Below are 57,671 nucleotides of genomic sequence, written 5' to 3' on the forward strand. Positions count from 1 at the left end.
CAGTCGGGACCTTTCTCATAGAGGCCGCCCAGGGCGATGAACTCGTCTTCGATGAGGAAGGGGACGACATCGGTCAGTTCTACCGCTTCTTCCTCGCCATTGGTAAAGCCGGTGACGCGACGGCCTTTGATCAACGGCTCGCCATTGGCAGCCTTGACGTGACGCAATACGCCTGGCGCATGGCAGACGAAACCGATTGGCTTGTTGGCGCGCTCAAAGGACTCGATCAGTTCGATGGAACGCTTCGACTCTGCCAGGTCCCAGAGCGGGCCGTGGCCGCCTGGATAGAAAACCGTGTCGAAATCCTGCTGGCTGACGCTGTCCAGCTTCACGGTGGTCGCCAGTACTTGTTGAGCTGCCGGGTCAGCCTTGAAGCGATGGGTCAGTTCGGTCTGGAAATCCGGCAGGTCGCTTTTCGGGTCCAGAGGAGGCTGGCCGCCAGCAGGCGAAGCCACCACCACTTCGGCACCGGCGTCGATGAAGGTGTAGTAAGGCGCTGCGAATTCTTCGAGCCAGAAACCGGTTTTCTTGCCGGTGTTGCCCAGTTGATCGTGAGAGGTCAGTACCATCAGGATTTTCATTGCAGTTTCCTCGTAATGTCCATGAGTCAGGTGAGGCGCAGGCTGTCAGGTTGATGGCCTGCGCATTGTCTTCATTGCAAGTGACGGTCAGCCTTTCAGGAAGGCTTCCAGCGGTGCCGATTTGTCGCCATAAGGTGCGCGCATTCGCAGGTTTGCAGCGCCGTCTTCACTCTGGATGACGACAGGTTTGGCATGGGTAAAGCGTCTGAAACCGTGGACGCCATGGTAAGCGCCGATACCCGATGCTCCTACTCCACCAAACGGCAGGGTGTCGATGGACACATGGCTCATCACATCGTTGACCACCAGCGCGCCTGAAGTGGTTTGGAGTGCAAAGGCGTGCTGTCGTTCGCTGTCATTGCCGAAGTAATAGGCCGCCAGCGGGCGCGGGTTGGCATTGATGTAGGCCACCGGCTCGGCGCGGTCGGTGTAGGTCTTGACCGGTAGCAGCGGGCCGAAAATCTCTTCCTGCATGACCTGCATGTCATCGTTCACATCCAGCAGCAGGTGAGGCGCGATCTTGCGTGTCTTGGCATCGAAGCCCGGTTCACCTTCCGGCGCCAGATTGACGATGGTTGCACCTTTGCTGCGCGCATCATCGATCAGGCCCACGAGGCGTTCATAGTGACGCTGGCTGATGATGGACGTGTATTCCTGATTGCTCTGGATGCTCGGGAAACTGTTGGTAACGAAGCTTTTGCCAGCGGCGGTCAGTGCCTCGACCTGCGACTTCGGAATCATCATGTAGTCCGGTGACAGGCAGATCTGGCCAGCATTGAACGTTTTGATCGTCAGGGTGCGTTCTATTGCCGTGCGGATATCGAAGTCCTCATCCACCACAACAGGCGACTTGCCGCCCAGTTCAAGGGTAACCGGGACGAGATTTTCAGCCGCAGCCCGCATCACATGACGTCCCACCGTGGTGCTGCCGGTAAAGACCAGGTGATCGAAAGGCAGTCCGCTGAACGAGGCGCCCAGATCGGCATCACCCAATACCACTGCCAGTTCCAGTGGGTCGAAGTAGCCTGCGATCAGTTCTGCCAGCAGCTCGGAGGTTCTGGGCGTCAGCTCGGATGGTTTGAGCATGGCGGTATTGCCGGCTGCAAACACACCGGCCAGTGGGCCGAATGACAGGTTGATCGGGAAATTCCAGGGGCTGATGACGCCCACAACGCCTAGAGGCTGTTGCTGAATCCAGGCCTGCATGCCTGGCCCGGGAGCAGCAACCTGTTCAGGTTTCATCCACTCGGCCACATGCTCGGCAGAGTGCTGGAGCATTTTTACCGTCATGACGGTATCAGCCATCAGTGACTGGTAAAGGCTGCGATTACCGAAGTCGGCATTGATGGCTTTGCCAATGGCTTCATGGTTGTCGCTGAGCAGTTTGGCGCCACGTATCAAGCGGTCCTGACGCAGCTTCGCATCAGCAGGACCTGCCGCTGTGTGGGCACGTTTCATGTTCAGCAACAGGGCTTTCAATTCTTTGGTGTCTGGCTGGAAAGGCATGGTTTCTGCTCCTTGGCTACGGACGTGGTGTGGATGACGCTGAGCTGAACATGCAGATCGACCAACATGGGTCTATTTGATCTGGTATAAAAAAATGTTCGGTACAGGTCAGTCATTTCGTCGTTCATGAGCGCTTTTCTCAAACGATGTGGCTATCTTATGGGCACCCAGGCCTGATGTATAACAACGGCTTTTTTGCACCGTCATAAAATAATTTATGGGATATGTATGTCTCTTGTTCGTTTGAGGACCTTTATCGAGGTTTACCGGCAGCGCTCGATCAGTGGCGCGGCGCGGACCTTGAGCCTGACTCAGCCTGCGGTGTCGCAGCATATTTCCGGGCTCGAGGCGGCGATCGGCAGGAGCCTGTTCGAGCGTCAGTCGCGGGGTGTCGAGCCTACGTCCGCAGCGGATGAACTGGCGGCGGATATCGGTGACAAGCTGGATGCAGCGGAAGCTGCGCTGTCATCGGCCAGGGCGCGTTCGGTAGAGTTGGCTGGTGCGTTGCAGATCATTGGGCATGCCGATGTTCTGGCTGAAGTGGTTGCCAGGCAATTGCTGCCTTTGCTTGAGGTCGGCATTCGTATCAGGATGCAGAGCGGCAATCAGGAATCGATCACGCATATGCTGATCGAAGGCCACTGCGATCTCGGGATTTCCGCCGCGCCGCCCAATAATAAGCGCCTGCGCAGTGAACTGATGTTTGTCGATGACGTGTTGGCGGTGGCTGCGCCTTCGGTGGTTCAGCGTCTTGCAAGTGCGCCGGACTTCAAACAGGCATTGCTGGAAGAGCCGGTGCTTGCCTACAACCTGGACCTGCCGCTTATCGATGGCTGGCTGGAGGTGAACCGGATAGACGCGCCGAAACTGATGCCGGCCATGGTGGGGCAGGATTTGCGCAGCCTGTGCAATCTGCTCAAGGAAGGGTTTGGCTGGAGCGCGTTACCGGCTTATTTATGCGGGCCTTACATTGCGCGGGGTGAGTTGCAGGAAATACCGGCCCCGATTGGCCCGTCCAGTCGCGAATATTATTTGCTATGGATCCCCAGCGCCTTGCGTCAACCGCGTGTAGCCCATGCCAGACAATCCCTGTTGTGGCGGTTGCGGGCTGATCGGCAAAAAACCGGGGAAGAATGAGCTGGCCGCTTGTTGAGTATGTGTCCGGCGGCCAGCGTTTCAAGGTCGAGCTTACATCCGGAACTGCAACACCAGTTGATTAAGGCCGACAGCCAGTTGCGACAGCTCTGCGCTGGCAGCTGAAGTCTGATTGGCGCCTGTGGCGTTTTGAGTCGAGAGGTCGCGGATGCTGGTCAGGTTGCGATCCACTTCACGAGCCACTTGCGCCTGTTGCTCGGTGGCCGAAGCGATGCTCGTGTTGCGCTCGTTGATCTGCACGATGGCTGCCGTGATTTCCGCCAGCGCATGACCTGCCGCCTGGGCAACTTCGAGACTGGCGCGAGCCTGCTCGCTGCTGTGTCCCATGGCGCTTACGGCCTTGCTGGCGCCGCCCTGAATGGACGAAATCATTTTTTCGATCTCGGCAGTCGACTGCTGGGTGCGATGAGCCAGTGCCCGGACTTCATCGGCAACCACCGCAAAACCACGACCGGCTTCACCCGCCCGTGCTGCTTCGATGGCGGCGTTCAGCGCCAGCAGGTTGGTCTGGTCGGCGATGCCGCGAATCACATCCAGAACCCCGCTGATGCTTTGCACTTCGACGGCCAGGCCATCGATTTCAACGGCGGTGGTGCCAACCGACTCATGCAGTTCGTTGATCGCACTGACGGTTTCGTTCACGCGCCTGCGGCCATTTTCTGCTGACTTGCTGGAGTCCTGTGCGGCAGTCGAGGCCAGTACCGCGTTGTGAGCGACCTCTTCGACCGCTGCACTCATCTGATTGATTGCAGTGGCTGCCTGGTTGATTTCATCGTTCTGACGCTGAACACCGCGCAGGGAGTCCTCCGTCACGGCCGACAACTCTTCGGAAGTGGAGGCCAGTTGGTTGGAGGAATTACCCAGTTCACTCAGCGTACGACGCAGGTTTTGCTGCATGATCGAGAGAGCGGCCAGCAGGCGGCCCGGTTCGTCCTGGCCGTCAACGGCAATGGGTTTGCTGAGGTCATTGGCCGAAATCTGCTCGGCCACCGCCAGTGCCTTGGCAATCGGAGCGGTCAGGCTGCGGGTAAAGATACCGGCCAATGCCAGCGTGGCTGCAAGCGCGACCAGAATGGCAATGATCGTGACATTGCGGGCCTGGGCGTAGGTGTTGTCGGCGGCAACATCGGACTCCGCGACCTTGAGGTCGGACAGGCGTGAAATCTCGGCGATGTCCTTGGCCAGCAGGTCGGCGGCCAGAGTCATCTCACCGTTCGACTGGGTCAGTGCGGTGATGACGTCCTCGCGTTTTTGCGAGACGGCCTCCAGATATCGTGAATGTATGGCCAGATAGCTGTTCAGGTTGCGGGACATGCTGTCGTATGTCTTCTTGCCTGCATCGGTGACCAGAAGGGATTGCAGCTTGCGGACATCTGTCTCAAGGCTGCTGCGGGCCTGGGTGACACGTTGCTGCGCAGCGTTGGTTGCACTGACATCCTGCGCCAGGCGCAAGCCGCTGTTGCCAAGGCGGATGGTCAAAAGATCATTCTTGATCTGATCGACTGCCTGAACGGTGGGTAATACGTTGTCTTGCAGTGTTTCCCGGGACTCTTTCAAATTGGAGGCTTGCATCAGTGAGAACAGCCCGAGTGCTGTAATCAGCAAGGCAAAAAAGCCAAAGCAGAGCAATGACCGTGGTGCGATGTTGAGGTTTCTGAAAGTCATGGGAAGTGCCGTCGATAGGGAGTTGACAGTCTGAAACTATCGACCTGAAGCGGTTCAGCTTTAGAAAATCGACGAAATTCATCTATATGAGGCCGCAGAAATCATTAATCGTCTGCGGTTATGATGGCGTCTTGAACGGTCTGCAGGAGGTAATCAGGCAATGGGCACACATGCAGTGAGTGGCAATGATGAGTGATTGCTGGGCGGTTCTGGCGCTGCCTGACGATGCCGATGAGCGCAGTATCAAGCGCCAGTATGCGCGACTGCTCAAAAGCAATCGTCCTGATGAGGATGTCGAGGGCTTTCAGCGTCTGCGGGAAGCTTATGAGCGGGCTCTGCATATTGCTCGCTATCGGGAGGAGAGCGATGACGATGAGGTTGCCGAGCCGACCGGGCAAGTGATGCCGGCTCCGCACGATACATCGCCGCCATGGCTGGCGCTTGTTGATCAGGCCGACGTCGACAATCTGCATGAACTGCGCCTTCAGGCCCGGACGCTGGGTTGCGCACAAGGCTTCGAGCTGGGATTGCTGCTGCGGTGTCTTGCCGATCCCGAACGCGAGATCGAACTGGCCCAGGCCGCGACTCAGCAGTTGAACTGGCTGACGCCCTGGCAAGAAGTGCCTATGGATGGTGAGCAGGCTGCAAGGCTGACTCAGATCCTGCTCGACGCCCGTCAGGCCCAATTGCAGGTTCAACTGCAGGCTGGCGAGGAGGGCGGTTTCATCGATGCGCTGCAGGCGCTGCGTCAACAACCCTGGCTGGCTTCGCTGGAGCGCAGCGAGCATTTGCAGAGCTGGGTCATGATTCTGTTGCACAACACGGCGGGTTGGGGTTCGACTTTGTTCGGGCAGGTGTGCTCCTTGTTTGGTTGGGATGCGAAGAAAGACCTGCATCCAGAGCCTGCCTTTATCTGGCAGCATTTGCTTGATCGCGTTGAAAAGGATGATTTTGTCCGGCACCTGCAGCGTCTGCTCGGTAAGAAGCCGTTCAGCGCCGAGGGGCGCGCCGTGCATTTGTTGCTGGGGGCGTATAGCGCTGTCGAACGCAGGCGAATGGCCAGGGCTGAAGATGACAATGTGCGCGTTATCTGCAAGCGGCTGGTCGAGCAAATGACGCTGCGCTATCCCGGTGTTCTCGAGGCCTTTCCCGATGCCGATCTTGAATGCTGGAAGCGGGTGCATGAGCCTTTTTCCCCTGAGGTCAGGCGCTGGCTGGGGCTTGCGGCATTGCCTGTTGTTTTGCTGTTCGGCCTTTCGCTGTATTTCCAGAGGGATCAGGATCTGTGGTTTCTGATTCTGTATCCCTTGCTGATGGTTCCGGGTCTTATGTTGTACATGTATGTATGGCGCCCGCTCTGTGAGGTTGTTGCGACACTGGATGAATGGCTGAGTATTCGTCTTCTGCCTGATGTCATCAGCGGGCCGACCGCGAACGCCAAGGTGGTGCAGCACGCACTGCCGCTGACTGTCATGGGTGGGGTGATGGCGTGGAAAGGCGGCGGGCTTGGGTTGGCGCTTCACTGTTTCGTGACGCTGATATGGATAGCGTTCGCTCCTTATCGCTATCCCAGGCCCTATGCCGCCCTGAAGCGGTTCTTCCGGGCCAGGAAAATGATGTTGGGAGGCGTGTTTCTTGGCGCTTTCTTCTGCATGCTTGCTGCTGGCTTCTTCGCCATGTCACAACCTGGAGGCACCAGGGAGCGAGCCGCTGCATCCCAAGGCAGTTACCAGTCCGACTGCAACCCCGATAACCTGCGCCGGACAATGTCACAGGCCTGTCAGACCGCTCTCGACTCCAAAGAGTGTGTCCAGAGTGAATGGGCGAAGAGGATTCACGCTTGCGGGTTCGTCGCCGAGGTGGTGAAAAAGACGCTGGAGACGAAGGCGGGCAAGTGATCGGCGGGCTGCTTGCTTATATAGCTATATAAGCAGGTACCCGGTATTTCGGGATATGTAGAAAAAGCTGTGAAAAAGCGTTTGACACAGCCTTCGGGTCCTGTAGAATCCGCCTCCCGCTGACGAGCAACCTGAGGTTGATCGAAGCGCAAGTGGTTGAAGTTGCAAAGGAAACTTTGAAACTTGTTGAAATAACCGCTTGACAGATACAGAGGGCGCTGTAGAATGCGCGCCTCGGTTGAGACGAAAGGCTCAACCCACCGCTCTTTAACAACTGAATCAAGCAATTCGTGTGGGTGCTTGTGGTGTAAGACTGAAGTCAACAGATTATCAGCAACGCAAGTTACTCCGCGAGAAATCAAAGATGTAACCAACGATTGCTGAGCCAAGTTTAGGGTTTTCTCAAAACCCAACGATGTTTGAACTGAAGAGTTTGATCATGGCTCAGATTGAACGCTGGCGGCAGGCCTAACACATGCAAGTCGGGCGGCAGCACAGGTACTTGTACCGGGTGGCGAGCGGCGGACGGGTGAGTAATGCCTAGGAATCTGCCTGGTAGTGGGGGATAACGCTCGGAAACGGACGCTAATACCGCATACGTCCTACGGGAGAAAGCAGGGGACCTTCGGGCCTTGCGCTATCAGATGAGCCTAGGTCGGATTAGCTAGTTGGTGAGGTAAAGGCTCACCAAGGCGACGATCCGTAACTGGTCTGAGAGGATGATCAGTCACACTGGAACTGAGACACGGTCCAGACTCCTACGGGAGGCAGCAGTGGGGAATATTGGACAATGGGCGAAAGCCTGATCCAGCCATGCCGCGTGTGTGAAGAAGGTCTTCGGATTGTAAAGCACTTTAAGTTGGGAGGAAGGGTCGTTACCTAATACGTGACGATTTTGACGTTACCGACAGAATAAGCACCGGCTAACTCTGTGCCAGCAGCCGCGGTAATACAGAGGGTGCAAGCGTTAATCGGAATTACTGGGCGTAAAGCGCGCGTAGGTGGTTCGTTAAGTTGGATGTGAAATCCCCGGGCTCAACCTGGGAACTGCATCCAAAACTGGCGAGCTAGAGTAGGGCAGAGGGTGGTGGAATTTCCTGTGTAGCGGTGAAATGCGTAGATATAGGAAGGAACACCAGTGGCGAAGGCGACCACCTGGGCTCATACTGACACTGAGGTGCGAAAGCGTGGGGAGCAAACAGGATTAGATACCCTGGTAGTCCACGCCGTAAACGATGTCAACTAGCCGTTGGAATCCTTGAGATTTTAGTGGCGCAGCTAACGCATTAAGTTGACCGCCTGGGGAGTACGGCCGCAAGGTTAAAACTCAAATGAATTGACGGGGGCCCGCACAAGCGGTGGAGCATGTGGTTTAATTCGAAGCAACGCGAAGAACCTTACCAGGCCTTGACATCCAGTGAACTTACCAGAGATGGTTTGGTGCCTTAGGGAACACTGAGACAGGTGCTGCATGGCTGTCGTCAGCTCGTGTCGTGAGATGTTGGGTTAAGTCCCGTAACGAGCGCAACCCTTGTCCTTAGTTACCAGCACGTGATGGTGGGCACTCTAAGGAGACTGCCGGTGACAAACCGGAGGAAGGTGGGGATGACGTCAAGTCATCATGGCCCTTACGGCCTGGGCTACACACGTGCTACAATGGTCGGTACAGAGGGTTGCCAAGCCGCGAGGTGGAGCTAATCTCACAAAACCGATCGTAGTCCGGATCGCAGTCTGCAACTCGACTGCGTGAAGTCGGAATCGCTAGTAATCGCGAATCAGAATGTCGCGGTGAATACGTTCCCGGGCCTTGTACACACCGCCCGTCACACCATGGGAGTGGGTTGCACCAGAAGTAGCTAGTCTAACCTTCGGGGGGACGGTTACCACGGTGTGATTCATGACTGGGGTGAAGTCGTAACAAGGTAGCCGTAGGGGAACCTGCGGCTGGATCACCTCCTTAATCGACGACTCAGCTTCACCATAAGCTCCCACACGAATTGCTTGATTCATTGAAGAAGACGATTGGGTCTGTAGCTCAGTTGGTTAGAGCGCACCCCTGATAAGGGTGAGGTCGGCAGTTCGAATCTGCCCAGACCCACCAATTGTTTGGGGCCATAGCTCAGCTGGGAGAGCGCCTGCCTTGCACGCAGGAGGTCAGCGGTTCGATCCCGCTTGGCTCCACCACCTCATGTCAAAGCTTAGAAATGAGCATTCCACCGAAACGGTGCGTGAATGTTGATTTCTGATCTTTATCAGAATCGTTCTTTAAAAATTTGGGTATGTAATAGAAAGTTAGACTGGACCGCACTTTCACTGGTGTGTGTTCAGGCTAAGGTAAAATTTGTGAGTGAATTGCAAATTTTCGGCGAATGTCGTCTTCACAGTATAACCAGATTGCTTGGGGTTATATGGTCAAGTGAAGAAGCGCATACGGTGGATGCCTTGGCAGTCAGAGGCGATGAAAGACGTGGTAGCCTGCGAAAAGCTTCGGGGAGTCGGCAAACAGACTGTGATCCGGAGATGTCTGAATGGGGGAACCCAGCTGTCATAAGACAGTTATCTTGTACTGAATACATAGGTGCAAGAAGCGAACCAGGGGAACTGAAACATCTAAGTACCCTGAGGAAAAGAAATCAACCGAGATTCCCTTAGTAGTGGCGAGCGAACGGGGACCAGCCCTTAAGTGGCTTTGAGATTAGCGGAACGCTCTGGAAAGTGCGGCCATAGTGGGTGATAGCCCTGTACGCGAAAATCTCTTGGTCATGAAATCGAGTAGGACGGGGCACGAGAAACCTTGTCTGAACATGGGGGGACCATCCTCCAAGGCTAAATACTACTGACTGACCGATAGTGAACCAGTACCGTGAGGGAAAGGCGAAAAGAACCCCGGAGAGGGGAGTGAAATAGATCCTGAAACCGTATGCGTACAAGCAGTGGGAGCCCACATTGTTGGGTGACTGCGTACCTTTTGTATAATGGGTCAGCGACTTATATTCAGTGGCAAGCTTAACCGAATAGGGGAGGCGTAGCGAAAGCGAGTCTTAATAGGGCGTTTAGTCGCTGGGTATAGACCCGAAACCGGGCGATCTATCCATGGGCAGGTTGAAGGTTAGGTAACACTGACTGGAGGACCGAACCGACTACCGTTGAAAAGTTAGCGGATGACCTGTGGATCGGAGTGAAAGGCTAATCAAGCTCGGAGATAGCTGGTTCTCCTCGAAAGCTATTTAGGTAGCGCCTCATGTATCACTGTAGGGGGTAGAGCACTGTTTCGGCTAGGGGGTCATCCCGACTTACCAAACCGATGCAAACTCCGAATACCTACAAGTGCCGAGCATGGGAGACACACGGCGGGTGCTAACGTCCGTCGTGAAAAGGGAAACAACCCAGACCGTCAGCTAAGGTCCCAAAGTCATGGTTAAGTGGGAAACGATGTGGGAAGGCTTAGACAGCTAGGAGGTTGGCTTAGAAGCAGCCACCCTTTAAAGAAAGCGTAATAGCTCACTAGTCGAGTCGGCCTGCGCGGAAGATGTAACGGGGCTCAAACCATGCACCGAAGCTACGGGTATCACCTTCTGGTGATGCGGTAGAGGAGCGTTCTGTAAGCCTGTGAAGGTGAGTTGAGAAGCTTGCTGGAGGTATCAGAAGTGCGAATGCTGACATGAGTAACGACAATGGGTGTGAAAAACACCCACGCCGAAAGACCAAGGTTTCCTGCGCAACGTTAATCGACGCAGGGTTAGTCGGTCCCTAAGGCGAGGCTGAAAAGCGTAGTCGATGGAAAACAGGTTAATATTCCTGTACTTCTGGTTATTGCGATGGAGGGACGGAGAAGGCTAGGCCAGCTTGGCGTTGGTTGTCCAAGTTTAAGGTGGTAGGCTGAGATCTTAGGTAAATCCGGGATCTTAAGGCCGAGAGCTGATGACGAGTGTTCCTAGAACACGAAGTGGTTGATGCCATGCTTCCAAGAAAAGCTTCTAAGCTTCAGGTAACCAGGAACCGTACCCCAAACCGACACAGGTGGTTGGGTAGAGAATACCAAGGCGCTTGAGAGAACTCGGGTGAAGGAACTAGGCAAAATGGCACCGTAACTTCGGGAGAAGGTGCGCCGGTGAGGGTGAAGGACTTGCTCCGTAAGCTCATGCCGGTCGAAGATACCAGGCCGCTGCGACTGTTTATTAAAAACACAGCACTCTGCAAACACGAAAGTGGACGTATAGGGTGTGACGCCTGCCCGGTGCCGGAAGGTTAATTGATGGGGTTAGCGCAAGCGAAGCTCTTGATCGAAGCCCCGGTAAACGGCGGCCGTAACTATAACGGTCCTAAGGTAGCGAAATTCCTTGTCGGGTAAGTTCCGACCTGCACGAATGGCGTAACGATGGCGGCGCTGTCTCCACCCGAGACTCAGTGAAATTGAAATCGCTGTGAAGATGCAGTGTATCCGCGGCTAGACGGAAAGACCCCGTGAACCTTTACTATAGCTTTGCACTGGACTTTGAATTTGCTTGTGTAGGATAGGTGGGAGGCTTTGAAGCGTGGACGCCAGTCTGCGTGGAGCCATCCTTGAAATACCACCCTGGCAACTTTGAGGTTCTAACTCAGGTCCGTTATCCGGATCGAGGACAGTGTATGGTGGGTAGTTTGACTGGGGCGGTCTCCTCCTAAAGAGTAACGGAGGAGTACGAAGGTGCGCTCAGACCGGTCGGAAATCGGTCGTAGAGTATAAAGGCAAAAGCGCGCTTGACTGCGAGACAGACACGTCGAGCAGGTACGAAAGTAGGTCTTAGTGATCCGGTGGTTCTGTATGGAAGGGCCATCGCTCAACGGATAAAAGGTACTCCGGGGATAACAGGCTGATACCGCCCAAGAGTTCATATCGACGGCGGTGTTTGGCACCTCGATGTCGGCTCATCACATCCTGGGGCTGAAGCCGGTCCCAAGGGTATGGCTGTTCGCCATTTAAAGTGGTACGCGAGCTGGGTTTAGAACGTCGTGAGACAGTTCGGTCCCTATCTGCCGTGGACGTTTGAGATTTGAGAGGGGCTGCTCCTAGTACGAGAGGACCGGAGTGGACGAACCTCTGGTGTTCCGGTTGTCACGCCAGTGGCATTGCCGGGTAGCTATGTTCGGAAAAGATAACCGCTGAAAGCATCTAAGCGGGAAACTTGCCTCAAGATGAGATCTCACTGGAACCTTGAGTTCCCTGAAGGGCCGTCGAAGACTACGACGTTGATAGGTGGGGTGTGTAAGTGCTGTGAGGCATTGAGCTAACCCATACTAATTGCCCGTGAGGCTTGACCATATAACACCCAAGCAATCTGCGAAGAGCGGATTGCGGTGTAGTGAAGATGACGAACCGAAAGTTTGCGCCACACACAGATTACCGAAACACCTCTATTACACACCCATTCGCGGGTACGTACCCAAGTACGCACCGGCTACCGAATTTCTTGACGACCATAGAGCATTGGAACCACCTGATCCCATCCCGAACTCAGCAGTGAAACGATGCATCGCCGATGGTAGTGTGGGGTTTCCCCATGTGAGAGTAGGTCATCGTCAAGATTCAAATTCAGAACCCCCATCTGCGAACGCAGGTGGGGGTTTTGTCTTTCTGGTCTTCGACCAAGGACGAAACAGTGGGGGCGGCTTGCCAGCGACAGAACCTAAGAAGCCGGAATCGAAGTCCGCGTCTGGCGAATGTCGCGTGAAGGTGGCGCGCCGAAGTGTCGGGCGTACTCGCGGCTGAATTGTGAAACGCTTTCATATCCCACTCGCAATGCCGCTGTATTGGCGTCCAGCCGCTCCGTCAGCATCAGGCTACGTGCTGCATGCAGGCGCAGTGTCTTCTGATACTGCAATGGGCTGGTGCCGGTGAGCTGGCGGAAGTTATGGTGCAGGGTCGAGCCAGCCATACCCGCAATTTCAGCGAGTTCGGCTATGCGCAACGGTTTGGCATAGTTGCGCTTGAGCCAGTCAATGACCCTCACGATTCCCCGTGAGCGATACCCTTCCCGTACGATCCAGCGCAGCCAGCCTCCAGCTTCACTGAGAAGCAGCCGCAGACAGACCTCTCGCTTGACCAGCTCTGCCATGAGCGGAATCTCCTGAGGACGATCCAGCAAGCCCACCAGGCGGTTGAATACATCGATCAACTCATCCGATGCTTGTCCGGCGGCGTAGCAACGAGTCGGATGGGTGCTGCTCTCGACCACAGGCACGCTCTGAACAACATCGTGCAGAATCGCCATATCGAGTTTCAATACCACTGAGAGGTAAGGGCGCTCGGCACTGGCCTGGATGACTTTTGCGGTGGTGGGGATATCAATCGAGGTGACGAAAAAGCCGCCTGGCTCTGACAACAATTCGTCATGGCCGAATACGGTGTGCTTGGTGCCCTGAACAATCAGCGCCATGCAGGGTTCGTAGACGCAATAGGTCGGTAATCCAGGAGCCTCCATGCGGTAGAAGGTCAGGCCGTGAATGGCACTGTGGTGAGCCTCTCTACCGGCAGTATGGGCAAGCAACCGCGAAGTAAGCCGCTTTAGACCATCGCCTTCCCGAACGGGACTGAGGGCCGACAACGCCAACGATTGATTCATGAACGTAACCCTGCAAAGACCGAGGATTGCAGTGTGCGTAGAAGATGTCATCTGCTCAAGTGGGTCGGCAGGATTGTGCAAAAAGAGCATCGGATTGTGATCACGTCCCTCAAAACCGCTCGTCTATCTTGGGGTTCTCCCTGGTGTCCCCCCACGATATTGAGCAAGGAATCTGTGATGGATCGGCGTGATTTTCTCAGGCTTTCGGCAGGCGGCGCACTGGCGGCCACATGGCTGCCCATGGTGGGTAATGCCCAGACATTGACCAGCGTGCCAGTGGGTGAGCGCGGCAGCGTGCTGCCGACTCGTGGCAATGTGGTGCGCACAGCGCTGCAGACAAACCCGGCCCGGCACAACCTTCGTTACATGACGCCTTACCGCTTCGGCATGGGTGGGACGCAAATCGGTAATATCTTTGCCCCCATCAGCGATGAGCAGGCGGCAGCTGTCTTGCAATCGGCTTGGGATTCGGGCGTGCGGCTGTTTGATACATCGCCCTTCTATGGATTCGGCCTCAGCGAATATCGCCTCGGACGTTTCCTGCATAACCGCAACCCGGATGACTATGTCATTTCCACCAAAGTCGGGCGCGTCTTCAAGGCAGCAGGCAAGCCTCGTGGCGATAGCTCGATCTGGACGTCCCCGGCACCTTTTGAATACCGCTATGACTACACCGCTGCCGGAGCCAGGCGCTCTGTCGAGGACAGCCTGCAAAGGCTCGGCCTGGCGCGTATAGACGTGGTTTACATCCACGACCTGTCGCCGGACAACACGGAGTTGCAGGGTGGCTGGGAAGCGGCCTATGAAGTTGCCCGCACGGGAGCCATGCGAGAGCTGGAAAAAATGCGCGAAGAGGGGCTTATCAAAGCCTGGGGATTCGGAATCAACCGGCCTGACGCCGCTGTTCGTGCTGTAGAGCATGACGACCCTACGCCGGACATCGTCTTGCTGGCTTGCCAGTATTCCATTGTCGATCACGAACAGGCGCTTGACCGGACTCTGCCCGCATTGGCCAAAAAAGGCACAAGCGTGGTTGTCGGAACTCCGCTCAATGACGGATTCCTGGGAGGCGGTCGGCGTTTCAACTTTTCGACCGAATTGCCGCCCCTTGCTGTCGAACGTCGCACCAGACTGGCTGCCATAGCCGGTCGTCATGGCATCGACATGCGTACCGCCGCCTTGCAGTTTGCTGCCGCGCACCCGCTGGTGTCTGCCATCGTGCCCGGGTCACGCGTACCGGGACAGATCGCCAGTAATGCCCAGTCCATGAAAGTCGCCATCCCGGCTGACTTCTGGGCCGAACTCAAGCAGGAGCGCCTTATCGCCGGGCATGCTCCGGTTCCGAGCTGATGCGAATGTGATCCGCGCGCCGATGCTTCGCCATTCACTGTGCTGTGTTTATTAAATCTGGAGAGGCCTCATGCGAGACATCGCCCCCATCTATCGTCGTGATGCGTTGAAGTTGCTTGGAGCCGGTGCTGTCGCCTCGCTGGCGGGAACATTGTTGCCGTCGTCACTGGCCAGTGCAGCCACACCTGCTGCGGCCTTGCCCCCTGGCTTGATTACACGGCGCATACCCAGTAGCGCAGAGCTGTTACCCGCCATTGGTCTGGGCACCTTCCTGACGTTTGACGTTATTGCCGGTGAGCAACGCGAATTTGTCCGCCAAGTGTTGCAGGCATCCTGGGAAAAGGGCGTGCGCGTTATTGATACCTCGCCGTTGTATGGCACCGGGGAAGTCAGTGTGGGGGATTACGCCACAGCACTGGGGATCGGTGAACAGATTTTCATCGCCAACAAAATCTGGTCGACGGGGGACTTCCTGGCTGATGAAAGCCATGCACTGGCCAGCCTGAAGCAATCGGAAAGCCGCCTCTGGCGAAAACGGATCGATCTGATGCAATGCCATAGCCTGGTGAACGTTGAGGTCATTGCGCCGTATCTGAATGCCTGGAAGAAGGAAGGGTTGATTCGCTACACCGGAGTCACCCATTACCTGAACGACTATCTACAGGCGCTGCAAGGATGGGTGGAGAAGGGCGGGCTGGATTTCGTTCAGGTGCAATATTCGATTTTCAACCGCGCCGCCGAACAGCGAGTGTTGCCCGCTGCTGCCGACAAGGGCGTGGCGGTGTTGACCAATATGCCGTTTGAGAAAGCGCGTCTGTTCAAGCTGGTTGAGGGGCAAGAAGTACCGGCTTTTGCACACGAAGCCGGCATTCGTAGCTGGTCGCATTATTTCCTCAAGTGGGTCATCTCGCATCCGGCAGTGACCTGTGCACTGCCGGCAACCAGCAATCCCGAGCATGCTCGCGAGAATGCCTTGGCGATGTATGGCGAGTTACCCGACAAGGCCCTGCGCGAGCGCATGGTGCGGCATATCGAAGGGCTGCCAGGGTTTGGCGAACTGGCCAGGATGGCGCCTTATCCCGGCAAGCGTTATCCGGGAGTCATTGCGCGGGCTCAAGGAGCGTTACGCACTCGTCTGAGCGACGGATAAGGCCAGGCAATACGGGGCGGTGACGCCTTCGCGTACGCAACGCCCCAAAACCCATAAGAATCGCCGCCCTTGTTTATTGCCTTACGGACGCAAGTCGAATCATGAATCACCTGTCCATTGCCAAAGAGGCCCTTATTGCCCAGGCTCAGGCTATCGGCCAGTTGGCAGACCGCCTGGACGGGGAGTTTCAGCGTGCTGTTGAGCTCATCCTTGGTTGCAAAGGGCGTGCGGCTGTCTGTGGCATGGGCAAGTCCGGTTTGATCGGCAAAAAATGGTCGCCACATTCGTCTCTACCGGCACGCCGGGTTTCTTCCTGCATCCGGCAGAGGCCTTTCATGGCGACCTGGGTATGCTCAAGCCTGTCGATGTTCTGATTCTGATCAGCTACAGCGGCGAGACTGAAGAAGTGGTCAAGCTGATCCCAAGCCTCAAGTCGTTTGGCAACCCGATCATTGCAATGACGGGCAACGGTAAATCCACGTTGGCCAGGCCTGCATTCGCCTGCTGCGCTGGTGAGCCATGCGACCAGCTTTCACGATTGTCTGCTGATGATGACCCAAAGCCTTCTGGGGCAGGCTCTGGTCGTGGAGCAGGGCGCTCTGGTCGAGATATTTGACTGAGCGCTGTTATCGATCCGAGTTATTGAACGCTGTCATCTCCTGCAACAGCAGCGTCATGAGCCGGCTGGCACCGACACTGAGCTGACGCCCCAGGCGGCTGATCAGATGAGTCTGGGGGCTGCTGAACACTTCATGCTGCAAGGGCAGGGCCAGCAGTTTTCCGGCTTTCATTTCCTCTTCGATCACGAAGGTGGGCAGCAGCGTGACGCCGCCATGCATGGCGAAGTGTTTGAGCATGGAAAAGGTGTTGCAGGTCAGTACCGGTTTCACTGAAACGCCCAGTTGATGCTCGGCCTGCAGCAGAATCTGGCGGATGCCGTAGGACACGCTTGGCAGAGCCAATTGATAACGATCCAGGCCCTTGAGTTCGAGAGGACCTTTTTCCTGAGCCAGTGGATGATCAGGGCTGGTCACCACGCAGACGGGTTGCCGTTGATGGGCATGAGAGCGGATTTTCGGGTCGGCAGCCGGGTTGAAGACCAGACCGATATGCGCTTCATCCTCCACCACCTGACGAATCACTTCATTACTACCGCAGACGTTTACGATCAGTTCTATCCTGGGATAGAGCAACGAGAACTTTGCCAGCGGTTGCGCCAGGCTTTCCAGGAAACCTTCCCCCGATACCAGCGTGACCGAACCGCTGTGCAGCCCGCGCAACGCCTGAATGGACTCCAGCAACACTTCCTGCTGGGTGAGCCGTTGCCGGTAATACGCCAGCACCTTGTCGCCCGCTTCGGTGGGTTTGACGCCCCGGCGATGCCTTTCCAGCAGCGGTGAGCCCAGCTCCTGTTCCAGTTGGGCGATCTGACGGCTGACGGCAGAAGGCGCGACGTTCAGGAAATCAGCCGCAGCCCGGACACTGCCCAGGCGCACTGCTTCGAAGAAATAAAGAATCCGCCGATCCTGAACGAGGCTCATGATTTTTCCTGTGTTGCGGTAAAGGCAACATAAATTCAATTTTTTGATTATTGCTGATGGGTGTCAGCGCTGTCCATACTCGATCCATAGGCAAACGGGAGGGTGTATGACAGCTCTTTGGCAACGTCTGCGCCAACAGGCGCAACAGCTTGGTGAACGTAATCCGGTGCTTGCCCTGTATGCACATAACCGGATGCTGGCGCACTCGTCCTTTGAGTCTGCGCTGGCAGCCAATCTGGCCCACCAGCTACAGGACAAAGTGCCTGATGCCGATCTGCAGAGCTGGTTTACGGCCATCCTGCGGTCCAATCCGGCCATCGCCGAAGCAGCGGCTGCCGACATCAATCATCTGGTCATCGTCAATCCTGCCTGCCCCGACCACCTGACTGCATTTCTGACCTTTCGCGGTATCCAGGCCGTGCAGGCCTATCGCATCGCTCATTCGCTCTGGAACGACGGCGATATCCAGAGTGCCGTTCTGTTGCAGAACTGGGCGGCCAGTGCCTGGAGTATCGATATTCATCCGGCCGCCCGGCTCGGCAAAAAACTGTTCGTCGATCACGGCATCGGGCTGGTGATTGGCGAGACTGCTGTGGTCGAGGATGAAGTCAGCCTCTGGCATGGCGTCACCCTGGGCAGCACGCTCAGCGAAGCCGGTGATCGTCACCCCAAAGTCCGTCGCGGTGCGCTGATCTGTGCCGGTGCGACCGTACTGGGCAATATCGAGGTGGGCGAGCGGGCCATCGTGGCCGCCAATTCCGTTGTACTCAAATCCGTGTCTGCGGGCGTCGTGGTGGCCGGTGCGCCCGCCAGACCCGTCGGCACGGCACCGGCTTCACTCGCTACCTTCACGACAAAATCACAAGAATAATGCAGGGATAGTTCATATATGACAGCCGTCGCTCAGTTTCCACAAGGTATCGATCATCCGCTGGTCACGGTGCGTGACCACGCCCATGTGTTGCAGCTCTATCGGAAAATGGGCTTCATGCCGTCCCCTGTCAGTTATCACCCATGGGGCAGCGTGACCTCGCTGATGATGTTTGAAAGCAATTTCATCGAACTGATCGGGATCGACGATCCGGCAAAGTTCGGCACCAACTCGGTCAACGGTTTCTGCTTTGGTCGCCAGTTGGGCGAGTTTCTGGACCGTGGCGAAGAGGGCGTTTCGCTGGTGGCCTTGCACAGCCAGGATGCGGACGCCGATCACGCACGTCTGGTCGAAGCAGGTCTGCCGAGCCAGGGGCGTATCGATTTTCGCCGCAGCATGACGTTGCCTGACGGTCGTCCCGATGAAGCGGTTGTGTCCCTGGGGTTGTTCATCGACCCGGCGCTGCCCGACGCCTCGAACTTTATCTGCCATCAGCACCGCCCCGAACTGATCTGGGTGCCAGGCTGGCAGAACCACTGCAATGGCGTGGACGGGATTTTCAGCGTGACCTACCTGGCTGATCCGGCAGAGCTTGAAGCGCGCTGGAAAGCCCTTTACGGCGACGCCGTCACCTACATCGGCAACGTGCTGCAAGCCGATACCCGTTGCGGCCTCCTGCGAGCCATGGATGCCGCCACCGCAGCCACTCAATACCCCGGCGTCAGGCTGCCCCACGCCGCCAGCGAGCGCGCCCATGCCATCGCCATCGGCCTGCATACCAAAAGCCTGGACACGGTGCGCTTCATCCTCGAACACAACGAAGTACCTCACGAACAAGTGCCAGGCCGCGTCATGGTGCAACCCGAAGCGGCGGGCAACGTCATCCTTGAATTTGTACAAAACCTTTAACCGAGATGCGGAACATGACTTTGAAAGTAGGTGTGATCGGACTGGGCAACATGGGCGGCGGCATGGCGGCCACCCTGGCGAGCAAAGGCTTCGATGTGAGCGGTTTCGACCTGTCTCAGGCCGCACTGGCGCAAGCCGAGAGCAAAGGCGTCAAGCCGGTTTCCGACCGCAAGCAACTGATCCAGGACTCGGACATTCTGATCCTGTCGCTGCCCAAGGCCGAGCATGTCGAGTCGGTTTGCCTGGGCGAGGGCGGCATCATCGAGTTCGGGCGCAAGGGGCTGGTCGTCGTCGATACCACTACGTCCACCCCGGAAATGAGCCGCAAGGTCGCGGCCGAGCTGTTGAAAACCGGCGTGGCCTTTATCGATGCCCCGGTTTCCGGCGGCCCCAAAGGCGCAGCCACCGGCACCATGTCCATGGTGATCGGTGCTGAGGACGATGACCTGGCCCGTGTCATGCCTGTCCTTGAAGGAATGAGCGGCACCCGCGTTCACGTCGGACAGTGTGGCGCCGGCAACGTCGCCAAGATTGCCAACAACATGCTGGCGGCCTGCCACCTGATCAGCACCGCCGAAGCGGTCGCCATGGCGGCCAAGGCCGGCGTCGATCCGGAAAAACTGCTGCAAGGCCTCAACGCCGGTTCGGGACGCAGCGGCGCGACACAAGTCATGTTTCCGACCTGGGTGCTCAACAAAGCCTACGATTCCGGTTTCACCATGGGCCTGATGCGCAAGGATGTGGGGCTGGCCAGCGATCTGGCGGACAGCCTGGACATGGAGCTGCCGCTGTCGCGTGTGGTCGCACAACTGTGGAAAGCCAGCAGCGAAACCCTGGCAGATAACGAAGACTTCTGCGCAATCGTGCAGCGTACCGATGCCCAACTTTACGGCCGTGGAGAGTAACCGATGAGCACTGCAAAAATCCTTGATCTGCTGCGTCCTTACTGGGGCGACCGCAGTGTCATTGCCAGCTACGTCGGCGGCGAATTCGTCGAAGGCCACGGTGCTCCGGTCGAAGTGCGCAACGCCCATGACGACAGCGTCCTGCTGAGTTTTCCTGATGCCGATGAGTCCCTGGTCGAACTGGCCGACAAGGCCGCGAAGGCCGCTCAGGCTCAATGGTGGGCACTGACCGCTCAGGCCCGTGGTCGGGCCATGTACCAGATCGGCTCCCTGATTCGCGAAGAGCAGGAAAACCTGGCCCAGATCGAATCCCTGACCGCCAACAAGCCGATTCGCGATGCGCGTGTCGAAGTGCTCAAAGTGGCCGAGATGTTCGAGTACTACGCTGGTTGGGCTGACAAGCTGCATGGCGAGATCATTCCGGTTCCGACCACGCACCTGAACTACGTGACCTACGAGCCCTTGGGCACCGTATTGCAGATCACGCCCTGGAACGCGCCGATCTTCACCTGCGGCTGGCAGATCGCGCCGGCGATTGCTGCCGGTAATGCGGTGATTCTCAAACCGTCCGAACTGACGCCCCTCAGCTCGCTGATGATCGGCGTGCTGATCGAGCGTGCGGGCGTGCCAAAAGGTCTGGTCAACGTCATTGCCGGTTTCGGCAATTCCATTGGTCAGGCCTTCATCGCCAAGGCCGACATTCGCAAGGTCGTGTTCGTGGGCTCGCCTGCAACCGGTCGCCATATTGCGGTGGCGGCGGCTCAGCGTTGCATTCCGGCGGTACTGGAGCTGGGCGGCAAGTCGGCCAATATCGTGTTTGAAGATGCCGATCTGGAAGTCGCCTTGCGCGGTGCTCAGGCGGCGATTTTCTCCGGTGCCGGGCAAAGCTGCGTATCCGGTTCGCGCCTGCTGGTGCAGGAATCGATCTTTGAAAAATTCACCAACGCCCTGGCCGTGGCTGCCACGCAATTCAAGGTCGGTGACCCCAGCGATCCGGAAACCCAGATCGGCCCGATCAACAACGCCAAGCAATACAACCATGTGAAAACCATGGTCGAAGGCGCACTCAAAGACGGCGCGAAGCTGGTTGGCAAAGAGGCCGATCCGATCCCGGACAAGCCGGGCTACTACGTCAATCCGACCTTACTGGCCGGCACCAACGACCTGTACTGCGCCCAGGAAGAAATCTTCGGGCCGGTGGTCGTGGCGATTCCGTTCAAGGACGAAGAAGACGCCATCCGCATCGCCAACGACAGCCGTTTCGGCCTGGCCGGTGGCGTCTGGACCCGTGATGTCGGTCGTGCCCATCGCGTTGCCAAACAGGTACGCGCCGGGACCTTCTGGGTCAATGGCTACAAGACCATTCACGTCAGCTCACCCTTCGGCGGTTACGGCGAAAGCGGTTATGGCCGTTCCTCGGGCCTCGATGCGTTGCGTGAGTACAGCGAAGTGAAAAGCGTCTGGGTTGAAACTGCCGCCAAGCCTGCTGCCAGTTTTGGCTATGGCGCGAGTCTGGAGTAACGGTAATGAAGATTTCCAAAGCCCTGATCGATCAGGCGACTGTCTGGCGTCGCACGATCCACGCGGCCCCCGAACTGGGTTTCCAGGAGCAGCAGACCTCCGACAAGGTGTCGAATCTGCTGACCAGCTTTGGCATCGAAGTCCATCGCGGCCTCGGCGGCACAGGTGTCGTCGGTACACTGCGCAATGGCGACGGCCCGGTCATCGGCATTCGTGCCGACATGGACGCGCTGCCGATCCAGGAACTGGGCGACACCGCGCACAAGTCTGTACACAAAGGCTGCATGCATGCCTGCGGTCACGATGGCCATACCGCGATTCTGCTGGCGACTGCGCGGCACCTGTCCGAAACCCGCAAATTTCGTGGCACGGTACATTTTGTCTTCCAGCCAGCCGAAGAAAACCTGGGTGGCGCCCAGCGCATGATCGAGGACGGCTTGTTCGAGCTGTTCCCGATGGATGCGATCTACGGGCTGCATAACTGGCCGGGCGTTCCGGCAGGCAATGTCGTGATCAACCCCGGTCCGATGATGGCTTCGCTGGATACCTTCGAGATCACCCTGACTGGTAAAGGCAGCCACGCCGCCATGCCGGACAAAGGCACCGATCCCATTGTGGCGGCTGCCGAACTGGTACTGGGCCTGCAAACCATCGTGTCGCGACGTCTTTCACCGCTGGATTCGGCGGTGGTCAGCATCACCCAGTTCAATGCCGGTGAAGCGATCAACGTCATCCCGGAAACAGCCGTGTTGCGCGGTACGGTGCGTTGCTTGCAGACGCCGGTGCGGGCCAAAGTCCAGCAACTGATCGGCGAGTTCGTCGAGCGCTTGCCGGTGGCTTTCGGGGTACGGGGCGAGCTGGTCTATAACGTCGGCTACCCGGTCACCGAGAACCATGTCGAAGCGGCAGCCACGATTCGTCGAGCGGCTGTTGCTGCGGTGGGCGAGGCCAATGTGCAGTGGGGTTGCAACCCGTCCATGGCATCCGAAGACTTCGCCTTCATGCTGCATGCCTGTCCGGGTGCTTATGTCTGGCTGGGTGTGGACGGCGAGAAACCTTCCGCCGCGCTGCATAACCCGTACTACGACTTCAACGATCAGGTGATCGAACCTGGCGTTGCGGTATGGACGGCGTTGGTGGAGCAGTGCCTGCCGGTGAGTTGATGGGTGTTTTTCGTGAATGAATTCGCTCCTGCCGGGTTGGGTGTAGGAGCGAATTTATTCGCGAAGAGGGTGCAATCAGCACTCCACCAGATTCACCGCCAACCCGCCCCGTGACGTTTCCTTGTACTTGTCGTGCATGTCGGCACCGGTATCGCGCATGGTGCGGATGGCGTGATCCAGAGAGATGAAGTGCTCGCCATCCCCGCGCATTGCCATTTGTGCCGCATTGATCGCCTTCACGGCAGCTATTGCGTTGCGCTCGATGCAAGGCACTTGAACCAGCCCGCCGACCGGGTCGCAGGTCAGGCCAAGGTTGTGTTCCAGGCCGATTTCCGCGGCGTTTTCCACTTGCTCCGGCGAGGCTCCGATAATCTCGGCAAGCCCGGCTGCTGCCATGGCGCAGGCCGATCCGACTTCCCCCTGACAGCCCACTTCCGCGCCCGAGATGGAAGCGTTTTTCTTGCACAGAATGCCCACCGCAGCGGCACTGAGAAAGAAACGCACCACGTCGTCGTCATTGGCTGCCGGGTTGAATTTCATGAAGTAATGCAGCACCGCAGGCACGATACCCGCTGCGCCATTGGTGGGCGCAGTCACCATGCGGCCACCGGCGGCGTTTTCTTCGTTCACTGCCAGGGCGAAAAGGTTGACCCACTCCATGGCGCTGAGGGTCGAGCCGATCACGTTGGGGTTATCGAGGTTCTGCAGGTTCTGATGCAGGCGATAGGCACGACGACGGACCTTCAGGCCTCCAGGGAGAATCCCGGTTTCGTTCAGGCCCTTGTTCACGCATTCACGCATCGCTTCCCAGATGACCAGAATCTTCGCGCGGATTTCTTCCTCGCTGCGCCAGACCTTTTCGTTGGCCATCATCAACCCGGAAACGCTCAGGCCGTGGGTCTTGCACAGCTTGAGCAATTCCGCACCGCTGGAGAAGTCATAAGGCAACACGGTTTCATCGCTGTCCAGCACGCCGCTGGCGGCCTGCGCGGCGTCGATCACGAAACCGCCACCCACCGAATAGTAAGTCTGCTCGTGCAGTTCGCCGGTCGCTCCGTAGGCACACAGCGTCATGCCGTTGGGGTGATAGGGCAGGCTTTCGTCCAGCAGGCACATGTCGCGCTGCCAGAGGAACTTGATTTCCCGCTCGCCAGCCAGCATCAACTGGCCGTTCTCCAGCAGGGCGTCGATGCGTTGATTGACCTGGCTGGGGTCGATCTGGTCTGGCCATTCGCCCATTAAACCCATGACAGTCGCACGATCACTGCTGTGACCGATGCCCGTGGCCGACAGAGATCCGTACAATCGCACTTCGATCCGTTCTACGCTATGCAATAGGTTGCGCTCGCGAAGGTCGGTTACAAACAGCGCCCCGGCCCGCATCGGTCCTACGGTGTGTGAACTGGAGGGGCCAATGCCGATTTTGAACATGTCGAAGACGCTGATAGCCATCACGGAGGTCCTGCAAATGAGTTTCCATGGGAGTCATGGAACTCCCTGTTCATGGTTCTCATAGTTGGCTCAGGGCTTCCAAACGACAAACGATTGTTCCTATGCAACGCTTTAGCGGAACTCTTCAATGAGCAGAATTTTCAATGCACAGATGCACGCCTGGTTACAGGTCTTTGCCTGTGCCGCCCGACATCTTTCTTTCACCCGTTGCGCCGAAGAGCTGCATGTGACGCCGGGTGCCATCAGCCAGCAGATGCGTCAGCTCGAAGAGCGTCTGGGCTTCGCCCTGTTTCATCGGGTCGGGCGCGGGCTTGAGCTGACCGCCGAAGGGCAGCGGCTGGCGCTGGTGGCCAATGAAGTGCAGAGCCGTATCAGCGATGAATTGCGCCTGCTGCATTCCGGACGGATCGGCGGCGTGTTCAAGCTGCGCTGCATTCCTTCCTTTCTCGGCAAATGGCTGATGCCACGCTTGCCACGCTTGCAGGAGGCTTTCCCGGATATCCAGTTGCGGATCATTGCCGAAGACAGCAGCGGCTCGTTGCGGGACGACGACTTCGATCTGGCCATCGATCTCAACGATGGCAGCTATCCGGGTTTGATGACCACGCCCTTGCTGGAAGAAGAGCTGTTCCCTGTGTGCTCGCCCGCACTGCTGGAAGGCAAGCCGCCTCTGGATACGCCCAGCCAACTGGTGCATTTTCCGCTGTTGCACGACATCACGGCCTGGCGTGGCAGCTACGAGTATGCCGAGTGGGAGTTCTACCTGGCGGCTATCGGTGCAGCCGGCATCGACGTGCGGCGCGGGCATACTTTCAACCGCAATCACCTGACCATCGATGCCGCGAGAATGGGCATGGGTGTGGCCATTGCCCGCAAGGCGCTGATCACCGACGAGTTGGAGCAGGGCTCGCTGATCGTGCCTTTCGGGCATCCGATCAAGGCCAAGAAAAAGTACGTGCTGGCTTATCGTGAGGGCGCGTTGAGTACGCCGTCCCGGCGTGCGGTGCACGACTGGCTGGTCAGCGAAGCGACACAGGACAAATGAAAAGGGCGCGTCAATCGACGCGCCCTTTTCATATCCGGTCAGCAGGGATCAATGGAACAGTTCAGCGATCAGTACGGCACCGATGAATGTGCCGAAGTTGGCGAGGAAAGAGACCAGTACGATCCTCCAGCCCAGGCGACGGAACGCAGGCAGATCCTTGGCAACCGACAGACCGGCGAAGGCCAGCATCGGGGTGATCACTGCCAGCATGTTGATCGAGCTGGTCAGGCGGGTGATTTCCGCTGCGAACGGGCAGGCAGGCGAGGTCAGGAACATTGCCACCAGCGACACCGTGCACACAGCCGGGATCTTGCGACGCAGCAGGCTGCAGAGCATTTCACCCACGAAGGTACAGAAGATCATGATACCCATGCCGGTGAGGGCATCGGTGGACAGGGTCTTGTAACCGACATAGTTGGCGATCAGCGCCAGCGCACCGGCTGCCAGCCAGGCACTGACCTTGCCGGCCCAGCTCAGCTCCGGAACATCCAGTGAGACGTCCTTGCTGCTGATGTTTTCGTCGCTGATGGAGGCCTTGGTGGTGCGGCCGATCAGCGGCTCCAGCACCCGATAACCCCAGACCGCCAGCGGCAGGGAAATGAACAGGGTGAAGTAGGTGCCGATGGTGGTGGTGATCAGGTTGGAGGCTGCCGCCAGCGTCATGACTTCCTTGGCGACTTCCGGGGTCTGCTGAGCGGCAATGGCGCCTGCGGCGGCGGCCATCATGCTGCCCGAACCGATGCCCGCGCCCATGGCCAGGGAGTTGGGGTGGAAGATGCCGAGGCTGGCGATGAAGCCGGCCACGATGGCAATGAACAGCGCGCCGAACAGGGTGCCGGTCAGGTATTCGGCCAGTACGCCACGACCTTCGGGGGAGTCCATTCCATAGCGCTCACCGATGATCGCCAGGCTCGGCTCACGGCCGACAGAGAAGGTGGCGCCGATGGCTTCACGCTTGATGCCCAGCATCAGTGCAACCGGCAGGCCGAGAATCACTGTGCCGACGAAATGACCGAACTCCTGGAACAGCAGCGCCCAGCCGGAGGCGAATACCACTGGAAGCGAACCGCCGACGACCAGGCCGAGTTTGGCGATGAAAATCAGCAGGGCAGGTTGCAGGATGGACGCCGAGCGCAGTTGCGTGGCGTGGTCGACACCGATGGTGCCTGGCATGCGGCGGCTGGCTATACCGATCACCGCGCCCAGCACCAGGGCCCAGACCATGGGCAGCAAGACGACTTTGCCGGGGCCCAGAGGGATGCTGATGGCACCGATCATTTCGGCGACGATAAGGATGATCGCGGCCCAGATATACAGTTTTACGGTGGCTGAAACAGCCTGCTTGTCACCCGCCACTGCGGCCTGTGAGTGTTGCATGATGATCCCCTTGCCTGCTGAATGACCTTTTAATAGGCCTTATCAATCGTTGTTGTGCTTTTCAGGAGGGCGCGTTGTGGCGCCCGGGGCAGCTTTAAAAATCCATGGAGCCCATGGAAGCCCTTGTGGGGCTGAATATTCTTGTAAGGCCGCAGAGTGATATCGGCCCAGGCTGCTGTGAACCTTTGGGTGCGAGTATGCAGAGCAGCATGCTGCACACCAATATTGCGAACTTTATTTATCGTTGCCTTAATCAGAACACAGAAAACAGGGTTTTTCTGCCGCTGCGGGCGCGAAGACAGACGTGAAATCCTGTTTAATGCTTCACCCCTCTGCGAGGACTTCCCATTGCGCTATGACCTGACCAGCCTGGACGTTTTCATCACTGTTGCCGAAGAGCGTAACCTGACCCGTTCTGCGCGCATCAGGCACCTGGCGGTATCGGCCATCAGCAAGCGCATCACAGAGCTTGAGGCCCAGGTGGGTTCGCCCTTGCTGTTGCGCAACGCACGAGGGGTCGAGCTGACCCCGGCGGGTCAGTCGATGCTGTTCTATGCACGCTAGCTCAAGCAAACCCTCGCCCAACTGGATACCGAGCTTGGGGAGTACGCCAGCGGGGTCAAGGGGCATGTGCGGATTCATGCCATCACCTCGGCGCTCTCGCAGTTTTTGCCCGACGACGTGGCCGGGTTCATTGCCCTGTATCCCCAGATCAAATTCGATATCGAGGAGCGGGTCGGCTCTGCGGTGATTCGTGCCGTGGCGGACGGTCGGGCCGATCTGGGAATCATTGCTGCGCAGACGGCTTCTCAGGGGTTGGAAACCTTGCCCTACCGCAACGATGAGCTGACGCTGGTGGTGCCTGCCGATCATGTATTGGCGATGCGCAAGTCAGTGCGCTTCAAGGAGGCACTGGAGCACGAATTCGTCGGGCCGCACCTGGAAAGCTCCATGCACACCTTGCTGACCAGCGAGGCGAAAAAGCTGGGTATGGACCTGCGGCTCAGAATCCGCATCAGCAGTTTCGACTGCATGTGCCGGATGGTTGGCGCCGGGCTCGGGCTGGCGATTCTGCCTCGCAGTGTGATCAGGCAGTACCTGCGCAGCCACAGACTCAAGGCGGTGACACTGGACGAAACCTGGGCGCAACGCTCGCTGTTGCTGGTGTTCAGAAAGTACGAAGCGGCATCGCCGACTCTGAAAACCCTGATCGATAACTTCAGGCTGGCTACCGACTGAGCGTTCTCCATCGGCGAACGCTCCCTTGGCGAGACTTCAATTTTCATCCGTGGGCAGTGCCCCTAGTATCGGCTTCATAGTGGTGTCAGTGCCGCGAATACTATAAAAAAGCCGAGCCCAAGCGTATGACCGAGATCGCCCACGACCTGATCAACCATCTGGTCATCGACCATGAGCCGTTTGCTTTCGTCGATTTGCACAAGATGCTTTCGTCCGAGCAATTGGCAAAACTGCCTTATTCGATCCGCATCCTGCTGGAAAACGTTGCTCGCTGTGCTCCTGAGGCATTGCCTTCGGTACTGGCCCGAGCGGTGGATAACGGCCCTGACTGCGAAGTGCCGTTTCAGCCTAACCGTCTGATGTTCCACGACACCACCTGTTTGCCTGCACTGGCCGATTTTGCGGGCATGCGCGATGTTGTCGCGGAACTGGGCGGCGATCCTCAGGCGATGAATCCGTCCATCCCGGCGGTCCTGACCATCGATCACTCGGTCATTGTCGAAAGCTATGCACAGCCTGATTCGGTGCAGCAGAACCTGGAGATCGACTTCCGGCGCAACAGCGAGCGCTATCGTTTCATCAAATGGGCGCAGAAAAGCCTCGATAACTTTGGCGTCATTCCGCCGGGCACCGGAATCATCCACCAGATGAACATGGAAGCCCTGGCGCAGGTGGTCTGGGAAAGTCGCACCGAGGACGGCCAGCGCCTGCTGCACCCTGACGATATGGTCGCTACCGACAGCCATACGCCGATGATCAATGCCATCGGCGTGCTGGGCTGGGGAGTGGGCGGTCTGGAAGGGCAGGCGGCGATGGTAGGAGAGCCGGTGCCGATCAGCTTTCCTCAAGTGATCGGAATTCGCGTCAGCAATGTGATGCGCCCTGGCGTCACGGCCACCGATCTTTCCCTGTATGTCGCGCAGATCCTTCGTCAGCGCAAAGTGGTGGGCAAGTTCGTCGAGTTTACCGGGCCGGGCCTTTCGACCTTGAGTTGGGCGGCTCGTGGTACTGTCTCAAACATGGCACCCGAGTACGGTGCGACGGTGGTGTTCTTCCCGTTCGACGATGAAACCCTGTCCTACCTGGAATTGAGTGGCCGCTCCCGGGAGTTGCGTTCCAGGATCGTCAGCTACATGAACGCGCAAGGTCTCTGGCGGCGCGATGAGCTGGCCGAGCCCGAGTTCGACGAGTTGATCGAACTGGATCTGGCGAGCATCGAGCCCAGCGTTGCCGGCCCGCACCAACCCCATCAAAGACAGACACTTTCCAGTGCCGCTGCATCTTTTCGCGATGACGTGCTGGGCGGTACTGATCTGATTGTCGGGCCTGCTGCCCAGTCCTTTTTCGAGCCCTCGTTTCAAGAGCCCATTACCCATGGTGCCGTGGTGCTGTCGGCGATTACCAGTTGCACCAACACGGCCAATCCGTCGCAGATGATCCAGGCCGGATTGCTGGCCCGCAAGGCGCGCAGTCTGGGCTTGAAGCGCAAGCCATGGGTCAAGACGTCACTGTCCCCTGGTTCTCAAGTGGTCGCGGATTACTTGCAACAGGCCGATCTGCTGACGGATTTCTCGGCACTGGGGTTCGATCTGGCAGGCTTTGGCTGCATGACCTGCATCGGCAACTCCGGCAAGCTTGAAGAGCATGTCGAAGCGTTTGCCGATCAAGGCCTCAAGGGCGTGGTGGTGCTGTCGGGCAATCGCAATTTCGAGGGGCGGGTCAACCCGAAAGTACCAGCAGGTTATCTGGCTTCTCCGGCGCTGTGCGTGGCGTATGCCATTGCCGGCACTATCGATATCGATCTTGAGTCGCAGCCGCTGGGGTATGAGAGCAACGGCCAGCCGGTGTATCTGCGGGATCTGATGCCCAGCGATGCGGATGTCGCAGAGCTGGCGCTGGGCGTGGTCAGGCCGGAGTTCTTTCGCAAGCGTCTGGAAACCGTCTGGGACGGCACGAGCCATTGGCAGGCACTGTCTGCCGAGGGCAGCGTGCAGTTTCCATGGAATGCGCAATCCACCTACTTGCGCCGCCCTCGGTACCTGACGGATATCGGTATCGAGCCCAAGGCCAGCCTGGGGATTCGTGATGCACGGGTGCTGATGGTGCTGGGTGATAACGTCACCACCGACCATATCTCGCCTGCCGGTGCCATTCCTGCTGCCAGCCTGGCCGGCCAATGGCTGCTGGAGCGGGGCGAGGACCCACAGGACCTCAATCAGTACTCCACGCGGCGCAGTAACCACGAAGTCATGTTGCGGGGTGCATTCACCAATCCCTCGGTCAGGAATCTGCTGTTGGGTGACGCACAGCCAGGGCCGGGTGTCTGGGCCTGGAATGCAGATCACAGCGAGTGCCTGCCGCTGTTCATGGCCGCTCAAAGTTACGCGAGCAGCCATACGCCCATGGTGGTTTTCGCCGGGATCAACTACGGCGCGGGTTCAAGCCGTGACTGGGCAGCCAAGGCCCAGGCACTGTTGGGCGTCAAGGCCGTGGTGGCTCGCAGCATCGAACGCATTCACCGCAGCAACCTGATCGGAATGGGTGTGATTCCTCTGCAGTTCAAGGCCGGGCAAACGGTTGAAGACCTGCATCTCGATGGCACCGAGCATCTGGATTTCAGTGGTCTCGATGAACTGGTGGCAGGCGATAACCCGGTCGTGCTGAGTATTCGGTCTGCCGGGCGAGAGCACCGTCAGGTCGAGCTGTCGGTGCGTATCGATTCGTTGCAGGAGATTCGCTACCTCACCCATGGCGGTGTATTGCCATTCGTGATTCGCAAGGTGGTCAAGCGCACCCGGCAGTGAGTGTCCCGGTTCAAGGGCGAGTTTTGCGATCAACAATAATAAGGAAGGCAGACATGCACAGCGACGACAGAGACGCAGGCCCTTGCGCGCCTGCCATTTCCCCTGATGGGGCCGGTTTGACCCGGCGAACGCTTATCAGGCAAATGGGCACCGCTGCCGGCTTTGCGGTGCTCGCATCCCTGGTTCCGACCGGACGCGCAGACGCGACTGACACATTGAACAGACAATCCAAGGCTACCCGGAGAACAACCCCCATGTACGCATATGTCGGGTCAAGGACCACTCGTGAGCGCAATGCCCGTGGCGAAGGCATCACGGTTTATGAAGTGGATCAGGAGCATGGCACCCTCAGGCTGGTCCAGGTGCTGAAGGATCTGGTCAATCCGTCTTTTCTGGCACTCAACCGCGCCAATGACCGGCTGTATACCGTGCATGGCGACCAGAGTGAGGTCAGCGCCTTCAGCATCGACAAGGCCACAGGCAAGCTGACGTTCATCAACCGGCAAAGCTGCGAAGGCAAGAACCCGGTGCATCTGGCGCTCGACCCCAGCGAACGGTTTCTGGTGGTGTCCAACCACATCGGTGGTTCGCTGGCGGTGCTGAATGTTGCTGAAGACGGTTCCCTCGGTACCTTGAACCAGTTGCTCAAGCTCGAAGGGCCGCTGGGGCCGCACCGGGTCGAGCAACCGTTCTCCAAGCCGCACTTCAACCCCTTCGACCCGTCCGGCCATTTCGTGCTGGTGCCGGACAAGGGGCTGGACCGGATTTTCAGTTTCCGTTTCGACAACGGCAAGCTCTACCCGGCAGACCAGCCGTTCGTAGCCACCCGCGAAGGCGCAGGCCCAAGGCATGTGGTGCTGCATCCCGGCGCACCTTTTGCCTATGCCATCAATGAGCTGGATTCGACGGTCACGACCTACCGCTTCGAGGCTTCGAGCGGCGCGCTCAAGGCCATTCAGGTGCTGCCTTCGCTGCCCGCGACCTTTACCGGCAACAGCCGGGCATCGGAGATCCAGATCGACCGTCGCGGACGTTTTCTGTATGCCTCCAATCGCGGCTACGACAGTGTCGCCAGCTTTGTCATCGACGAAGGCACCGGCATGCTCAGCCCGGTGGAATTCATCGCTACCGATGGCAAGACCCCGCGCTTCTTTACCCTGACGCCCAACCAGCGCTTCCTGTTTGCACTCAACGAAGACAGCGACACCATCATCTCGATGGCGGTCGATGCGAAAAAGGGCGGGCTGAGCAAGACCGGTTTCTCGATTTCCACCGGTAGCCCGGTGTGCATGGTTTTTACCGCATAAAGCGCAACACTATAAAAACAATGGATGCAGGCACCGCCCCGCATCCCGTGAGGTCGCCATGAATAACAACACTGCAATCGACGAAACTGCGGTCGTCCGCAAAGTCACCCTGCGGATCATTCCGTTTGTTTTCCTGCTGTACATCGTTTCGTATCTGGACCGCGCCAATATCGGTTATGCGGCGCTGCAAATGAACAAGGAACTGGCCCTGACCAGTGAAGCATTCGGATTCATCTCGGGAATTTTCTTCATTGGTTACTTCTTGTTTGAAGTCCCCAGCAACGTGATGCTCAACAAGTTCGGTGCCCGGGTCTGGATTGCACGCATTCTGGTGACCTGGGGGTTCATTGCAGCCCTGACGGCCTTTGCCCAGAACGCCAACCAGCTTTATGTGCTGCGCTTTCTGCTGGGCGTGGCCGAGGCGGGTTTCTTTCCCGGCATCATTGTCTACCTGACCTTCTGGTTTCGCTCCAAAGAGCTGGCAACCACCGTTGCGCTGTTCACTGCGGCAATTCCGGTGAGTTACATCATCGGCGCGCCCTTGAGCACCTGGATCATGGATAACGTGAACTGGTTCAACTGGAGTGGCTGGCGCTGGATGCTGTTCCTTGAAGGCATACCGGCGGTTTTTCTGGGCATCGCTTGCCTGTTCTATCTCACGGACCGTCCCGAGCAGGCCACGTGGCTCAAGCCCCATGAAAAGGCCTGGCTGGTGGACGAACTCGAACGCGATCGTCAAAGCCGCAAGAACGTGAAGAGCCTGAGCGTCTACAAGACCATGACCAATCCCAAGGTCCTCTATCTGTCGTTCATCTACTTCGTCTATCAGTGCGGCAGCCTCGGGATTGGCTACTGGATGCCGCAGATCATCAAAGGTTTTTCCGACTCGTTGACCCACACACAGATCGGCTTGATTGCGATGCTGCCTTATATCGTCGCCACCGTTGCGATGATCGTCTGGTCGCGCAGCTCCGACCGACGCAACGAGCGCAAGCTGCATTCGGCGATTCCGTTGCTGGTGGCGGCGCTGGGCTTGATGGGGGCGGGGGCCTTGCAGAGTCCGGTTCTGGCAATGGCCATGATCTGTCTGAGCCTTTCAGGCCTCTACAGCTTCAAGTCTCCCTTCTGGGCCTTGCCGACACTGTTCCTGACCCGTTCGACGGCGGCGGTTTCCATTGCCGTGATCAACTCCATCGGCAACCTGGGAGGTTTTGTAGGCCCCTCTCTGATCGGTATGGTCAAAGGCAACAGCCAGAGCGCGGCCAATGGGTTACTGTTTCTTTCTGCGCTGTTGCTGGCAGGTTTCCTGATGACGATCCTGATGCGCGTCACCAATCCGCCTGCCGACGAAGGCCAGGCCCTGAGCCAGCAAGCCCGCTAAGCATTTGAGGAGAGTTCGATGAGTTCGATCAGCCCGGCAGTAATCAATGATCTGGCACCTCAGGGTGTGCTTCGCGCTGCCATCAATTTCGGCAATCCGGTGCTGGTCCAGAAAGCGCCGGATGGCTCGCCGCAAGGTGTGTCAGTCGCTTTGGCCAAGGCATTGGCGCAGGAGCTGGGCGTGCCTCTGGAGATGGTGACCTTCGATGCGGCGGGCAAGGTTTTCGCGGCGCTGTCAGAAGGCATCTGGAATATCGCGTTCCTGGCCATCGAGCCGGTTCGTGAGGAGCAGGTCGCGTTCAGTGAGCCTTATGTGATTATCGAGGGCACGTATCTGGTGAAGGCCCAGGCGCCTTATGTCTCGGTCGAAGAGCTTGACCAGCCGGGTATCGGGATTGCAGTAGGCAAGGGCGCGGCCTATGACCTGTACCTGAGTCGCACCCTGAAAAATGCCCGTCTGGAACGAGCGGACACTTCAGCGGGGGCTGTGGACCTGTTCATCGAACAAGGCCTGGAGGCGGCAGCGGGTGTGCGTCAGCCGCTGGAAAAGGTCGCGGCCAGCGATTCGCGCTACCGCGTACTGGACGGCGCATTCACCTCCATCCGCCAGGCCATGGCCGTACCGCGCCAGTGTGAGGCTGGCGCGGCGTTTGTCAGGGCCTTTGTCGAGCGCAAGAAGGCTGAGGGCTTTGTCAAAAACGCATTGGTCGAAAGTGGCCAGGCGGATGTGACCGTCGCTTGAGGGGGCATTGTTCGGTGGCTATTGGAGGCGGCTTGGCGGCATCTCCAGCCGTCATCGATAAGCCGCCTCTCACTTTTTTACAGCCCCAGTGCTTCCAATGAACGGCGCTGGGTATCGGCATACAGCTTCAATTCATTGATGGTTTGACGCCCCAGAGCCTTCTGGAATTCGTCCTGATGGGAGCCGGTCGTGTAATGCGACTGTGCGTCGTCGCCCAGATTGGACTGGAAGATGCCCGCAGCGCTGACCGGCAGGAAGTCTTCATACACCAATGGCTCGAAACGAATGTGCCCGGCCTTTATCTGTTGTTCCAGATCGCCGGGTTGTGAGCCGTTCTGGCGGGCGGCGATGCCTTGTTCGGTGGGGAAATAGCGGAAGTAGGCCAGGTCCTGGTCGCGCATTTCCTGGTAGCTGTCGGGGAAGGCCAGGAAGGCTTTCTCCAGCAATTGGGCATAACGCACCGAGTTGGCTTCGTTGGGGAATTCGCCCAGTTCGTCGCGGGCCGCATTCAGCAACTGGTCGTACAGTGCCCGGCCTTTGGGCGTCAGTGCTGCGCCGCGTTGTTCTATTTCACCAAAGCGGGCCGAATGGCTGCCGGACTCGCCGCTGAACGTGATGGCTTCCTCCAGCGCCTTGAAGCTGGTCTGGCGCAACAGAATCGGGCACTGGCGACGGGGCGGGCCTTCCACCACGGCTTTGGGCGTGATGCCTTTGCCGGGCATGCCGGCCTGAACGGCATCGATATCCAGAGTGCGCGGGGTCAGGTGGTTGATATGCGGGCCTCTGAAGGCCACGACATCGGCAATCAGGCGATGCTGGGCATTGAGCCGTTTGTAGTCCTGCAACGAAACCGTCGCGCTGTTGTGCCAACGGAAGGTTTCCAGTGCTTGCTGCACGAACTCACTCGCGTCCGACTCGCTCAAGCCGCCTTGCTGCTCGTGCTTTTCAATCAGCGCCAATGTCCTGGGCGTGAAGATCATCCGCCTGGCCAGCACCTCTGCAGCAAAGGTGCGCAGCTCATCGTTTTCGATCAGTTCAAGGCGCAGCAGCGAGGTGAAGACCCGGAACGGGCTGACCTGCAACGACTGCTCATGTACCGCCCGAAACGCGGTGGAGTGGACTGGCACACCGGCAGGCGTCAGGTCGTAATAGCCCACAGGCTCCATGCCCATGACCGCGAACAGCCGGGCGAGGGTTGCCAGTTCCAGTGCAGTGCCGACCCGGATCGCGCCATGGCGCTCCTTGTCCAGGCGCTGGATTTCGCCTGTCTGCTTCAGGCTCTCCAGAACGTCAGGCTGATGGGTCATGACCCCGTCGTTGACCTCGGACACCAGCTCCATCAAGGTGCCGTAGAGCGGCACTTCGGTCTTGTACATCTGCGACATGGCGCGGGAAAAGCTGGCTCGAATCTCATCACGGTTTGCAAAGGTTGCAGTGTTCATCTGGATCGTTTCTCCGCACGAATTCCGTTTAACAGGTGGCGTTCAGTCCAGTGCTGCCAGACAGCGCTCGAAAATATCCAGCCCTTCATTCAGTACATCCGGCTCGATGGTCAACGGTGCCAGCAACCGGATGATGTGCCGTGACTTGCCGCTGGGCATCAGCAACAGCCCGGCGTCCCTGGCCAGTTGCAGCAGTTGCGCCAGTTGCTGGGTGCCCGGTGCGCCTTCGGGGGTGATCAGTTCGATGCCACGCATGGCACCGACGCCGGTCAGCCTGCCCAGATAAGGCGAGAGTTTTTTCTCCTGCCAGGAACGGTAGCGGCTGAGGATGATGTTTTCCTGGGTTTCGCCCCATTGCGACAGGTTTTCGTCGCTCATTTGCGCCAGCGACGCCAGCCCGGCCGCGCAGGCGATGGGGTTGCCGGAATAGGTGCCGCCCAGGCCGCCTTTGGGCAGGGTGTCGAGCAAGTGCTTGCGTCCCACCACCGCGCCCAGCGGTATGCCGCCTGCGATGCTTTTGCCGAGCAGAATCAGGTCCGGCTCGATGCACAGGCGGCTGAAGGCAAAGCGCTGTCCGGTGCGACCGAAACCGGACTGGATCTCGTCGGCAATCAACACAATGCCCTTCTCATCACAGAACGTGCGCAGCGCCTGTGCGAACTCAGGCTCCATGGGCAGGAAACCACCTTCGCCCTGAACCGCTTCAAAGATAAAGCAGGCCACATCACTGACATCGAGTTCGACGCTGAACAGACGATCCATGGCCTTCAGCGCTTCTGCAGTGGTGACGCCTGTGTCCTTGCTCGGAAACGGGATGTGATAGACGGTGCCAGGCAGTACGCCGATACGCTGTTTGTAGGGGGCCACTTTGCCGTTGAGGTTCAGGGTCGCCAGGGTACGGCCATGAAAGGCGCCATCGAAGGCAATGACCGCCGTGCGACCGGTGGCGCTGCGCACGATCTTCAAGGCGTTTTCTGCCGCTTCCGCACCGCTGTTGGTCAGCATGCCGCTGAGCGGGTAGCTGACCGGCATGAACTGCTCCAGCGTGTTCATGAACTGGATATACGGATCATGGGGCGTTGCGTTGAAGGCGTAATGGGTCAGTTTTTCGGCCTGTTCCTGAATGGCCTTGACCACCCGCGGGTTGCAATGGCCCAGGTTCAGCACGCCAATGCCGCCGACAAAGTCGATATAACGCTTGCCGGTCGTGTCCCAGACTTCGGCGTTCTTGCCGTGGGAAAGGGTGACAGGGTGAACGAATGAAATGGACGCGCTGATATTTTCGTTGCTCACTGGAAACGCTCCGGCAACGAATCACGACGGGTTCTGGAGAGGGTGTTCGGCGAAGACATCGGGGCATCCTGCTGTGTTGAACGTTGGGTCTATCTAAACGAACAACGGACATGCCCCGCAAACGAAATAAAATCGTCGTGTCATTCCAATAATTCTGAATGTCGGGCTTTTACCCGCTGTTTGATCCACTCCACGAACGCCTTGACCTTGGGGACTTGCGCCGCATGTTCGGCATGGGCCAGAAAGTGCGAGCCATCGCTCTGCATCGGGTGGTCCCAGGCAATCACCAGCTTGCCTTCGGCCAGTTCCTCGCTGACCAGATAGCGCGGAATCAGGGCAATGCCGCAACCGGCCTGAGCGGCACGAATGCACATGTAAAAAGTGTCGAAACGCGGGCCGTGATAGCTGCTTTGCGAATGCAGGTTCTGCTCCAGAAACCATTCATGCCAGGCCTCCGGTCGCGAGGTGCATTGCAGCAGGGTATGGCCGGTCAGGGCCTGAGCGCTGGGGATGTCGCCGTGGGCCAGCAGGTCCGGCGCACACACCGGGACCACTTCTTCCTTGAACAGCTCGATACAGGTGGCGCCGGGCCAGGTGCCCTGACCGAAAAAGAACGCCACATCGGCCTTGGCCCTGACCAGATCGAAGGGTTCCAGCTCGCTGCGGATGTCCAGGTGAATGCCGGGGTTCTGGCTGCCGAAACCCTTGAGATTCGGCACCAGCCAACGGTCGCCGAACGTCGGCTGGGTGGCGATTTTCAGTACCTCTGTTTCGCCGCCATAGGTCAGGATGTAGCGGCTCGACATGTCGACCTGAATGAGGATCTTGTTCACCTCGGCCATGTACAACTCGCCCGCTGGCGTCAGGTGCAGACGGCGGCGGATACGCTGGAACAGCGGGTGGCAGAGCATCTCTTCCAGTTGCGCGACCTGCTTGCTCACGGCGCTCTGGGTGAGGTGCAATTCCTGGGCTGCGCGAGTGAAGCTCAAGTGACGGGCCGAGGCTTCGAAACACTGCAAGGCGGTCGTTGAGGGCATCAAACGCTTGGACATTCACGGTTACCTGTTGACGTGCGGGATGGTTCATTCCAAAACGGAATCATGTTTTTCTAAATGGTCGTTTGTGACAAGGACTGTTGCGGGTCAATACTGATCCACATCAATGATTTCAACCAGTGTCATCTGCAGGAGAATCAATGTGGTTGCCAATTTGTTAGAAAGCCTGGGCGTAGCGAAAAGTGCTTACACAGAAGGGGACTACCCCGTCTACACCCCAATCGATGGCAGTCAGATTGCCTCCGTCAACCTGGAGGGCAAGGCGCAGGTCGTGGCCCGCATCGACCGCGCCCACACCGCTTTTCTGAAATGGCGCACGGTTCCGGCGCCACGTCGTGGCGAGCTGGTGCGCATCTTTGGTGAAGTGCTGCGCGAACACAAAGCTGCGCTGGGCGAACTGGTGTCCATCGAAGCCGGCAAGATCACTCAGGAAGGTCTGGGTGAAGTGCAGGAAATGATCGACATCTGCGACTTCGCCGTCGGCCTTTCCCGTCAGTTGTACGGCTTGACCATCGCTTCCGAACGTCCAGGCCACCACATGCGTGAAACCTGGCATCCGCTGGGCGTGGTGGGTGTTATCAGCGCCTTCAACTTCCCGGTGGCAGTCTGGGCCTGGAACACCACGCTGGCACTGGTGTGCGGCAACCCGGTGATCTGGAAACCTTCCGAGAAAACCCCACTGACCGCTCTGGCCAGCCAGGCCTTGTTTGAGAAAGCCCTGAAAATCTTCGGTGATGCGCCCGAAGGGCTGACGCAACTGGTCATCGGTGACCGTGAAGCCGGTGAAGCGCTGGTCGATGACCCGCGTGTGCCGCTGGTGAGCGCCACAGGCAGCACCCGCATGGGCCGTGAAGTGGGTCCGCGTGTAGCGGCTCGTTTCGGTCGCAGCATTCTGGAGCTGGGCGGCAACAACGCCATGATCCTGGCCCCGAGCGCCGATCTGGATCTGGCTGTGCGCGGCATTCTTTTCAGCGCGGTCGGTACTGCCGGTCAGCGCTGTACCACGCTGCGTCGTCTGATCGTGCATCGCTCCATCAAGGACGAAGTGGTTGCGCGTGTGAAAGCGGCCTACGCCAAGGTACGTGTCGGCGATCCGCGTGCAGGCAACCTGATCGGTCCGCTGATCGACAAGCAGGCTTTTGCAGCCATGCAGGATGCGCTGGGCAAGGCCCGTGATGAGGGCGGCCAGGTCTTCGGCGGCGAGCGCCAGTTGCAGGACAAATACCCCAATGGCTACTACGTGACTCCGGCCATTGCCGAGATGCCGGCCCAGAGCGATGTCGTGCGTCACGAAACCTTTGCGCCGATTCTCTACGTGCTGGCTTACGACGAATTCGAGGAAGCACTGCGCCTCAACAACGAAGTGCCGCAAGGTCTGTCGTCATGCATCTTCACCACCGACCTTCGTGAAGCCGAGGCTTTTCAGAGTGCGGCGGGCAGTGACTGCGGCATTGCCAACGTCAATATCGGCACCAGCGGTGCAGAGATCGGTGGAGCATTTGGCGGCGAGAAGGAAACCGGTGGCGGGCGTGAGTCCGGTTCCGATTCCTGGAAGGCCTACATGCGTCGTCAGACCAATACCGTCAACTATTCCCGCGAACTGCCGCTGGCTCAGGGCATCGTGTTCGACTGACAGACAGGGCATCAGGCTCGCCCTGCGAGCCTGAAACTTCATGGGGCTGGAGTGTTGCAATGACGCAATTTCGTCAAGAGTGCCTGTGGGAGCAACTGACGCCGCAAAGGCCCAGCCATCTGCCATTGAGCGGTGAGCGAACGGCTGACGTTTGCGTGATCGGTGGTGGTTATACCGGCCTGTCCGCCGCCCTTCAGTTGATCGAAGGCGGCAAGTCGGTGTGCATCGTTGAAGCCCATCAGGTGGGCCACGGTGGTTCGGGTCGCAACGTGGGGCTGGTCAACGCAGGGACCTGGGTGGCGCCGGACGATCTGGAAAAAGTCCTGGGCAGCGCCGAGGCCAATCGCCTCAATGGCGCATTGGGTGCGGCACCGGCTCTGGTGTTTTCCACCATCGACAAATACAAGATCGACTGTCAGGAAACCCGTACCGGCACCCTGCATATGGCGCATAACGCCAGCGGCCTGGCTGACCTGCGCAGCCGCGCCGAGCAATGGCAGCGCCGTGGCGCCAACGTCGAACTGCTGACCGGCAAGGCCTGCGAAGATGCCTGCGGGACTACCAAAATAGCCGGTGCGTTGCTGGATTATCGGGCCGGTACCGTCAACCCCATGGCCTATGTCGCTGGCATGGCGAACAGTGTGGTTACGCGGGGCGGGATGATCTTCGGCGACTCTCCGGTAACCGGGCTGCAGCGCACGGACGATGGCTGGAAGGTCAGCACCGGTCAGGGCAGTGTGCGGGCCGAAAAAGTCATCATCGCTTCCAATGCCTACACCGAAGGCGAATGGACCGATGTGAAGAGTCATATCTTTGCCGGTTACTACTATCAGGTGGCCTCGCAGCCGCTCACGGGTCCCGAGCAGGAAGGCATTCTTCACGGCGGGCAGGGTTCCTGGGATACCCGCAAGGTATTGAGCAGTATTCGTCGCGATGCGCACGGGCGTCTGGTGTTGGGCAGTCTGGGTAATGCGGGCAATTATCCGCTGTGGTTTATCCGCCAGTGGGCTGACCGCATTCAGCAGCACTATTTCCCGCAACTGGGCAAGGTCGAGTGGGAAAGCACCTGGACAGGCCGTATCGGCTTTACGCCAGACCACCTGCTGCGTCTGTTCGAGCCGGCTCCCGGTCTGTTGGCCGCCACCGGTTTCAATGGCCGTGGCGTCACCACCGGAACACTGGTGGGCAAATGTTTTGCGGATTACCTGCTGAGCAACGATGCCAAGTCTCTGCCGGTGAGCTTTTCCAAGAGCAAGGCAGTCACGGGCAGTTCATTGCGCACACTGGCCTACGATGCCGGTTTTACGCTGTATCACGCGGGGCAATGTCTGCGGGTCGTACTCTGATTTTCTATAACGAATAAAACGCCATACAACAAAAGTTCTCGTTCAATTTCTGCTGCCGTACGAAATCGACTCAAGGAAATACACATGGCAAGTTTCATACCTCGCCCGGCTTTGCCGTGGCGGTCTTTCGGCATCCGGTCTATCTGAATTCCGTTTGAAAGTAAGCCCATAAAAGCAGTGACAACACTGCGCCAACAAGAATGCTTATTCAAAAACAGGTTGCGTCGTCGGGCTGCTTCTTCGTGGGCCGTCCTGTGCAACCTCAACGTTGAGGGTAGAACATGGTTTCCCATAAAAAGAACGAGCACCGTTCCCTGAAACACGGGCTGACATCCCGGCAGGTTTCGATGATTTCCATTGCCGGGATCATCGGTGCCGGCCTGTTCATCGGCTCATCCAAGGCCATCGCCACGGCAGGGCCTGCGATTCTGATTTCCTACGGTATTGCCGGCCTGCTGGTATTGCTGGTGATGCGCATGCTGGGTGAAATGGCGATTGCCAATCCCAACAGCGGTTCGTTCTCGACTTATGCCGGGCAGGCCATCGGGCCATGGGCCGGGTTTACCATCGGCTGGCTTTACTGGTGGTTCTGGGTGCTGATCATTCCGGTCGAAGCCATTGCCGGTGCCGACATCCTGCATGCCTGGATGCCCTCGGTGCCGTCCTGGCTGTTCGCCTTTCTGATCATGATCACGCTGTCGTGTACCAACCTGGTGAGCGTGAAGAATTTCGGTGAGTTCGAGTACTGGTTCGCGCTGGTGAAGGTGATTGCGATTCTGGCGTTCATCGGGGTCTGCACATTGGCGGTGCTGGGCGTCTGGCCGCTGGCCGAAACCTCCGGCGTTTCGCAGCTCTGGCAGAACGGCGGCTTCATGCCCAACGGATTCGGCGCGGTACTGGGCGGGGTATTGATCACGATCTTTTCGTTCTTCGGCGCAGAAATCGTCACCATCGCCGCCGACGAAACGGCCAACCCCAAAGAGAAAATTCGCAGGGCCACCAATCTTGTGGTGTACCGCATCGCGATTTTCTACATCTTCTCGATCTTCTTTATCGTTTCACTGGTGGCCTGGAACGATCCGCGCTTGCTGCAAGTGGGTTCATTCCAGCGGGCGCTGGAAATCATCAATGTGCCGGGCGCCAAGATGGTGGTGGATATCGTGGTGTTCGTGGCGGTCACCAGTTGCATGAACTCCGGTCTCTACACGGCTTCGCGGATGCTGTATTCCCTGGGCGCACGTGGCGAAGCTCCGGCGCAGATCAAGCGGGTTTCCGGCAGCGGTGTGCCGACCGTGGCGGTGATCGCTTCCACCCTGGCAGGTTTTGTCGGTTGCTTTGTGAACTACGCCTTTCCGGGCAAGGTGTTCGGCTTCCTGCTGTCCACCACGGGCGCCATTGCGCTGCTGGTGTATCTGGTGATTGCCGTTTCCCAGTTGCGGATGCGCACAAGGCTGGAGAGGGAAGGCCAGGAACCGGCCTTCAAGATGTGGCTGTTCCCCTGGCTGACCTGGCTGGTGATCGGGCTGATCACTCTGGTGCTGGGCTACATGCTCATCAGCCCCAACTACCGCTATGAAACCCTGATGACGGCAGCGGTGGCCGGGACGATTCTGTTGATTGCCCTGGTGCGTCGCAAGACGGCAGGGGTGTATGTGCCTGGGGTTTGATCGGGTTCGCGAATGAATTCGCTCCTACGCGGTTTGAAGGAGCGAATTCATTCACGAAGAGCGCTACTGATCCGCAATTCCGCCCGCAGCCCGCCTTGTGGTGAGTTGCCCAGGTGCAGGCTGCTTTGCAGCTTGCGCACGATCATGTCGACAATCGCCAGCCCCAATCCCGCGCCATTGCTGTTGCCCTGGCTGTAGAAGCGTTCCAGCAGCCGTGCCTTGTGGTGTTCGTCGATACCGGGGCCGGCGTCTTCGACGCATAGATGAGCGCTGCCATCCTCCTGACGCTGCAACACCACCCGGATTTCGCTGGCGGCAGGGGCGAAGTTGAGTGCGTTGGTCAGCAGGTTCTGCAAGGCGATGGTGATGGCACCCGGATCGCTGTGGATCACGCATACCTCATCGGCTTCCAGCACCAGCTCTACACGTTTCTCCAGCGCCAGCGGCGTGAGTTCGGCCATTTCTTCCTGGACCAGCGTATTGAGCTCAAAGGTCTTCAATTGCTCTGGACTCAAGTGTGGTTCAAGCCTTGCCATGGTCAACAACTGGCTGGCGATACGGGCTGCCCGGTCGACGCCGCTGACCAGAAAATCCAGTGCTTCCAGGCGTTGTTCGGGGAGTTCGGCCTGACGGGCGTTTTGCGCGTGAATGCGCAGCACGGTCAAGGGCGTGCGCAGTTCATGGGCTGCATCGGCAATAAAGCGTCGTTCGCGCTCCAGCAGATTGTCGATCTGGGTCAGCAGACGGTTGAGCGCTGTCTGCATGGGCTCCAGCTCCTTGGGCAATGGCGACAGCGCCAGAGGCTCCAGGCTCTCTGCATCGCGCTTGCGGATCACCTGTGCCATGGATTGCAACGGGCGCAGGCCCCAGCCGATCACTAGCCAGATGGACACGATCAATAACGGCACGCCAATCACGGTCGGCCAGACGGTGTGGCTCACAATGATCTGGATCAGACCCTGACGCACATCGTCGCGCTCGCCGACCCAGATAATGAAACCTTGCTGCGGATCGGCCAGCAGGAAGCCACACCATTCACGGCCATTCTCCACCAAGTCGTGGGAGCCTTCTTCTCTTGGCGGCTCAGTGAGCACCGGGGCTTCGGCCGAGCGCACCAGCAACTCTCCCGAAGTACGCCAGACCTGAAACGTCAGGCGGGTTTCGTAAGGATGCGCCACGCCGCTGGTGCCGACCCTGCTCATGGCTTCATCGAACGCTTCATACAACTTGTTCAGATCCTTTTCGTCCTCGACACGCTGGCGCAGCACGCCTTGCAGCAAGCGGGCACTCTGCGCCAGTTGGGCGTCGTAGACTTCTTCGATTTCATGGTGACTGTCGCGCAGCACCAGCAGGCCGATGATCAGATCGCCCAGCAGCAACAGCAGCAATACCGGGGCAAGGATGCGTGCGCGTACCGAGGTCATGCCTTGAGCTCCAGCAGGTAACCGACGCCGCGAACGGTGCGGATCAGGTCAGTGGACAGTTTCTTGCGCAGGTTGTGAATCAGCACTTCCAGGGTGTTGCTTTCGACTTTTTCCTGCCAGCCATAGAGCGTGGTAGACAGACGCTCGCGAGTGACGACCTTGCCGGGACGGATCATCAGTTGATGCAGTAACTGATACTCCATCGGCGTCATGGGGACTTCACTGCCCTGAAAGCTGACCTGTTGCGAGGCCGGGTCCAGGCTGATGCCGGCGTGCTCCAGCAGCGGTTGCGCCCGACCCTGACTGCGGCGCAACAGGGCGCGCACCCTGGCTTTCAGTTCGTTGACGTCGAAAGGCTTGATCAGATAATCGTCGGCTCCGGCATCCAGCCCGGCGATGCGGTCCTGAGTGCCGTCACGGGCCGTCAGGATCAGCACCGGCAGCGATTGCTGTTCGGAGCGCAACTGGCGCAGCAGGTCGAAGCCGTCCAGACGCGGCAGACCGAGGTCCAGCAGCAGCAGGTCGAAGCGCTCGCTGCGCAGGGCATGCAGGGCGCTGAGCCCGTCCTCGATCCAGTCAAGCGTATAGCCTTCGGTGTTCAAGGCGACTTTGATGCCTTGGCCGATGGCACGATCATCTTCCACCAGAAGCAGACGCATAAGAGGTTCCGGGCAATGGATTGGGGGCAGGACGGGGCGCCATGATGCCGTTATGGGCGTGGCTCGCGTAGAGCCATATGTCGAGAAGATGTAACGACCTGTTACACCTTAAGCTTTTCCTAAGATTGCTTTCGCACAGTAGCGACTCCTTAACTGCTGCGAGTATCGAACATGCGTAAAGTCCTGCTGATTTCCTTGCTGATGGCCAGCCCTCTGGCGCTTGCCGGCCCGCAATGCACCACCGCCGACAAATCCCAGTGGCAGGACCAGGCCAAGTTCCAGGAACAACTCAAGGCCCAGGGTTACCAGATCAGCAAGTTCAAGGTCACCGACGGCAACTGCTACGAGATCTACGGCTTCGACAAGGACAAACGCAAGGTCGAAATCTACCATGACCCTGTGTCCGGCAAGGCCGTGAAGACAGAGATCAAGGGCTGATGAACCGGGTTTCCCTGCGCCTGTGGGACCCCTTGGTCAGACTGTTTCATCTCTCTGTCGCGGGCGTCTTCATTGCCAACTACTTCTTTAATGAAGCAGGCGGCGACTGGCATGTCTGGTTGGGCTATTACGCCGTTGCCTGGCTGAGCGTGCGAGTGGTGTGGGGATTCATCGGGCCGCGCAGTGCCCGCTGGAGTGACTTCTGGCCGAGCCCGAGCCGTTTGCGTGCTCATGTGCAGTCGCTGATCGACCGGCGACCTGTTCACCGGCTCGGTCATTCGCCTCTGGGCGCGCTGGTCATGGTCCTGATGATGGCGCTGATTTTCTCCATCGGCCTGACCGGCTGGATGATGGAAGAAGTGGATGCCCTGTGGGGCGCCGACTGGCCGCTGCAGATTCACGAAACTCTGGCTGACGCCCTTTGCGCACTGGTGGTGCTGCACATGGCCGCCGCGATATTCGAGAGCTTTCAGGTGCGTGACAACCTGCCGCTGTCGATGTTGACCGGCAAGCGGCGCTCATTGCCCGAGCAAACCGACAACTGAACAGACCCGTAACTCCCTTCGCTAAGGTGCTGGATTTTCATGCCCGTTATTTCCCGAAACCTGGCTGCATGGAGCGCAGGCCTTGCTGTTGTCTTGATTTTTCTCAGCGCCTGGCTCAGCCATCCGCTGCACAAGCTTTCTCCTTTCGCGGTCAGCGAGACGCCGATCAGTGCCGAGGGCGCTGTTGCGACGGCGGCGACTTATAGTTCGCGTTTTGCATCCTCCGACCTCGATGATTTCGTGCATTCGTCCGCTGTTACCGCCTTGCCCGGTGGCGACCTGATGTCGGTGTGGTTTGCCGGCTCCCGCGAAGGCGCTGGGGATGTGGAGATTCGCGCCTCCAGATTCGATGCCAGCGCCGGTGAGTGGGGCAATGAACAGGTGCTGGCGACCCGTGAGTCCACCCAGGCCGGCACGGGCAAATACATTCGCAAGCTGGGTAATCCGGTGGTCGCACTGGCTCCTGACCAACGCCTCTGGCTGTTTTATGTGTCGGTGTCGGTGGGCGGCTGGGCCGGGAGTTCGGTGAATGCCATGGTGTCTCAGGACATGGGCGCCACCTGGTCGCAGCCGCGTCAGTTGATCACTTCGCCTTTCTTGAACATCAGCACTCTGGTTCGTGCAGCACCGGTGTTTCATGCTGATGGCTCCATCGGCCTGCCGGTCTATCACGAGTTTCTGGGCAAGTTTGCCGAGTACCTTTACCTGAGCCCCAGCGGTGACGTGATCGACAAGTTCCGCATCAGTCGCGGCACCAACTCCCTGCAACCCACGGTCGTACCGCTGGACGGGCAGCGGGCCGTGGCCTTGCTGCGCTATGCGGGAAATACCTATCACCGCGTACTGGCCAGCCGCACCGAAGATGGCGGCCAGACCTGGAGCGAGCCGCACCCGCTGGAGCCGAGCAACCCCAACTCGTCGCTGGCGGCGGTCGGTGTGCCGGGGCGCGGTCTGCTGGTGGCCCTGAATGACTTGCGTGACGGTCGCTTCAAACTGAGCCTGTACGGCACTGATGAGCAGATGAACCAGTGGCGCCCGGTGATCGACCTGGATAAATCCCCCGATCCGCTGGGCAATCCGTTCTCGCTGGAGGCCTATCGGGAAATCCTCGGTGAAGGTTTCCGGGCCTCCAGTGGTGCGCGGCGCCAGTCTCTGGAAGCGGAGTTCCTGAGCAACCTGGACCAGCGAGTCTGCTCGCCGCAAGGGTGCGATTTTGAATACGAATACCCGTATTTCATCCGCAGCCCGGACGGCATGTACCACTTGGTCTATTCCTGGAACAACACCTTTATCAAGCATGTCAGCTTCAACGAAGCCTGGCTGGCGGAGCACTTGTTATGATCGCGCAATGGCTGACACATCTGGCGTTTGCGCTGGTGCTGTTTCTGATCCTGTCTTCCTGGACATCCTCGCAGCGCTGGCGTCTGGTGATACTGGCCGGTGCTTCGCTGGCGAGTGTGGTGTCCATCGATGGTCTGTCACTGGCGTCCTATGTGCGCAGCTTGAGCGATGACCTGGCGATCCCGAGCCTTGTCGGCCTGGTCTGGCTGACCGCCCAGCGCCTGGGGCTCATCCAGCCTCTGGAGAGTCGCCAGCGTTTGCTGGTGCTGTCGGTACTCGCGGCGCTGGCACTGATTCTTTACCCGGCCACGCTGGGCATTACGTATTTCGACCCTTACCGCTGGGGCTTCAACCCACGGCCAATGATCATTATTGTCGGAATCATCACCCTTGGCCTGCTGTACCTGCGCAGCCATCTGGGTGCCTTGATGCTGGCGCTGGCCACACTGGCCTTCACCTTCCGGATCAAACCTTCGGAAAACTACTGGGATTACCTGATCGACCCGTTCCTGGCGTTGTACGGCTGCATTGCGTTGCTGGTATTCGTTGCACGCCGCCTGTATCGCCATCGCACACAACCCAGCCTGTAGCGAACGTATTCGCGAATAAGCAGAACTCCGCCCGATTGCTCTACAGAAATGCACTACCAGAGGAATAAAAATGAGTTGGCTGCAATCACGACGCCTGCAGTATTGGGCAGGCACAATCGTGCTGTTTTTCCTGTTGTCGGCACTGTTGAGGGGCGTGTTCTTCTGGAGCTTTTCCGGGGTCGAGCACGAGAAGCTGTTTAGCGACCCGACCGTGCTGCAAACCCTGGGCATCGGTTTTCGCTTCGACTTGCGTCTGGCGCTGCTGGTGTCCCTGCCGGTGGCTTTCCTGCTGTACGTGCCTCGCTGGAACATGGTCAGCGTCCGTGCCCTGCGCTGGATAGGTCGTTCATACCTGCTGCTGGCATTGCTGGCGCTGACGATGATTCATGTCATCGACTTCGGCCATTACGCCTACCTCGGCGTAAGGCTCAACGCCAGTGTCCTGCGCTATCTGGACGATGCCCAGATTTCTCGCGACATGCTGTGGCAAACCTATCCGGTGGTGTGGATCAGCCTCGGCTGGTTGCTGACCCTGCTGGTGCTGGGCCGCGTCCTGATCTGGCTGGAGCGCATGACGCTTGATCGAGCACCACACCCGGTCAAACGCTGGTCGGCGGCCTGGGGCGCGGCAGTGATTGTCTGCGCGACTTTCCTGGGGCTGCTTGGCCGTGTGGAAAACCTCAACCTGGAAAACCCGGTGCCGTTGCGCTGGAGCGATGCGTTTTTCTCCGGCAATAACCAAGTGGCAGCTCTGGGGCTCAACCCTGCGCTGTTTCTGTATGACACCCTCAAGGTTTCCCAATCCCGCTACGACGAAGGTCAGGTGCGTCAGCACTATGACGTGGTCGCCCATTACCTGAGTGTCCAGCAGCCCGATGCCCAGGCCCTGAACTTCAAACGCCAGCAGCCCGTGCAGCCTTACCGGATCGACGGCGAGCGTGCGCCGAACGTGATTTTCGTGATGCTCGAATCCCTGGGCACCAGCGCAGTAGGGGCTTATGGCAACCCGCTCAATCCCACGCCGAACCTGGATCGTCTGGCGACCGAAAGCTGGTTCTTCAGGCATTTCTATGTTCCGGTGACCGGCACGGCCAAAACAGTCTGGGCCAGCATCACTGGCGTACCGGATGTTACCCGTCAGGAAACCGCGACGCGCCATCCGCTGCTGACCCGCCAGAACACGATCATCAATGACTTCAAGGATTACCAGAAGCTCTACATGATTGGCGGCAACTCGGGCTGGGCCAACATGAATGCCCTGATTCGTCGCAGCATCGATGACGTGCGCCTGTATGACGAGCGTGACTGGAAGTCGCCGCAGGTGGATGTGTGGGGGATTTCCGATCTGGACCTGTTCAAGGAAAGCGACAAGATCCTGCGCGAACTGCCCAAGGACCGGCCGTTCTTTGCGTATGTGCAGACCGCAGGCAATCATCGGCCCTTCACCATTCCCAAGGAGAACGATGGCTTCGAGGTCAGCAACCTGACGCTGGAACAGGTGCAGGCGGCGGGTTCGCGCAGTGTCGAGCAGTACAACGCCGTGCGTCTGCTGGACTTTAATATCGGGCGTCTGATGGAGCTGGCCAAGGCGGGTGGCTACTACGAGAACACCATCTTCGTGATGTTTGGCGACCACAACACCCGCATCAGCCAGATTCCTCATATGGCGCCGGCCTTCGAGCAACTGGGGCTGGAGAGCAATAACGTTCCGCTGCTGATTCACGCGCCTGCACTGCTGGGCTCGCGGGTCATCGAAGAAGCGGTCGGGCTGGCGGACCTGCTGCCCACGGTCGCCGGCATGGCGGGCGTCGAATTCAGCAATGGCGCCATGGGGCGCGATATCCAGCAACCGGCACCGGAAGGCGAGCGAGTGGTGCCGCTGGTCTTGCGTGAAGGCACCTTCCCGCTGATCGGTGCTGTCACCCGGCATTACCTGCTGCAAATGGAGCACGATGGCAGTTCGCCCACGCTGCATGACCTGGCCTCGCGGACCCCGCTGGACAACGTTGCCGAGCAGAACCCTGAGGAGTTTGAGCGGTTACGCGACCTGACGCGCGGTCTGCATGAGAGTTCGCGCTTGATGCTGTATCGCAACGTGCGCTGATCAGCGCTTTTCACCCGCCCCTTCATTCACGACATTCAGTCGCAATGAAGGGGCATGCTTTACCCGCAATCCCTCATCATCCACGCCCATCGCGGCCTGTCTGAAATAAATGTTTCTGCCTCTGTGATCCAGAAGCGCTTGCGCGACGTAAACGAGTTTTCGCACCTGGTAATGGAATAGCAGACAGTGTGAGTGCTCTGCTACGCTGAAAATTGTCCTTCAGGTAAAATTTCGCAGTTCAACAACAGACTTTTCCGATGCTTAACCTTCTGTAATTCATCGGTAATTCTTGTAAAGCTCTGTCGGATATCGTCGGCAGTCTGTATGTTGGGGGCTCTATTTCGCCTGGATGCGGTTTTTTGTCGTTCCCACCTTTGAGAGCATTGTGGATGTTGGCAACGTGTACCCAGGCTTCCCCGGCCAGACTGCTTGATGCTCTGCGTGCTGAAACGAATCAACTGCATGTCGGTCTGGAAAAGCGCCTGCCGTTTTTCTCTTCTGTTTTAAACAGCGTTTACTACCTTCGTCTGCTCCAGGCTTACTACGGTTTCTACCGCCCACTGGAAGCTGCTTTGCAGGCCAGTGGCTTGATACCGGCAGAACTGACGCCAGCCGAGCGAGTCAAAACCCCTGTGCTGTTTCAGGATCTGCAAACCCTTGGCATGACAGAGCAGGCCATAAACTTACTGGCCCAATGCAGGCAATTGCCGGTGATCGATTCGCCCGGAGCCTGCCTTGGCGTGTTGTATGTTCTGGAGGGCGCTACTCTCGGCGGACAGATCCTGCGCCGTGAAATCCACAAGCGACTTGGGCTGGACGAGCACAGTGGCTCGGCTTTTCTGAATGTTTATGGCAGTGCCACCGGCATGCGCTGGAAAGCGTTCCTGGCCTATATGGACAGCGTGCCGGCCGACGCTGCAACCACAGAGGCTACCGTGCTGGCGGCCCAATCCACATTTGCATGTTTCGAGCACTGGCTCGATGGTCAAGAGGTACTGTTATGAGCCAACTCGATAAAGATACTTTTGAAGCCCTGTTGGCCAATTGTGCAAACGAGCCTATCCAGTATCCGGGTGCCATTCAGCCTCACGGCGTGTTGTTCACCGTCACCGAGCCGGACTTTGTCATATTGCAGGTCAGCGCCAATGTGCAGGAACTGCTCGACAAGAACCCCGATCACATCCTTGGGCAGCCGCTTGAGTCGGTTGTGGGGGAGGGGTGGGCTGCCGTGCTCAAGAGCGCCAGCCTTCAGGAGTCATTCAACGACATTCCGCAACTTCTGATCACCCTCAATGGCCGTGAATTTGAGGCGATGCTGCATCGGCACCAGGGCGTGCTGGTGCTGGAGCTTGAAGTTCAGGACAAGGATTCGCAGGTCGCCAACAGTGAGCGGATTTCCAATCTGGGGCGCATGCTGCGCCAATTGCAGGCGGCCAAGACACTGCAGGCGCTGTATGAAATCAGTGTTCGCGAAATCCAGAAACTGACCGGCTATGACCGTGTATTGATATACCGTTTTGAAGAAGAGGGCCACGGCCAAGTCATCGCCGAAGCCTCTTCGCCGGACATGGAGCTGTTTAACGGCTTGTTCTTCCCTGCCTCGGACATTCCGGACCAGGCTCGCGAACTCTATCGTCGCAACTGGTTGCGCATCATTCCCGATGCCGATTACACGCCGGTTCCGCTGATTCCACAGTTGCGTCCAGATACCCGGCAGCCGCTGGACCTGAGTTTCTCGACACTGCGCAGTGTTTCTCCGATCCACTGCGAATACATGAAGAACATGGGCGTGCTGTCTTCCATGAGCGTTTCCCTGCTCAAGGACGACAAACTCTGGGGCCTGATCAGTTGCGGCCACCGCACGCCACTGTACGTGTCTCACGAACTGCGCGGCGCCTGCCAGGCCATCGGTCAGGTCCTGTCGTTGCAGATCCGCGCAATGGAGGCGCTGGAAGTCAGCCGTCAGCGCGAGGCGAAGCTGCAAATGCTCAAGAGCCTGAACGACTCCATGGTGTCGGCTTCGGAAAACGTCTTCGACGGTCTGGGACAACAACCGCAAGTATTAATGGATCTGGTGGGCGCTTCGGGTGTGGCGATCATTGAAGACAAGCAATTGCATGTCTTTGGCACCTGCCCTGAGCCTGCTGAAATCAAGGCGCTGCATAAATGGCTGATGGCAAGAGGGCAGCAGGTCTTTTCCAGTCATCATCTGTCGAGTGTCTATCCTGCGGCCGAGGCTTATCAGCAGCATGCCAGCGGTGTTCTGGCCATGAGCCTGCCCAAACCGGTCGACAACGGCGTGTTGTGGTTCCGTCCCGAGGTCAAGGAAAGCATTCAGTGGAGCGGCAACCCGAACAAGCCGCTGGATATGGAAGGCTCAGGCGCGGGCCTGCGCCTGAGGCCGCGCACGTCGTTCGAGATCTGGAAAGTCGAGATGGCGGGCATTTCTACCAAGTGGAGCCATGGCGATGTCTTCGCCGCCAACGACCTGCGCCGCTCGGCGCTGGAAGACGACCTTGCCCGTCAGGTCCGCCGTGAGCAGTTGGCAGTGCGTGCCAGGGATGAACTGGTCGCGGTTGTGTCCCATGACCTGCGCAACCCCATGACGGTCATCTCCATGCTTTGCGGCATGATGCAAAAAGCCTTCAGCTCCGATGGCCCACACACCTCGCGGCGCATTTCTTCCGCCATCGACACCATGCAACAGGCTGCCAGCCGCATGAATGTTCTGCTGGAAGACTTGCTAGACACCTCGAAAATCGAAGCAGGCCGCTACATCATTTCGCCTCAGCCGCTGGAAGTGAGTCATATTTTCGAGGAAGCCTATTCATTGCTGGCGCCGCTGGCCATGGATAAATCCATCGATATCTCCTTCCATAGCGAACCGGACCTGAGAGTCAGCGCCGATCCGGAGCGCCTGTTCCAGGTGCTGTCGAACCTGATTGGCAACGCCATCAAGTTCACGCCCAAGCAAGGCAGGATCGACGTGGCCGCAGTGCCTGACGGCAACGAGATCGTCTTCACCGTGCGCGACTCCGGCGAAGGTATCCAGCCCGAGCAACTGCCGCACATCTTCGAGCGCTACTGGACCATCAAGGAAGGCAACCCGACCGGTACCGGCCTTGGGCTCTACATCTCCCAAGGCATCATCAAGGCTCACGGCGGCGTGCTGACTGCAGACAGCACGGTGGGCGAGGGGAGCGAGTTCAGGTTTACGGTGCCGGTGGCGGTGTAGGCATATCCGGGTACAAACTTGTGGGAGTCAGCTTGCTGGCGATAAAGGCCTGAAAACCGGCAGATATTCTGTGTCTGTATGAAGTCGCCAGCAAGCTGCCTCCCACAACGTAATTCATGACTTTAACGGATCAGCATTACCTCTACGCGGTTGCTGTGAGTTCGTTACTTCAGCTAACGAAAATCCCTTCTGTGCAGGACCTTTCTGGCAGGCTTTACCCTTTCTTCTGTGTGAACTTTCCTGGAGAGTCTCAAGCCCTTGCGCCTGTGAAATCCCGATACCAGGCTGCGTCGGTCGCTGAGCATCAGCGGTCGGGTTTAGTAGCCTGTTTGTGGGTTTCAAGTGTCGTAAGTGTCGCTTATGGCGGCTTTGCATGGGGCACCTTCGAGTGCGCCGGTTAATTGCGCTTGTTCCTCACCGTTCGTGCATTTGATCGGCATGGCCAAGGCCCATCCTGCTCTCTGATGGCGACTACATCGAATCTCGGGTCGCCGTGAATAAGGAACTGATCCTGACCTATTGGCAGACCGCAGGCAGCAGAGAACCTTCTATCCAAGGTTCCGCTACAGGGCCAGGTCCTTCGTGCGTAACCCCGTCATGGCTTATGAGACGGCTTTTGGCGTTCGTGGAATTCGGGACTCTTCGCAAACACATCCGCAATAAAATCCATGAAGACGATGGCCCGTTTGGGTAGCAGCCGATTTGCCAGATAGACGACTTGAATCGGGACTGAGGGCGCCACGTAATCAGTCAGCAGCAGCTGAAGGTTGCCACTTCTCAGCCCTTCCTCATAAAGCCATTCAGGTCCCTGCGCGATTCCCAATCCGGCATTGACGTACTCGCGTATCGCCTCGGGCGAGTTGACACGTAGTCGGCCGGAAACCGGCACATCGATGCCCTTGAAGCGCCAGTTAGTACCCGTTGAAAGCAGTGTATAGATCAAGCAGTCGTGTGCTTTCAGTTCAGTTGGTGAGGTTGGGGACCCGCGTTTGGCCAGGTATTCACGGCTGGCAACGCACACGCGCTCGAACCAGGCCAGTGGGCGGGCTCGCATGGCACTGTCTTCCAGGTGTCCAATGCGGATCGCGAGTTCAGCCCCTTCGTCGACCAGATTAACGTAGCGATCGCTGATCTGCAGATCGAGTGACAATTCCGGATAGCGTTCCAGGAAGGTAGCGACATGCGGCACGATGAAGGTGTGAGCCAATGCGGTCGGGCAGGCAACGCGCAATAATCCGGACGGAGTGACGTTCCCTTTCAGTGAAGATTCGGACTGCTCCACTGAGTCGAGAATGCGCCGAGCGTCTGCGTAATAGCGTTCTCCCTCAGGCGTCAGTACCAGCTTCCGTGTGGAACGATGAAGAAGCCTGGTTTGCAAATGGTCTTCAAGCGCCGCCACATAACGACTGACGTTAGGCTGTCCCAGCCCTAAATCGCGACCTGCAGCTGAAAAGCTGCCTGTCTCGACAGTTCGTACAAAACAGGTCATTAGCAGCAGTCGATCCATCAGGCCTCCCTCATTCATGCAATTCAGGCATGATATCTATTCTAATTTCTCATCTTATCAATGCTTTCGCATGAATACATAGTGCCTCTCATAAGGTCAGCCGCTCGGCTGGCCGTGCAAATCGAGAGGCAATTTTATATGTCCCGTTTACAAGGCAAGCGCACCCTTATCACTGGCGGTACCAGCGGTATCGGCCTGGAAACTGCCAGGCAATTCCTCGCTGAAGGCGCGCGCGTGATCGTTACAGGTGTCAATCCGGAGTCCATTGCGAACGCCCAGGCAGTCCTGGGAAGTGAAGTCCTGGTGCTGCGTGCCGACTCGGCCAGCATCGCAGCGCAGAAGGAACTGGCGCAGGCTGTTGAGGCTCATTACGGGCAACTGGATGTTGCCTTCCTCAATGCTGGCGTATCAGTGTGGATACCAATCGAAGACTGGACGGAAGAAATGTTTGATCGCTCCTTCGACATCAACGTCAAAGGCCCGTACTTCCTCTTGCAAGCACTACTGCCGGTCTTCGCTAACCCTGCATCAGTTGTTCTCAACACTTCTGTCAGTGCGCACCTTGGCGAGGCACGTTCATCCGTTTATGCGGCGACCAAGGCCGCGTTCCTGAACATGTCGAAAACGCTCTCGAGTGAACTCCTACCGCGTGGTATTCGCGTAAACGCGGTCAGCCCTGGCCCGGTCGATACGCCGCTGTATGACAAGCTCGGCATTCCCGATGCCTATCGGGAGCAGGTCAACAAGGATATCGCTGCGGCCATTCCATTCGGCCGCTTCGGTACGCCCGAAGAAGTAGCCAAGGCTGTGTTGTACCTGGCCTCGGACGAGTCTCGATGGACGGTTGGTACGGAAATCATCGTCGACGGCGGCCGCTCGCTTTAACGGGCTGGCACGGACGTAGCGTTCATACGGCCCGTTCCCTGTCTGGCGGCGGGCCTTGTTGATTCAATGGTGGGTATTCCATGTCACAGTTCACACTCGTCAGCCACGGGCTGTGCCCGTTCGTTCAGCGTGTGGCTATTCTGTTACACGAAAAAGGTGTTCCATTTCAGCGTGTCGATGTTGATCTCAAGGACAGACCGGACTGGTTTGTGGCCATGTCGCCGACCGGCAAGGTCCCGCTACTCACGGTGCCGGATGACAATGAGGGCGTGACTGTTCTATTCGAGAGCGTCGCGATTTGCGAATACCTCGAGGAGGTTTACCCGGAGCCCGCCTTGCACCCGGAAACGGCGCTCGCACGTGCTCGACATCGTGCCTGGATCGAGTTCGCTACTGCCATGCTTGCTGATGCATGGGGATATCTGAATGCTGCGGATCAGCAGACAGCGCTCGGTAAATCAGCAGCGTTGAGAGCCAAGCTGGAACGACTTGACGGTGAAAAAGCGGAGGGGCCGTATTTCTCTGGTGGGACGTTCTGCATGGTTGATATCGCTATTGCTCCGGTTTTCCGTTACTTCGACATTCTCGGATTCAAACCCGAACATCGGTTGTTCATCGGACTGAACAGAGTTGCCGAGTGGCGCTGTGCGCTTGCCAGCCGCGCTAGCATTCAAGCGGCAGTTGCCGAGGATTATGCAGCCCGGTTCCGCAAGCATCTGCAGGAAGCAAAAGCTGTCTTGGTTAGCGCTCAATAAGCCAAGGTCGAACGGGATCGTTCGCTGGCGCATATTGAGGGGCGTAGTCAGCGGGACGGCCTGTTTCAGCCGGAATAGCACCGTCAAAACCCAAGGAGATGAGGTTGAGTTCGTCGACAAGGACGTCGACTATGCGCACCGGATGGGTATCACTGACGTAGTCGTCTAGGCTTTTGGGCCGATAGAAAAATCACTCGAGTACAGGACGCATGAAGCTACGTTCATAGCTGACAATGAATTTTTTCTCTACCGCCAACGCCACCGCCTTGACGCATTCGGCATCGGTTTCTGCTTCTTTGCGATAGCGTTCGTAGTCCGATAGGTTTTGAAAGCTGAACAGACAATACGCGATATTGTTTGCACCTTCAGCTGGAAGGAAATAGCCATGGTGCAAGCCCCCCATTCGAGTCACGATCCGGATCCACAATCGTGAATAGCTTTCAAAAGCAGGAATCTGGTAAGGGTCAATCAGATACTTCACATGGCAGGTAATCATACGAGCTGTCCTTGTTCGATAAACGAAGGAGCTTACCAATTGAGCGTTGATCTGAATATTCCTGCCCGGCGGTTAAGTTCAGCGACTATGTCCCCCGAGGGCCGATGTGCAGCGGTCTAATACACCGCCCACTTTTAGGAAGCAAAGCCCAGGGCTTCGGCAACCGCCAAATAGTTTGGGCAGAGTCACACTGGCGTTTTTACACAGTCTCGTCCGTTTCCTACACGGCCCTATCCAACTGATACTCGCGCGGCGTACACCCAAACTCTCGCTTGAACACCGTATGCAAATACTGCGCAGACTTGAATCCGCAATTTCGGGCCGTGTCTGCAATCGTTGAATCCGTGTTCTTCAACCCCTTGGCTGCCGCCGCCAGTTTGAAACGCAGGATTTCATCGTGGACGCTACAGCCGCGCACTTTGCGAAAGTGCGATTCCAGCGATGAGCGCGATACGCCGACATAAGCCGCCACTTGTGCGGTCTTGATGCCCTGGCAGGCATATTGGCGGATGAACAGCAGGGCCTGCATGACGTAAGGGTCGCCCAACGGTTGATGCAGGCTGGATACCTGCACGTTGATCGACTCTGGCGGGATCAGGATCTGTGTGCCTTTGGCCGGCATGCCGTGCAGCATCTGGTGGAGCAGGCGCGCGGCGGTGCGCCCCATGGTTTCGGTGCCCTGGACGACCGAGCTCAGTGGTACTCGGGTCAGGCTGCGGGTCAGCGGGTCGTTGTCGATGCCGATTAGGGCCACTTGTTCAGGTACGGCGATCCCGGCGGTCAGGCAGGCTTGCAGCAACTGGCGGGCGCGGGCGTCGCTGACGGCGATGATGCCGATGGGTTTGGGCAGGCTTTGCAGCCAGGCGATCTGTTGTTCGACGGCGCTGTCCCACAATGGCGCGCTGGTGCCCATGCCACGGTAGACCTCGGCGTGCAGGCCATCGCGTTGCATCAGCCAGCGAAAGGCTTTTTCCCGCTCCTGCGCCCAGCGATTGGCCTGGGCTTCGGGCAGGCTGAAGCAGGCAAAGCGCGTCAGTCCGGCTTCGATCAGGTGCTCGTAGGCCAGGGTCATCATGGCCTTGTTGTCGGTGGC

At 58.2% G+C, this 57,671-nt stretch carries 43 protein-coding genes, 2 tRNA genes, 3 rRNA genes and 3 pseudogenes (2 of these 51 running past the window's edge); 34 read left to right on the forward strand and 17 right to left on the reverse strand.

Translation table 11 applies throughout. The features are described from left to right. Positions 1–581, reverse strand: partial view of a type 1 glutamine amidotransferase domain-containing protein gene (locus tag KGD89_RS06980; protein WP_025259082.1) — the 5' portion only. Its footprint begins 97 nt before the window's first position; 581 of the gene's 678 nt are visible here — the first part of the coding sequence; the start codon lies at positions 579–581; its stop codon lies off the left edge, out of view. A gap of 87 nt (positions 582–668) precedes the next feature. Continuing rightward, a complete protein-coding gene (locus KGD89_RS06985) occupies positions 669–2,087 on the reverse strand; it encodes a coniferyl aldehyde dehydrogenase (protein WP_025259083.1) in 1,419 nt (472 codons plus the stop codon). Positions 2,088–2,315: 228 nt separating this feature from the next. On the opposite strand from KGD89_RS06985, the gene KGD89_RS06990 reads away from it, so the two are divergent. Continuing rightward, positions 2,316–3,224 carry a LysR family transcriptional regulator gene (locus KGD89_RS06990; RefSeq protein ID WP_025259084.1) on the forward strand — a complete coding sequence of 303 codons (909 nt, stop codon included), beginning with the start codon at positions 2,316–2,318 and terminating at the stop codon, positions 3,222–3,224. 51 nt (positions 3,225–3,275) lie between these two features. Here the strand turns inward: KGD89_RS06990 and KGD89_RS26330 are convergent, their stop codons facing one another. Further along, positions 3,276–4,139 carry a methyl-accepting chemotaxis protein gene (locus tag KGD89_RS26330; RefSeq protein ID WP_371874317.1) on the reverse strand — a complete coding sequence of 288 codons (864 nt, stop codon included), beginning with the start codon at positions 4,137–4,139 and terminating at the stop codon, positions 3,276–3,278. 39 nt (positions 4,140–4,178) lie between these two features. Then, positions 4,179–4,907, reverse strand: a pseudogene (locus tag KGD89_RS26335) (MCP four helix bundle domain-containing protein); the annotation flags it as partial. Positions 4,908–5,092: 185 nt separating this feature from the next. On the opposite strand from KGD89_RS26335, the gene KGD89_RS07000 reads away from it, so the two are divergent. The 6 genes from KGD89_RS07000 to rrf all read left to right on the forward strand — a co-directional run bounded on the left by KGD89_RS07000 (position 5,093) and on the right by rrf (position 12,370). Further along, positions 5,093–6,805 carry a J domain-containing protein gene (locus KGD89_RS07000; protein WP_025259086.1) on the forward strand — a complete coding sequence of 571 codons (1,713 nt, stop codon included), beginning with the start codon at positions 5,093–5,095 and terminating at the stop codon, positions 6,803–6,805. A gap of 421 nt (positions 6,806–7,226) precedes the next feature. Continuing rightward, a 16S ribosomal RNA gene (locus KGD89_RS07005) occupies positions 7,227–8,765 on the forward strand. A 64-nt stretch (positions 8,766–8,829) separates the two neighbouring features. Further along, positions 8,830–8,906, forward strand: a tRNA-Ile gene (locus tag KGD89_RS07010). Positions 8,907–8,913: 7 nt separating this feature from the next. Continuing rightward, positions 8,914–8,989, forward strand: a tRNA-Ala gene (locus tag KGD89_RS07015). A gap of 226 nt (positions 8,990–9,215) precedes the next feature. Then, positions 9,216–12,107, forward strand: a 23S ribosomal RNA gene (locus KGD89_RS07020). A gap of 147 nt (positions 12,108–12,254) precedes the next feature. After that, a 5S ribosomal RNA gene (gene rrf, locus KGD89_RS07025) occupies positions 12,255–12,370 on the forward strand. Together the 16S, 23S and 5S rRNA genes with 2 tRNA genes alongside form the textbook arrangement of a ribosomal RNA operon. 101 nt (positions 12,371–12,471) lie before the next feature. On the opposite strand, the gene KGD89_RS07030 is transcribed toward rrf, so the two are convergent. Beyond that, positions 12,472–13,407 (reverse strand): AraC family transcriptional regulator, encoded by a 936-nt coding sequence (locus KGD89_RS07030; protein ID WP_074568941.1) that lies wholly within the window; start codon positions 13,405–13,407, stop codon positions 12,472–12,474. Positions 13,408–13,773: 366 nt separating this feature from the next. On the opposite strand from KGD89_RS07030, the gene KGD89_RS07035 reads away from it, so the two are divergent. The 3 genes and pseudogenes from KGD89_RS07035 to KGD89_RS07045 form a co-directional block, all read left to right on the forward strand. Continuing rightward, positions 13,774–14,757, forward strand: coding sequence for an aldo/keto reductase (locus KGD89_RS07035; protein ID WP_025259088.1), 984 nt, complete (start codon positions 13,774–13,776; stop codon positions 14,755–14,757). Between the two features lie 70 nt (positions 14,758–14,827). Beyond that, positions 14,828–15,907, forward strand: coding sequence for an aldo/keto reductase (locus KGD89_RS07040; RefSeq protein ID WP_025259089.1), 1,080 nt, complete (start codon positions 14,828–14,830; stop codon positions 15,905–15,907). A 101-nt stretch (positions 15,908–16,008) separates the two neighbouring features. Beyond that, a pseudogene (locus tag KGD89_RS07045) lies at positions 16,009–16,518 on the forward strand (SIS domain-containing protein); the annotation flags it as partial. A gap of 15 nt (positions 16,519–16,533) precedes the next feature. Here KGD89_RS07045 and KGD89_RS07050 read toward each other — a convergent pair. Next, positions 16,534–17,448 carry a LysR family transcriptional regulator gene (locus KGD89_RS07050; protein ID WP_025259091.1) on the reverse strand — a complete coding sequence of 305 codons (915 nt, stop codon included), beginning with the start codon at positions 17,446–17,448 and terminating at the stop codon, positions 16,534–16,536. 106 nt (positions 17,449–17,554) lie between these two features. On the opposite strand from KGD89_RS07050, the gene epsC reads away from it, so the two are divergent. Genes epsC through KGD89_RS07075 form a run of 5 tightly spaced genes read left to right on the forward strand, consistent with a single transcriptional unit; the run spans position 17,555 to position 22,817 of the window. Continuing rightward, positions 17,555–18,319 carry a serine O-acetyltransferase EpsC gene (gene epsC, locus KGD89_RS07055; RefSeq protein ID WP_025259092.1) on the forward strand — a complete coding sequence of 255 codons (765 nt, stop codon included), beginning with the start codon at positions 17,555–17,557 and terminating at the stop codon, positions 18,317–18,319. Between the two features lie 18 nt (positions 18,320–18,337). Next, on the forward strand, positions 18,338–19,228 hold the full coding sequence (locus tag KGD89_RS07060; RefSeq protein WP_025259093.1) for a VOC family protein: 891 nt from the start codon (positions 18,338–18,340) through the stop codon (positions 19,226–19,228). Between the two features lie 14 nt (positions 19,229–19,242). After that, positions 19,243–20,133, forward strand: a complete 891-nt coding sequence (locus KGD89_RS07065) for an NAD(P)-dependent oxidoreductase (RefSeq protein ID WP_025259094.1) — start codon at positions 19,243–19,245, stop codon at positions 20,131–20,133. A gap of 3 nt (positions 20,134–20,136) precedes the next feature. Next, positions 20,137–21,654 carry an aldehyde dehydrogenase family protein gene (locus KGD89_RS07070; RefSeq protein WP_025259095.1) on the forward strand — a complete coding sequence of 506 codons (1,518 nt, stop codon included), beginning with the start codon at positions 20,137–20,139 and terminating at the stop codon, positions 21,652–21,654. A gap of 5 nt (positions 21,655–21,659) precedes the next feature. Continuing rightward, a complete protein-coding gene (locus KGD89_RS07075) occupies positions 21,660–22,817 on the forward strand; it encodes a M20 aminoacylase family protein (RefSeq protein WP_025259096.1) in 1,158 nt (385 codons plus the stop codon). 75 nt (positions 22,818–22,892) lie between these two features. Here the strand turns inward: KGD89_RS07075 and KGD89_RS07080 are convergent, their stop codons facing one another. Next, positions 22,893–24,269 (reverse strand): L-serine ammonia-lyase, encoded by a 1,377-nt coding sequence (locus KGD89_RS07080; RefSeq protein ID WP_025259097.1) that lies wholly within the window; start codon positions 24,267–24,269, stop codon positions 22,893–22,895. A 127-nt stretch (positions 24,270–24,396) separates the two neighbouring features. Between KGD89_RS07080 and KGD89_RS07085 the strand changes: the two genes are divergently transcribed. Beyond that, positions 24,397–25,314, forward strand: coding sequence for a LysR substrate-binding domain-containing protein (locus tag KGD89_RS07085; RefSeq protein WP_025259098.1), 918 nt, complete (start codon positions 24,397–24,399; stop codon positions 25,312–25,314). A gap of 48 nt (positions 25,315–25,362) precedes the next feature. Here KGD89_RS07085 and KGD89_RS07090 read toward each other — a convergent pair whose 3' ends face one another. Then, positions 25,363–26,691, reverse strand: coding sequence for a DUF3100 domain-containing protein (locus tag KGD89_RS07090; protein WP_025259099.1), 1,329 nt, complete (start codon positions 26,689–26,691; stop codon positions 25,363–25,365). Between the two features lie 348 nt (positions 26,692–27,039). Here KGD89_RS07090 and KGD89_RS25965 point away from each other — a divergent pair, with 348 nt between their 5' ends. From KGD89_RS25965 to KGD89_RS07115, 6 genes are all read left to right on the forward strand, one after another. Next, positions 27,040–27,255: a helix-turn-helix domain-containing protein gene (locus tag KGD89_RS25965; protein WP_025259100.1), complete on the forward strand. Its 216-nt coding sequence runs from the start codon at positions 27,040–27,042 to the stop codon at positions 27,253–27,255. Between the two features lie 66 nt (positions 27,256–27,321). Then, positions 27,322–27,930 (forward strand): LysR substrate-binding domain-containing protein, encoded by a 609-nt coding sequence (locus KGD89_RS07095; protein WP_236250084.1) that lies wholly within the window; start codon positions 27,322–27,324, stop codon positions 27,928–27,930. 125 nt (positions 27,931–28,055) lie between these two features. Beyond that, positions 28,056–30,734: an aconitate hydratase AcnA gene (gene acnA, locus KGD89_RS07100; protein ID WP_025259102.1), complete on the forward strand. Its 2,679-nt coding sequence runs from the start codon at positions 28,056–28,058 to the stop codon at positions 30,732–30,734. Between the two features lie 254 nt (positions 30,735–30,988). Then, positions 30,989–32,041, forward strand: a complete 1,053-nt coding sequence (locus KGD89_RS07105) for a lactonase family protein (protein ID WP_025259103.1) — start codon at positions 30,989–30,991, stop codon at positions 32,039–32,041. A 58-nt stretch (positions 32,042–32,099) separates the two neighbouring features. After that, complete coding sequence (locus KGD89_RS07110; RefSeq protein ID WP_025259104.1) at positions 32,100–33,422, forward strand: MFS transporter; 1,323 nt, start codon at positions 32,100–32,102, stop codon at positions 33,420–33,422. Positions 33,423–33,440: 18 nt separating this feature from the next. Continuing rightward, positions 33,441–34,163: a transporter substrate-binding domain-containing protein gene (locus tag KGD89_RS07115; RefSeq protein WP_025259105.1), complete on the forward strand. Its 723-nt coding sequence runs from the start codon at positions 33,441–33,443 to the stop codon at positions 34,161–34,163. A 77-nt stretch (positions 34,164–34,240) separates the two neighbouring features. On the opposite strand, the gene hglS is transcribed toward KGD89_RS07115, so the two are convergent. The 3 genes from hglS to KGD89_RS07130 form a co-directional block, all read right to left on the reverse strand. Further along, a complete protein-coding gene (gene hglS / locus KGD89_RS07120; RefSeq protein ID WP_025259106.1) occupies positions 34,241–35,605 on the reverse strand; it encodes a 2-oxoadipate dioxygenase/decarboxylase HglS in 1,365 nt (454 codons plus the stop codon). Between the two features lie 42 nt (positions 35,606–35,647). Continuing rightward, a complete protein-coding gene (locus KGD89_RS07125; RefSeq protein ID WP_025259107.1) occupies positions 35,648–36,898 on the reverse strand; it encodes a 2-aminoadipate transaminase in 1,251 nt (416 codons plus the stop codon). A 140-nt stretch (positions 36,899–37,038) separates the two neighbouring features. Then, entirely contained in the window at positions 37,039–37,950 is a 912-nt protein-coding gene (locus tag KGD89_RS07130) for a LysR family transcriptional regulator (protein WP_025259108.1), read from the reverse strand. A gap of 145 nt (positions 37,951–38,095) precedes the next feature. Here KGD89_RS07130 and amaB point away from each other — a divergent pair, with 145 nt between their 5' ends. From amaB to KGD89_RS07145, 3 genes are all read left to right on the forward strand, one after another. Next, positions 38,096–39,586: an L-piperidine-6-carboxylate dehydrogenase gene (gene amaB / locus KGD89_RS07135; protein ID WP_025259109.1), complete on the forward strand. Its 1,491-nt coding sequence runs from the start codon at positions 38,096–38,098 to the stop codon at positions 39,584–39,586. A 59-nt stretch (positions 39,587–39,645) separates the two neighbouring features. Continuing rightward, complete coding sequence (gene amaA, locus KGD89_RS07140; protein WP_025259110.1) at positions 39,646–40,932, forward strand: L-pipecolate oxidase; 1,287 nt, start codon at positions 39,646–39,648, stop codon at positions 40,930–40,932. Between the two features lie 281 nt (positions 40,933–41,213). Further along, entirely contained in the window at positions 41,214–42,599 is a 1,386-nt protein-coding gene (locus tag KGD89_RS07145) for an amino acid permease (RefSeq protein ID WP_025259111.1), read from the forward strand. Between the two features lie 47 nt (positions 42,600–42,646). Here the strand turns inward: KGD89_RS07145 and KGD89_RS07150 are convergent, their stop codons facing one another. Further along, positions 42,647–44,023 carry an ATP-binding protein gene (locus tag KGD89_RS07150; RefSeq protein WP_025259112.1) on the reverse strand — a complete coding sequence of 459 codons (1,377 nt, stop codon included), beginning with the start codon at positions 44,021–44,023 and terminating at the stop codon, positions 42,647–42,649. Next, the gene (locus KGD89_RS07155; RefSeq protein ID WP_025259113.1) at positions 44,020–44,682 is read right to left on the reverse strand and encodes a response regulator; all 663 of its coding nucleotides are present in this window, start codon (positions 44,680–44,682) and stop codon (positions 44,020–44,022) included. Before KGD89_RS07155 ends, KGD89_RS07150 begins: the two co-directional genes overlap by 4 nt. Before the next feature lie 171 nt (positions 44,683–44,853). Here KGD89_RS07155 and KGD89_RS07160 point away from each other — a divergent pair, with 171 nt between their 5' ends. From KGD89_RS07160 to KGD89_RS07190, 7 genes are all read left to right on the forward strand, one after another. Further along, complete coding sequence (locus KGD89_RS07160; protein WP_025259114.1) at positions 44,854–45,120, forward strand: PepSY domain-containing protein; 267 nt, start codon at positions 44,854–44,856, stop codon at positions 45,118–45,120. Then, positions 45,120–45,665 (forward strand): cytochrome b/b6 domain-containing protein, encoded by a 546-nt coding sequence (locus KGD89_RS07165; RefSeq protein WP_025259115.1) that lies wholly within the window; start codon positions 45,120–45,122, stop codon positions 45,663–45,665. The genes KGD89_RS07160 and KGD89_RS07165 overlap by 1 nt, the downstream gene beginning before the upstream one ends. Positions 45,666–45,704: 39 nt before the next feature. Further along, positions 45,705–47,006 (forward strand): sialidase family protein, encoded by a 1,302-nt coding sequence (locus tag KGD89_RS07170; RefSeq protein ID WP_025259116.1) that lies wholly within the window; start codon positions 45,705–45,707, stop codon positions 47,004–47,006. Beyond that, on the forward strand, positions 47,003–47,596 hold the full coding sequence (locus tag KGD89_RS07175) for a hypothetical protein (RefSeq protein ID WP_025259117.1): 594 nt from the start codon (positions 47,003–47,005) through the stop codon (positions 47,594–47,596). Before KGD89_RS07170 ends, KGD89_RS07175 begins: the two co-directional genes overlap by 4 nt. Positions 47,597–47,666: 70 nt before the next feature. Beyond that, positions 47,667–49,700 carry an LTA synthase family protein gene (locus KGD89_RS07180; RefSeq protein WP_025259118.1) on the forward strand — a complete coding sequence of 678 codons (2,034 nt, stop codon included), beginning with the start codon at positions 47,667–47,669 and terminating at the stop codon, positions 49,698–49,700. 389 nt (positions 49,701–50,089) lie between these two features. Then, entirely contained in the window at positions 50,090–50,704 is a 615-nt protein-coding gene (locus KGD89_RS07185) for a biliverdin-producing heme oxygenase (RefSeq protein ID WP_025259119.1), read from the forward strand. Further along, positions 50,701–52,935, forward strand: coding sequence for an ATP-binding protein (locus tag KGD89_RS07190; RefSeq protein WP_025259120.1), 2,235 nt, complete (start codon positions 50,701–50,703; stop codon positions 52,933–52,935). Before KGD89_RS07185 ends, KGD89_RS07190 begins: the two co-directional genes overlap by 4 nt. Positions 52,936–53,530: 595 nt before the next feature. Here KGD89_RS07190 and KGD89_RS07195 read toward each other — a convergent pair. Continuing rightward, the gene (locus KGD89_RS07195; RefSeq protein WP_025259121.1) at positions 53,531–54,442 is read right to left on the reverse strand and encodes a LysR family transcriptional regulator; all 912 of its coding nucleotides are present in this window, start codon (positions 54,440–54,442) and stop codon (positions 53,531–53,533) included. Between the two features lie 138 nt (positions 54,443–54,580). On the opposite strand from KGD89_RS07195, the gene KGD89_RS07200 reads away from it, so the two are divergent. Both KGD89_RS07200 and KGD89_RS07205 read left to right on the forward strand, forming a co-directional pair. Continuing rightward, positions 54,581–55,327 (forward strand): SDR family oxidoreductase, encoded by a 747-nt coding sequence (locus KGD89_RS07200; RefSeq protein WP_025259122.1) that lies wholly within the window; start codon positions 54,581–54,583, stop codon positions 55,325–55,327. Positions 55,328–55,407: 80 nt separating this feature from the next. Further along, a complete protein-coding gene (locus KGD89_RS07205) occupies positions 55,408–56,082 on the forward strand; it encodes a glutathione S-transferase family protein (RefSeq protein WP_025259123.1) in 675 nt (224 codons plus the stop codon). Between the two features lie 49 nt (positions 56,083–56,131). Here the strand turns inward: KGD89_RS07205 and KGD89_RS26340 are convergent. The 3 genes and pseudogenes from KGD89_RS26340 to KGD89_RS07215 all read right to left on the reverse strand — a co-directional run. Continuing rightward, a pseudogene (locus KGD89_RS26340) lies at positions 56,132–56,260 on the reverse strand (hypothetical protein); the annotation flags it as partial. Between the two features lie 12 nt (positions 56,261–56,272). Beyond that, positions 56,273–56,578, reverse strand: coding sequence for an NIPSNAP family protein (locus KGD89_RS07210; RefSeq protein WP_025259124.1), 306 nt, complete (start codon positions 56,576–56,578; stop codon positions 56,273–56,275). A 220-nt stretch (positions 56,579–56,798) separates the two neighbouring features. Next, positions 56,799–57,671, reverse strand: partial view of a XylR family transcriptional regulator gene (locus tag KGD89_RS07215; RefSeq protein WP_025259125.1) — the 3' portion only. 306 nt of this gene lie beyond the right edge of the window; the window shows 873 of its 1,179 coding nt (coding positions 307–1,179); its start codon lies off the right edge, out of view; its stop codon occupies positions 56,799–56,801.

Source organism: Pseudomonas cichorii (assembly GCF_018343775.1).
GTDB lineage: Bacteria > Pseudomonadota > Gammaproteobacteria > Pseudomonadales > Pseudomonadaceae > Aquipseudomonas > Aquipseudomonas cichorii.

Bases quoted from the DNA above. Each gene is read 5' to 3' on its own strand.
- KGD89_RS06985 (WP_025259083.1), bottom strand. From the start codon at position 2,087: ATGCCTTTCCAGCCAGACACCAAAGAATTGAAAGCCCTGTTGCTGAAC.
- KGD89_RS06990 (WP_025259084.1), top strand. From the start codon at position 2,316: ATGTCTCTTGTTCGTTTGAGGACCTTTATCGAGGTTTACCGGCAGCGC.
- KGD89_RS26330 (WP_371874317.1), bottom strand. From the start codon at position 4,139: ATGCAGCAAAACCTGCGTCGTACGCTGAGTGAACTGGGTAATTCCTCC.
- KGD89_RS07000 (WP_025259086.1), top strand. From the start codon at position 5,093: ATGATGAGTGATTGCTGGGCGGTTCTGGCGCTGCCTGACGATGCCGAT.
- KGD89_RS07030 (WP_074568941.1), bottom strand. From the start codon at position 13,407: ATGAATCAATCGTTGGCGTTGTCGGCCCTCAGTCCCGTTCGGGAAGGC.
- KGD89_RS07035 (WP_025259088.1), top strand. From the start codon at position 13,774: ATGACGCCTTACCGCTTCGGCATGGGTGGGACGCAAATCGGTAATATC.
- KGD89_RS07040 (WP_025259089.1), top strand. From the start codon at position 14,828: ATGCGAGACATCGCCCCCATCTATCGTCGTGATGCGTTGAAGTTGCTT.
- KGD89_RS07050 (WP_025259091.1), bottom strand. From the start codon at position 17,448: ATGAGCCTCGTTCAGGATCGGCGGATTCTTTATTTCTTCGAAGCAGTG.
- epsC (WP_025259092.1), top strand. From the start codon at position 17,555: ATGACAGCTCTTTGGCAACGTCTGCGCCAACAGGCGCAACAGCTTGGT.
- KGD89_RS07060 (WP_025259093.1), top strand. From the start codon at position 18,338: ATGACAGCCGTCGCTCAGTTTCCACAAGGTATCGATCATCCGCTGGTC.
- KGD89_RS07065 (WP_025259094.1), top strand. From the start codon at position 19,243: ATGACTTTGAAAGTAGGTGTGATCGGACTGGGCAACATGGGCGGCGGC.
- KGD89_RS07070 (WP_025259095.1), top strand. From the start codon at position 20,137: ATGAGCACTGCAAAAATCCTTGATCTGCTGCGTCCTTACTGGGGCGAC.
- KGD89_RS07075 (WP_025259096.1), top strand. From the start codon at position 21,660: ATGAAGATTTCCAAAGCCCTGATCGATCAGGCGACTGTCTGGCGTCGC.
- KGD89_RS07080 (WP_025259097.1), bottom strand. From the start codon at position 24,269: ATGGCTATCAGCGTCTTCGACATGTTCAAAATCGGCATTGGCCCCTCC.
- KGD89_RS07085 (WP_025259098.1), top strand. From the start codon at position 24,397: ATGAGCAGAATTTTCAATGCACAGATGCACGCCTGGTTACAGGTCTTT.
- KGD89_RS07090 (WP_025259099.1), bottom strand. From the start codon at position 26,691: ATGCAACACTCACAGGCCGCAGTGGCGGGTGACAAGCAGGCTGTTTCA.
- acnA (WP_025259102.1), top strand. From the start codon at position 28,056: ATGACCGAGATCGCCCACGACCTGATCAACCATCTGGTCATCGACCAT.
- KGD89_RS07105 (WP_025259103.1), top strand. From the start codon at position 30,989: ATGTACGCATATGTCGGGTCAAGGACCACTCGTGAGCGCAATGCCCGT.
- KGD89_RS07110 (WP_025259104.1), top strand. From the start codon at position 32,100: ATGAATAACAACACTGCAATCGACGAAACTGCGGTCGTCCGCAAAGTC.
- KGD89_RS07115 (WP_025259105.1), top strand. From the start codon at position 33,441: ATGAGTTCGATCAGCCCGGCAGTAATCAATGATCTGGCACCTCAGGGT.
- hglS (WP_025259106.1), bottom strand. From the start codon at position 35,605: ATGAACACTGCAACCTTTGCAAACCGTGATGAGATTCGAGCCAGCTTT.
- KGD89_RS07130 (WP_025259108.1), bottom strand. From the start codon at position 37,950: ATGTCCAAGCGTTTGATGCCCTCAACGACCGCCTTGCAGTGTTTCGAA.
- amaA (WP_025259110.1), top strand. From the start codon at position 39,646: ATGACGCAATTTCGTCAAGAGTGCCTGTGGGAGCAACTGACGCCGCAA.
- KGD89_RS07145 (WP_025259111.1), top strand. From the start codon at position 41,214: ATGGTTTCCCATAAAAAGAACGAGCACCGTTCCCTGAAACACGGGCTG.
- KGD89_RS07150 (WP_025259112.1), bottom strand. From the start codon at position 44,023: ATGACCTCGGTACGCGCACGCATCCTTGCCCCGGTATTGCTGCTGTTG.
- KGD89_RS07155 (WP_025259113.1), bottom strand. From the start codon at position 44,682: ATGCGTCTGCTTCTGGTGGAAGATGATCGTGCCATCGGCCAAGGCATC.
- KGD89_RS07160 (WP_025259114.1), top strand. From the start codon at position 44,854: ATGCGTAAAGTCCTGCTGATTTCCTTGCTGATGGCCAGCCCTCTGGCG.
- KGD89_RS07165 (WP_025259115.1), top strand. From the start codon at position 45,120: ATGAACCGGGTTTCCCTGCGCCTGTGGGACCCCTTGGTCAGACTGTTT.
- KGD89_RS07170 (WP_025259116.1), top strand. From the start codon at position 45,705: ATGCCCGTTATTTCCCGAAACCTGGCTGCATGGAGCGCAGGCCTTGCT.
- KGD89_RS07175 (WP_025259117.1), top strand. From the start codon at position 47,003: ATGATCGCGCAATGGCTGACACATCTGGCGTTTGCGCTGGTGCTGTTT.
- KGD89_RS07180 (WP_025259118.1), top strand. From the start codon at position 47,667: ATGAGTTGGCTGCAATCACGACGCCTGCAGTATTGGGCAGGCACAATC.
- KGD89_RS07185 (WP_025259119.1), top strand. From the start codon at position 50,090: ATGTTGGCAACGTGTACCCAGGCTTCCCCGGCCAGACTGCTTGATGCT.
- KGD89_RS07190 (WP_025259120.1), top strand. From the start codon at position 50,701: ATGAGCCAACTCGATAAAGATACTTTTGAAGCCCTGTTGGCCAATTGT.
- KGD89_RS07195 (WP_025259121.1), bottom strand. From the start codon at position 54,442: ATGGATCGACTGCTGCTAATGACCTGTTTTGTACGAACTGTCGAGACA.
- KGD89_RS07200 (WP_025259122.1), top strand. From the start codon at position 54,581: ATGTCCCGTTTACAAGGCAAGCGCACCCTTATCACTGGCGGTACCAGC.
- KGD89_RS07205 (WP_025259123.1), top strand. From the start codon at position 55,408: ATGTCACAGTTCACACTCGTCAGCCACGGGCTGTGCCCGTTCGTTCAG.
- KGD89_RS07210 (WP_025259124.1), bottom strand. From the start codon at position 56,578: ATGATTACCTGCCATGTGAAGTATCTGATTGACCCTTACCAGATTCCT.